The following is a 57,671-nucleotide window of genomic DNA, read 5'->3' on the forward strand; positions in this document are numbered from 1 at the left end:
AACCCCTAATGATGATCACCGCTGCTATGCTGCTCCAAGCTTGCAACGACACCGCCCCAACTACAAAATCAGAGGCAACGATGAATGCACAAAGTAACATTCAATGCAGTGTGAGTAAGGGTTCTGACTCAGGTATGACCTACCCCATTAATTTCACTTTTACCAACGCAGGCCATAATGATGAAAAGTTTCTAATTTGGCATACCCCTTTTGAAGGCTGGTGGAGCCAATTTTTAGAGGTAACACAAAATGGTAAGTCGCTTAATTATCAAGGACCCATGGCGAAACGACTCGCGCCCTCAGCTAATGAATTTATGACCCTAAATGCTGGGCAAAGTAAAAGCGTAGAATTAGATTTAGCACTGGCTTATGAGATAAACACCGCACAGCCCATTACCATCACCTATCACAATCAGCTCAGTCATGCCGATGCATTAAAAGCGTCATGTAGTACGGTATTAGAATAAAACCGATATCAGCACCGTGTCTCGGCTCGTAGGTCGGCTTTTAAGCCGACAACTTAACCCAACAACCAACAACCCCAGCCCCAACGTCAAGGTCTTGAAATTTGGATCACGACTCGACGGTTCTTACCACGACCAATGGCGTTGTCGTTGGTATCAATATGGCGTTTTTCGCCAAAGCCGTCAGTCATAATCTTATTCTCTTCAACCCCTAGGCTCGCCATATATGATTTAATCGCCTCGGCACGTTTCTTTGACAATCTCAGGTTGGTATCACGGCCACCGTAACTATCGCTATAAGCCGAAATATAAATTTGCTCAATTTTCGGGTCATTTTTAAGGTATTCGCCGATCATATCTAAGCGTTTGCGTGACGACTTTGTCAGTTCACTGGAATTTTTTTTGTAATTCATCACCGTAAAAGCGATGTCTTCAAAGCTGTATGGCAACAAGTTATCGCGACACTGTAAGAACGCCCAATATGCCTGTTTAAAGTTCACTGATGACAAAGAAACTGAGATTTTATCTATGTCGTTGTGCCAATCTTTATAATAAAAAGTGGGAAAGTAGCCCTTTTCAAGCTCAGTCAGCAACTGCCACGCGATGTCATTTTCAAGTTCACCGTCAAATTTTTTCAGTAATTTCATTTGACCGATACTTCTTGCCGGTTTGCCGGCTCGCCAAAGCGGTGGGACCGATTCAAGTCCTGCAAAATCGTAACTTTCAGGACGTACCATCATATCTAGGTTAAAGGTTAAGTCTTTATTTTTACTGGCATTACTTGAAAATATAGCTTCACCGTAATACGGGACTTCATGATTAAGCGCACAACTCAAACGATTGTTTTGGTCAACATTCCAATGTGATGAATCAGCTTCGGCAGCGTATTGCCGCATTGCAGCCTCGCTATTAAAGGTAATGGCGCATAACGATATACCAACCCAACCTACTGATTTATATAACTTGATCACCCCACACCTCACAACATCAACCATTAATCTACACTCGTTCAGCACGCCAAAAGCTAGAGCTTATCTCTACCAATTCGCGCTATTTAGAGTTAAGCAATAAATGTACCATACTAAGCGCACTCAAGCTGCTCGCTTCTTGTCGAGGTATCAGTATAATAGGCCGCTAAATTTCACAAACCAAGAAGATTATGTCTGATACCGAGCAAACGCTATTTTCAAAACGCTTTCGCGGCTTCTTTCCTGTAGTTATCGACGTGGAAACCGCTGGCTTTAATAAAGATACTGACGCCCTACTAGAAATTGCCGTCAGTATGTTAAAAATGGACGATGACGGGGTATTAAGCTTAGATCAGACAGTACACTTTCATGTTGCGCCTTTTGAAGGTGCAAATATTGAGCAAGCTGCGATTGACTTTAATGGCATTGATCCATTTTCACCACTCAGAGGCGCAGTTGCAGAAGATGAAGTGCTGAAAGAAATTTGCAAAGCCGTGCGTAAAGCCCAAAAAGCCGCAGGCTGTCAGCGCTCCGTTGTCGTTGCCCATAATGCCGCTTTTGATCACGGCTTTTTAAATGCAGCGATTGAGCGTAACAAGATAAAGCGCACACCTTTTCACCCATTTGTCAGCTTTGATACCACATCACTTGCAGGGCTTGCTCTAGGCCAAACGGTGCTTGCAAAGGCATGTCGTGCAGCAGGTATCGAGTTCGACAATAGTCAAGCGCACAGCGCACTTTACGACACAGAACGCACCGCAGAGCTCTTTTGCTACATAGTCAACAAGTGGCAAGCATTAGGTGGTTGGCCATTACCAGAGCCTGAAGCCGAGTCAGAACCTGAGTCAACAACCGACACCGAATAATAAAAATGCCAGCAAATCCAGCTGGCATTTTTATAAGTGCTCGTTTTTAAGCTATTTCTGCGGTTTTGGCCGTCGTAAACTGTTGCATGATTTTACCTTCATGCAATTTAACGAAATTAGGCGGGTAAATTCGCGAAAACAGTTTAGTGTCTTTCGCTATTTTTACTTCGGTTCCGGGGTGCATTAGCTCATTGACCGTGACTCGACTCAAGCGTGCTAATCGATGTATTTTTTGCTGTATTAAACCGATGTTACGTTGATTACGGCCATAATGTTTATTTATCTGCGCTTCGCTGTGCTGCAACTTGGCAAGATATGCATCTCGTTTTTGCGATTGCGGCGACGCCTGTGCTTTATTCATGGCTTGTTTAATATCGATGACTTTGGACGCCAGCACCTTTTCCAGCTCCACTAATTCGCGGTGCTTATCGTGCAAACTATCCCAGTCTTGGGCTAGTGAAATACGTGTTCTTGTGCCGGATGGTGCCCCAAGTTCACCCGTTTCTATACGCATGGCATCCAATACATTTCCGCCAATCAGTTTGCCTCTAGGGGTTTCACCTTTACCTACTTTGATTAAACGCTTGGAAGCCAAATCACAATGCAAAGCTTGACGTTCAATGAGAATATCTTGTTCGCTTTCAATTCGGCAGTACTGCGCATAGCCTAACGAAATACTGCGCTTTGCTTTAATTGAACATGAAAAAGGTTCACCTTCAGTGCGCTTACGGCCAATTGTGCCAAGCATTATCGTAACAGCGCTACCACTTTCAAGAATAGCCGACTCCACAAAACCAATAACAGTAATATCGCCCGAAGCCTTCACACGCATTCCATCTTTAATATCACCGCTCACAATCACGCTGCCATCAAACTCAACATGCCCTGTCGTCACATCAATGTTTTCATAGCACAGCACATCGTCAACGCGCATACCTCGAGGAATGGCTACTGGCACACCTTTTGAATCGGCAATAAGCAGGTTTTTATCGTTGGGGTCGAGCTTGGTGCCTTCTGACACCTCAAGTGGTGCGTCTTTGCCTGGTTTTGGATCAATCACATCACCAAACACGGTATAACCCGGCTCGCCTTCAGTTGGCGGGACTTTTTTCATTAATGGGCTGCCCGGTTTTACGGTGATGATAGCACCTAAATTGCGCATATCGACCTTACCGCCGCTCGATTCTTGTGGGCTGAGCACTCTGTCCTGCGCTGTCATACACAGGCGCACAAAACGTGCGTCATTGCCATCTTTGGCTCGTTGACCATGCGCAACAATACCATTGTAAGTGTGTCCAGGAGGGAGTTCTAACTGCTGACCGAGAAGATTATCGAGGGCTTTGCCACTGACGCCTTTTTTAATACCCGCTTGTTTTAATGCTTGTTTGGCCTTGTTCATACAAACCAGCTTACCACCACGGGCTGTGGTCACTCTCGCTTCAGCAAGCATGTTGCCTTCTTCAATACGCACCGAAATAGAAGCATCGATAGCGCGAGCCACAATCAGCGAGTCCTGCTCGGGCGCCTCACTTGCGGTAAATAATTGACCTATATTGGCATGAATGATTTCAAAATCCGCATATGGCGACCCCTCTATCATCTCAACTAGCTGAGACGAGCTCGCCGGAAATCCGGATTCCACAGGATGAGAGAGTAAGTAGACATAGCCCTCATCCTCATCAAAACGAAATAATGACATTCATCAACCCTGAAAAGTATGCACGATCTTATTGTTATGTTGTTATTTTTAATGCAGCGAACTCATTTGAGCATAACTTCGCCAAATTGTTAAGCTTAACATCACCTGAACTGCTACAAAATATAAATGAATGTAAATCAACCTGTGCATTAAAAAGACAACTTATTATTTTCTTTAGATTTATCGGCTTTACGGTGCAAAGCTTTAGGTAAATTAAGATATTTCAAGCTTAGTTTCGACAAATTAATAACTAAGTCTCACCAGCGTTTGCGTTTGGCCACAGATAGGGTAATTTCAATCCATGCGAAAAGAAAATGAATTTTTTGGGGACAACCACGACAAAATACATACATCTCTGTTTTACCGACTCTAATAACTACCCACACGTAAACGTTTGCTATCGACAGCTCAAGGGCTAGCCAAAGCTTAATCTCATCACGCACTGTGTAAATCAACTTGATGTGAGTGCAGCGGATTTAGGGTTAACGATCATACAAATCCAAACAATAAACTCAGTTACCTCACCCTATATTTGTCTCTATGTGTATTTATCGGTGAGATATTAAGCAAATACACATCTCCCAGCGTAAATCACATGCTAAGCCATTGTAATGGCATTAATCCTATGTATAATGCGAGACATAGTTAGTTGTTAGATGTATAAACACTAACAGTACTGAATTTATTCAGGGGCTGATTAGGATTCGACGGGATTCAAGAAGCCTAAGGTGCATGTCGAGGTGCGGCTGGCCTCGTAAAAAAGCCGTATTTAAAGTAATCGCAAACGACGATAACTACGCTCTAGCGGCATAATAGCCCGCTAGCACTCCTCCATGATATTCTTGTGGATCTGGTTCTGGAGTGTCACCCTACACAAGATCGCTACGGAAACCCTGGCCGGGGTTGAAGGGCTAAAACTAAGCGGCCTCGCCTTTACTTATCGTGTTCGTCCGAGATTTAAAGGTTAACCAAAAGACGATACTAAACATGTAGGACCGAAGGTCGACGCTTTCCGGACGGGGGTTCAAATCCCCCCAGCTCCACCAATAAATAAGCCTCCGCATTTGCGGGGGCTTTTTTGCAAATAAAATAGCGAATGAATTCCTATAAACAGCGGACACTAACTTTAGCTAAAAACCAATTACGCTACAGAGATATCGGAAGTACTTGCTAAGTTGCTCACTGCTCTTTCTACACACTGAAAATAAAGTGTTATTTTGTTTGAGTTAACCTAGAATGCGAACTGCTCATTTTAGGCTCAAGGATTGCAAATAACGTGGATGAACATCAGGTACTAATTCTTACTTTGTATCAAGGAAGGTGGATTGATAAGACAAAAAATATCAAATCTCTTGAACCTTACCGTGGCGGCTTCAATGTCGAGTTTGAAAATGGGACATATCGGTATGGTCATTCAAAAATAAAAGTGTTCCGCAACCCCGTCGAGGTAGATACCAATGGATGTGAGATTTTCGTTCATAACATGTCTCTGAGTACGGGTACATATGAGGTTTTGAGGTTCTCTGAGCACTTTTGCATATTTGAAAATGGCAAGAAAAAGTTTTACCCGATAGGAGCAGTTTCCTTCGTGAAAAATATTCTTCAGTCGCCCAATGCGTTGGGAATTGTTGATTACTATTCAAAGCTTGCAGAGCTGAAGCAAGAAGAAAAAGAATCTAAACACTTACACTATTACTATTCAAGAAAGCTTCGTTTGATCTCCGATGAATCAATAGCGGCAAGGTTTATAGACAACTCCACACCAGCTACTATAGAGCACAATGAGGCACTGATTTTTCCATTCGGCGTTAATCTCTCTCAACGCACAGCATTAAAGAGAGCTTTAAGCTCACAACTGAGTTTAATCCAGGGACCTCCAGGTACAGGCAAAACGCAGACTATTCTGAACCTGATAGCCAATTTAGTTATGCAAGGTAAGTCTGTAGCAGTCGCAGCAGGAAATAACTCCGCCGTAGCAAATGTTTTCGAGAAGCTAGAAAAGTCAAATCTTGGTTTTTTGGCAGCTACACTTGGGAGCAAGCAAAATGTCACGTCATTCTTTAGTAATCTGCCCAATAGGCCAGATATGTCTGACTGGCAATTATTACCCTCTGAGCAAGCTTCTACAAGACAATCATTAATCAAGCTGGATATGCGAATAACACAGCTTTTAGAGAGCAAAAACCAGCTTGCAAAAGAGAAGTCGTACTTAGATAAGTTGGCATTAGAAAAGCGGTATTTCAATAAGAGTTTTGACACGACGCCTTTCGAGTTAGATAGGCTATCGATATTTCAAAGATGGCAGACTCCTGAAGTACTTAAATTTATGGCAGACTTTGAATACCACTCACAACTAGGATCTCTGACTTGGAAGACCAAACTAAAGTGGCTATTCAAGTATCGAATATACAAGTTTGAGGAGCTCAGTGAGTTTGACCTAAGTGTATTCAGGCGTCTTGTAAGTACCTTTTATCAAACGAAAATTGAAGAGACTGAACAGGTAATAAGGGTATTGCAACAGCAGCTTGATAGCGAGGGATTTGATACGCTGTTAGAAAGGCAAACTGACCTGTCCATGAAGTTATTCAAGTCTTTTGTCGCTGAAAAGTACTCAGATACAGAATTTAAAGAAACCAATGCTAGTAGTTACAATAAACGTGACTACCAAGATTTTGTGACCCAATTCCCTGTTACTTTGAGTACGACTGATTCATTAATGTCAAATAAGCCTGACGCCGTTTTGTTTGACGTCTTGATCGTCGATGAAGCCTCACAAGTGAATTTACTGTCAGGCTTTTTAGCTATGTGCTGTGCTAAGAACATGGTTGTTGTAGGTGATACAAAGCAGCTTCCTCATATCGCAAAAGAAAAGCGACAAGTTGATATTGAGCATTTGCATGGAGAAACATCACCATACAATTACAAACGAAACAGTTTGTTAGCAAGCCTGATTAAATTGTTTCCATTAAGCCCGACAACACTGCTTAAAGAGCACTATCGCTGTCATCCTAGAATTATCGAGTTTTGTAACCAAAAATTTTATAACGGTGAACTCATTGTTATGACTGATGGTATCACTGAACCATTTCAAATCGTCAAAACAGAAAAAGGAAACCATGCTGCACCTGTTTTAAACAGTAAAGGCTTAATAAACCAAAGAGAAATTGACGTTATAGAGCAAGAGGTTTTGCCCGTTGAGCTGGCACATACATCTTCAGAGAATATTGGTGTTATCACCCCCTACCGTCCGCAGGCTAACAAATGCAACGATCATTTTGGGCAAAGAGGTATAGATGCTGACACTGTTCACAAATTTCAAGGCCGTGAGAAAGACACTATCATTTTCAGCACTACCGCCAACAAAATAAATAAGCATATTGATCAACCTGAATTAATCAATGTCACTGTGTCGAGAGCAAAAAACCGACTGACCTTCGTTTCATCGCAGAGCCTTGTTAAAGAGAGTGGCACAAATATTGGTGACTTGATGCGTTACATCGAATATCAATCGGAATCACAAGTTATCTACGAAAGTTCTGTTGTTTCAATATTCGATTGCCTATACCGCGAGTACTCAGAAAAGCTCAACGCATTTATGACCCGTGTAAGGAGAAGCTCGGAGTTTTTATCTCAAGATTTAATGTCAGCATTGATAGACGAGTTACTCAATACGGGTGATTATTCGTGCTTAGCGTATAAAAAAGACTATCCGCTGTCTTTTTTGTTCAGCAAGTTCGAGCACTTTACAAACCGAGAGGCTGAGTTCATCCAGCACCCTTCCAGTCATGTCGACTTTATCGTCTACAACACCATGGACATGCTGCCAGTGTTAGCGATAGAAGTTGATGGATATACCTTTCACGACTTAAATCCGCTCCAGCTTGACAGAGACGCAATTAAAAACAGTATTTTTAACAAGACTCAGCTACCTCTGTTCAGGTTCTCGACCAAAGGCAGTTCAGAAAAAGACAGGCTGAAAGCGTTACTAGCCCCATGGAAAGCTCGAGCTAATTGAAAAGTAATCAGACATGTTAATTTAGCCTTTCATGCTTTGATGGTTGAAACTCATTTTTTTGAGTAATCTTCATAAAATAGCTGAACACCTTTGACTGAAAGTTAAGCTTAGTCGCTTCATGTATAGCTCAAATAGATCGAGTTTTTTACGCTGTCCTATATATCCAAAACATGAACTAAATAAAGCAGTTAACAGCAAAAACACTCTAAACAACTCAGCAGCACCCGCTTTTTCAACGAAATTTTTGCTTAGTGTAAAACAGTTATCAACATCTGGATCAGAGAAATATTCATCAAGCTTTTTTTGAGTACTTTTTCCTTTGTACGACCCTACTATGTCTGAACAGTATGACGTAGAAAACTCCACCTTTTCGTTTTCCAATAACCTTACAATTGGACGTTTATAGTTCTTATACAGCTCTTCAAATACACGCTTTCCCTCAGCGCCACAAATATCCAACTCAATACAGACTGATGCAAAATCGATATTGTTGCGCGTCATGTTGAACCGATCAATGTCACAGTTTAATGATATCGTCCTATCTTCACGTTCTTTGCGTATATACATAGTGCAAAGATTTACGGGCACAGACACTAAACCTTCTTCCTTCGCTGGTGTTCTGCTATATTCAAAACCTACGTCAAACCCTTTAAATATGTCCTTGCCCAACACTGCTTGAGAGACACCTATTAATGGCTCTGCTTCAACAGATAACCAGCTGACTAAATCTCCTACGAGTTCATTGTGTTCCTCTGGCGTTAGGTGTAATTTTAAACTACCAGCTTTCTTGAATACATCCTCTAACAGTGCTTCAAACATAGGTGTCTCCTTTTTTAGTATGTGATGAAGTTAACTTTTAACACTGCTTAACAGGACAATCCTATTTTCGCTTGCCGTTTGTAGCAACACTAAATCACTATTTTTTGCTCCAAAATCGTAACAGCTTACCACTTGAATTTAACCATTTAATTTCATGTAAAGGTAAGGAAAATTACTTCCACGTCCCAATATGATAACAACAGCTGTCACACTAGATTCGAGTATGAATCTGTAATATCTTGGAAAACAAGAATTCATCTAAACTATGCTACGGATAAATCTCAAATTTTATGGCTATTTTCTCAAAAAAGAACGCATCTCTTATTGCTGAAATCCAATCTCTAGCCGCTAATAATAGGTCAAACCTGAGTGACTTATTGCGCAAGTGCTTAATTGTCTCAAAAAAGTTAAAATTAAAAGGCTTCGAAGAGTGGATTTATGGTGAGCTCGAAGGATATCCAGATCCCGCCTCTGTACCTACCTATAGAATGGTTCGATGCACCATGCATTTACACAACCCTGTTAATGGGTTAATTCCGTTATCAATCAAAGACCCAAAGCTCGAAACATACTTTACATCTGTGCCAATTGTACAATCATTGAGTTCACTGGAGTCACTTAGAGATAAGCACGTAGATGGATACCTAACTTTACCATTAAGCGGAAAAGATATAGCGTTAATCAAATCACTAATTAATACACATGGTATGCCGCCAGTCAGGCGCGCAGGGGTTTCAAATGTTGACTCAATCTTAGATGCTGTAAGGAACAACATATTGAAACTAGCACTAGACTTTGAAGAAGCAGGCATAAAAGGAGAGAATATGAGCTTTACCACGGAAGAAAAAAAGCAAGTTACTGAGCTACAAAATGTATCTATCGAAAATTTTCAGGGAATATTAGGGCCTGTAACAAATAGCACAGTCACTCAAAACAACGCTATCGAGATCAAGAAGCAGGATTTTGAGTCTCTGGCGGCATACCTGAAGACAGAGTTAAACGTAGGATACGGCGATATATCCATTCTAAAAACCGCTATTGATGCTGACCAAAATGAACAAAAGGCTGTAAAGGGAGAGTTTGGCCCTAAAGTCAGTGAGTGGATCGGCACAATGGTTACTAAAGCAGCTTCTGGAGCGTGGGGAGTAAGTATCGCCACAGCTGGAGGTTTCCTAGCTAATGCACTTACCAAATTTTACGGATTCTAACGCCTAAAAAACCTAACGTTAGAGAGAAAATTATATTCACCAATAACAGTTTCAGTAAGATGATTAATAGCCTAACTCTCAAGGTGAGAGATAGGCTATTTTATTAGATTTCTGCGATTTCACAAATCTTCATGGTTCATATACCTACTGGTCTTAGGCTCAAATCTACGCTTCTTATGACCAAGTGAAGTGTCCTGCAAAATGTCTTCGATTTTCGCCATTTCATCGAATAATTGGTTCAACTCATTTTCCGTAAGCTCCACCAAATTTTAGCGTTTTAAAACAGCCAGTTAGAGCAACATGCTTTGACTGGCTTTTTTGTTTTCGGGGCAAACATCCACATTTCATCCTAAAAAGTGTCCACATAGTGACCACATTTATATAAAGCCCAAAATCCGCATATGTATTTTAGCTTTTAAGGCTACGGGACTTAGCCAGCCTTAATCTACAATTTATCCAAATAACAATTCATAATATGTCTTTCATGAGCCAATTTAGGCATAAATTCAGCATTGTCACTTCACCGTAATCACTATCAATTCAATGCTATCTGGACTAACATATTGGTTAGATTTAAAGCGTAAGGAATATAGCGTGTCGTTAGCGAATGCTCACACAGTTCGCCAAAGCCGATTTTTGCCACTTGTAGCTGCACTACTTGTGTTGGTTGGCAGTATGCTTTACGGGCTGGTGTTATATGAGCAAGAAAAGGAGCATCATGCTGAAAAGGTAGCGGCGGCACTTGCCTCACGGCTTGACCATGTGACTGAGGGTGTGAACGAGCGCGTTACGCTGTATTGGTACGGTATTTTGGGGCTTCGCACTGCAATTTATGCGAACCAGCAACACAGCTTTGACTATCAAGCGATGCAGCGTTATATCAGGTCGTTTGACTTCCAAGCGGAATATTCTGGGGCTCGTGGCGTAGGGATCATCAAATATGTCCCCGTCGATAACGTAAGTAGCTTTGTGCAACAAGCACAAGCTGAGCGTACTGACAGAACGTTCTCCATAAAAACGCTAAACCCACATAACACCAGCAAATTTGTTATCCAGTATATTGAGCCTGAAGTAAACAATGATAAAGCCGTGGGCTTGGATATAGGCTCCGAAGCTAGTCGCAGAACGGCGGCGATAGAAGCTGCTACTGCCAATGAACCGAGACTTACCGCTCCAATTACCTTAGTGCAAGCCGACAATAAAATTAAATATGGCTTTTTGATACTCGCCCCAATTTATAGCTCTATTGGTATGGCGGAAAATGAAGAAAATCGCTTAGACAACTTAGTTGGTTGGACTTATTCCCCGTTACTTATCGATGAGATCTTATCGACTTTGCTGTCTTTTCGACAAGATGTTTCGATTCAAATTTCCGATGTAACCAATAACGATGAAAACACGCCATTTTATCAGGTGCTAAAAGAAGATGTTAAAGAGTTGGATAACTCAGTGGCTAAACAGGTCAACTTGTTTGGTCGCACTTGGGAAGTAAAAATTTGGCCAACTCCGCAGTTTATCCGTTCACTCAATCTCGTCTCTCCTAATACCATTTTACAGGTCGCGTTGCTGGTCTCTGCGCTATTGGCAATCATCACTTATATTTTGCTTTTAAGTTTTACCCGTCAGCGTCTAGCAGAAAAGGAAAAGCTAGCAGCAGAAGAAGAAAGAGCACAATCCCTTGCTAAACTAAACTCGTCATTAGAACAGGAAGTCAAAGCACGAACTAAAGAAATCGTAAAATACAGCCAACTTCACACCAGTATTGTTGAAGGTTCGGGTTATGCCATTGTTGCCACCGATCCTGACGGTATCATTACCCAGTTTAACCCCGCAGCTGAACGTCTATTAGGGTACAAAAAAGATGAACTCATTGGTAAATCATCCCCTGCCATTTTTCATCTTGAGGAAGAGGTCGTAGCAAGAGCAAAAACGTTAACGGAAGAGCTTGGCAGAGTCATTGAACCTGGATTTGAAGTCTTTGTCGCCAAAGCCAAGCAAGGTGTGGTAGATACTAGCCGATGGACTTACGTCACTAAGCAAAACCAATACGTGCAAATTAAGCTGAACGTAACAACATTGACCGACGAGCGCGGCAATGTTGATGGCTTTTTAGGTATAGCATTAGATCTCACCGAGCAGCTTAAGCACGAACGAGAACTCTCGCACGCCAAAGAAGCAGCTGAGCAAGCAGCTAAGGCAAAAGCCGTCTTTTTGGCGAATATGAGTCATGAAATACGAACCCCCATGAACGGCTTATATGGCACATTACAACTCTTAAAGTCGGAGCCACTCAACAGCACCGCCACTAACTTGCTTGAGAAAGCCACCTACTCAGTTAAGGCGCTTAACACCATCATCAACGATATTTTGGATTTCTCTAAAATTGAAGCCGGTAGAATTGAGCTTGAAGAACGGCCATTTAATATTGAGGTGCTGGTTGAACATCTGCGCTCAGACTTCTTAGTGTTGGCAAAAAACAAGGGATTAAAGCTTAAGATCCACGTTGAACTTGAGCATAAGTTTTGGCTTGGAGACGAGGTCAGAGTCAGGCAAGTGTTGCTTAACCTCTTGTCAAACTCCATTAAGTTTACTGATACGGGCAGCATTATTACCCATATAAAGCCGCTTCAAAATGATTCAGGTATGCTTATTACCGTTGCCGACACTGGCATAGGGATGACAGAAGCCACAATCAACAAACTCTTTTCACGATTTGAGCAGGCAGATAAGTCCACCACCAGAAAATTTGGTGGTACGGGGCTTGGTCTTTCCATTACCCGCTCTTTAATTGACTTGATGGGCGGCACAATTAAAGTAGAAAGTACCATAGGTGAAGGCAGCCTATTTAGCATCGAACTGCCCATGCAAAAATCTGAGGTTACGTCAGAACAACCAAAAGGCGACCAGCTAAAAGCAGCTGACTTGAGCGGCACATCTATATTGCTGGCTGAGGATAACCCAGTAAACCAGCTGGTAGTTCGCTCTATGATCAGTAAAGCCAATGGTGATATTGCGATTGCGAATAATGGTAAAGAGTCTATTGAACAATTCGAGCTAAACAAACCCGACTTAATACTTATGGATATTCAAATGCCTGAGATGGATGGCGTTGAGGCTTGCAAACGTCTTAAGAGCAAGGATCCCAATATCCCAATCATCGCATTAACTGCAAATGCTTTTCCTGAAGACAAAGCCTTGTACGAGCGCGTCGGATTTGATGGCTATGTTGCCAAACCCATAGAGCAGCTTGAGCTTATCAATACCATCGCGACCATACTCGCACATAGCCGTAATATGCAGTAGCTTTTACAGATATGAGAACCCTCTGTGGTTAGCAGTTACAAACTTAATCGTTTAACAAAGCACATGTACCTTTTTTAATTTACTGATAAAATAGTCAACCCCTACTTATCTGCAAGGATCGATCGCCATGAAATACGCTAGATCGTTTTTACTCAGTTTATTCATCGCGTTTTTAGCGTTCGAAGTGTCAGCCAAATGCGATAAAACTTTGCGTGTAGGAATGAACGAAACGCAGTGGCCTCCCTATATTTCTCGCAGCGGAGGCAATGTCTCTGGTATAGAAATTAATGCCCTCCACACCTTATTTAACAACTCTTCTTATTGCTTGGAATATGTTTTTTACCCCACCTCAGCACGAATGCTAACAGAGCTAAAAGCAGGCAAAGTAGACATGCTAATGGCCGCGACCAAAACCGCGACCAGAGCTAAGTTTGCGCACTTCACTACACCTTACCGCCTAGAAGTCATGGCATTATTCCAACATAAAGACAAACCAAAAATTGGCGGTGAAGTCGAGTCGTTGATCCTTGCAGGAAACACATTTGCACTGAATGCTGGCAGCTACTACGGTATGGCCTTTGAACAACTGATCCAAGACTTTTATAACGAGCAGCTGGTACACCTGCCCAATGCCGCTCGTCGCTTTAAAATGTTGAGTAAACAGCGAGTTGACTATGTTGTTGAAGATAAGCTCGCGGGCGAACACTTTATTCAAACCAAAGAGTATACCGATGTTATCTATTCAGGTATCGATGCAAATAAAACACCAGTTAGCTATATGCTGAGCAAAGTCAATTTAACTACTGAAGACCTTGAAAACATCAATCGGCTAATTGAATTGCACCAAAGTGAGCTCAGCAATTTGTTTTCTTTTCATCAAGTTCCCGCTCCCCATTTATAACTAAAGAGGCGACCTCTACATTGTTGCTTATCTTTGTATAATGCTGTTTATCGTAATTGATTTGGAACTATTTGTTACTGCCGACTACAGTTAGTAGATGCGCCAAAATGTGGTTGGGGTTTGCTTGGTTCGGTTTTTACTCTTTGTAACTTGTACATTTTATTTTTGCCAACACGCGTTGGCGAAAGACTTTTCATATTTTGAAAGTAAGCTAGACGAGGCCAGCGACTATTTAACAGTTAACCCTGCACAATCACTGATTATTCTCGACAGTTTAGAGCAACTGCAAGATGTACCTGTGCCGTTATTTATTCAGTGGCATTTGCTGAGCGCTCGTGCCTCTGTACCAACAAATAAAGTAGATAGGCTCTATACCTCAATAAACGCGACCTTTTTGTATCCGGATGACATGTTTTTTAAAGCAAACCTCCCTACCATTTTAAGTGCACTTGGGATTTGGTTACGCAGACAGGAGTATCTTGATGACGCTGATACTAGCCTCAAGTGTGCCTACAAATATGCAGAAAATGACCGCCAACGGCTTACGCTGACTAACAGTATGGCGCTAGTTGCTCGCAACCAAGATGACTATCAAAAAGCGAGAGCATTGTATACCAAAGCACGCAAATTGGCTGAGGAGTTAAAACAAACCCCAGTACTTGCGATGATCGAAAGCAACTTAGGTAGCCTCGCGCTTGATCAAGGCCGAATATTTGAAGCCGAGCAGTATTTTCGTCATGCCCTGCTCGGTTATCAAGCAGTTGATAAACGATCTGGTCAAATCTCAGCGGGTATTAACTTGATGTTTGTCTTTCTTATTCAAAAGCAAATCGTCAACTACGAACGTTTACAAGGGCCCACATCTACCCTAACCACAGCCTTTCCAAACGAATCAAAACAAGCTTGGCTACAATGGCTTGAGGCGCGCTATAAGCAGCTCGAAGGGGACATGCCCAACCAAAACACTAAGCAAGCGTTACAACTGGCATATACCCAGTTAGAAAGCGATAAAGTAAAACTGCTAGTGCATAGATATTTAGCAAAAGAGTTAGGCGTCGAAGTCACTGCCCCCCTCCCCATCACAGCTAAATCTTTTTCCAGTCCTTGGTTTGATAAAGTGAAACAGTGTAGTTGGTAAGCGAACACACTTGTTCCTAAACGCAAAAAAGCCGCTCAATGAGCGGCTTTTTCAAATTGGATTTGCTTATTCAGCAGCCTTAGACACCATAACCATCGCAGGGCGTAATAGACGGCCGTTTAAGGTATAACCTTTCTGCATCACAGCAAGCACTGTATTTGGTGATACATCATTGCTCGGCTGAATTGACATTGCCTGGTGTAACTCTGGGTTAAATGTTTCACCCTGTGGATTTACCGCTTCAACACCGAATTTAGCTAGGGCATCGGCAAATGTCTTGATAGTCATATCAATACCTTCAAGCACAGGCTTTAGCGTTTCGTTTTCTTTGTCAGAAAACTCAATCGCACGCTCTAGGTTATCGATTACAGGTAACAATTCGTTTGAGAACTTTTCTAGCGCAAATTTGTGTGCTTTTTCAACGTCCTGCGCTGCACGGCGACGAACATTTTCAAGCTCAGCGGCGGCGCGAACAACGCTATCTTTTTGTGAGTCGATAGTTTGCTTAGCGGTTTCTAGCTCAGCGTACAGACCAGCGATTTCTTCTTCTGGGCTTAACTCACCCGCATTTTCTGCCTGCTCTTCCTGAGTTTGTTGCTCTGCTTGTGCTTCTACAACTTCTGCTTCCGCTTGTGTTTGTTCAAGCTCTTGCTCTGGGGCTTTTGTCTGCTCAGACATGTGGTGATTCTCCGATTCTTTACAACTGCGGTAATTATGGGGATTGAAATGAGAGTTTCAACCCTTTATTGCGGCAATTTTTTGAATTCTGACAAGATGGCTTCGATCTTTGAATCCGCAGGGCAAATGACGCAAAAGCGACTTTGATATTCTCCTTTGGAGAAATACGGTACACTGAGCACCACTACGCGATGTAAACCGAGCATGCTTAGCTCTTCACCAAGTAACACGGATACACCGTCTTTAAACGCCAAGCGGTCTTCAACTTGGTCTAAAAATCCGACGCCAAGATTAATCTCTCTATCCAACTCTAAGCGGTTATATAAGTAACGCTCGCCGACAACAATCGCATTATCTGAGCCTAATTGCTGACTTAACTGCTTGGTCCACTGGGCCAAAATATGATGACAACTCGGTGGTGCACTGTGCGCCATGGCGCGCATTCGGTGCAACCCTTCAACTAAAGTTTGTTGACTGAATACGGTATTCATCCAAGCCGCAAACTGGTATCGCAACGCGTCGGAGTCATCTACGGGTTTATCAATACAAATATTGTGTGACTGCCCCGCTCTGTCTAACAGCAGAACCAGCCAATTTTTACGATCAAAATCGAGCACTTCCACACGGAACATTTGTTTGCTGCTAACTTGTGGTAATCCCACGCAGCAACAGACCTGAAAGTTTTGGCTCAATAAATGTGCAAAAGAGACTATTGCGGATTGATCAGGTTGCCAATGAACGGCAACATCAGCCAGAGGAAAAAACTCCTGTAGCCAGAATTTTACACCTTGATCGGTGGGCACGCGGCCAGCTGACGTGTGCGGCGAATACAATAAGCCTTGACTTTCAAGTCTTGCCATTGCATTGCGTACGGTTGCAGAACAAATAGCAAGGCCGTCCTGCTTTGCTATTTTGCTGGATGCAACAGGCTGCCCTTCACCATTACAATAATGGCGCATGACCGCACACAGAATTTGTTCATCTCTGGGATTTAGTTTCATAATTATTTTAATATGGGTGTCAATTGCCAGTTTCAAGCGCTACGCTTTTAATATAATCTTGCAACAAAGATACCAAGGACAAATGACTGAATGACGACCACGTTTAACACCATCGGCTTAATTGGCAAACCCAACCACGAAGGCGCGGGGACGACCTTACAACGACTCTACACATTTTTGCAAGCATTAGGATATGAAGTACTCGTAGAAGATCGCGTTGCGGAGCAAATAAAGTCGTTAGACGAAGACGCTGTTGTCGAGTTAGTTGAACTAGGTAAACGTTGCGATCTTGCTATTGTTGTTGGTGGTGACGGTAACATGCTTGGCGCAGCAAGAGTACTGGCTCGTTTTGATGTCGCCGTGATTGGAGTTAACCGCGGTAACTTAGGCTTTTTGACAGATTTGAACCCCGAAGGCTTCGAACCGCAGCTAGAAGCGGTGTTGAGCGGCCAATTTATTGAAGAGTCGAGATTTCTGTTGGAGGTGGCAGTATACCGACATCACCAACTTAAAAGTGCAAATTTAGCAATGAACGAAGCCGTATTACACGCTGATAAAGTTGCGCATATGATTGAATTTGAGGCTTTTATCGATGACGACTTTGTATTTTCTCAGCGCTCAGACGGTTTAATTGTCTCGACGCCAACGGGGTCAACCGCTTACTCGCTTTCGGGTGGTGGGCCTATTTTAACCCCCGAACTCGACGCTATTTCACTGGTGCCTATGTTTCCGCATACTTTATCTAGCAGGCCTCTGGTAGTGGACGCAGAAAAGGAAGTCAAACTCAAGTTAAGTCAAGAAAACACCGATAGCTTACAAGTAAGTTGTGACAGTCATGTTGTACTGGCAGTGCTACCTGGTGACGAAGTTATCATCAAAAAAGCGGAGAAAAGACTAAGATTGATCCATCCCAAATGCTACTCCTACTACAATGTTCTTAGACAGAAATTAAATTGGGGCAGTAGGCTTTACTAAGCACGCAAAGTTACGCAAAATAACCTTGGTTAAATTTTCTAATTTAGGTAAATAACAATAAAATGGCTTACGTTGTATTTTTCACATTGGCGCTGCTTATCACTATACTTTCAGTGTATTTAGTGATTGAAAATAATAGAAGAAAAGCCCGTGAAGCGGAAAAAAAAGCCTTTAACGATCGTTTAAAAGTGATTAGTAGCAACTTTAAGCTTAAAGTTACTGAGTTCGTTGAAGCGAAGATTTTAAGGCCAAAATACGCACCGCAGATCAATGCAATTGTTGGCAACTTTTTTGTTGTTCAAACGCACTCGGAAGAGAACTTGGCGCAACTGGAAAAAGTGTCTGAGTTATTTATCTATTCAGTGACAAACGAGCTCAATAAGTGTCGCTCAAATGGCAATATGGATTTGCTTGCTGAGCAATTACAATATTTTGTTGCTGAATTACCCACGGCGGGCATTGCCTATAATCGTGACTTCTATCGCGAGATGCTTCCAGCTCTCATTGCACGCATTCAAACACCTGATACACCAGCAATACAGCAAGATGAAGATGTGCTGGATTCGCAAGAGCTAGGTGATTCAGAGCCATCCAACCAACAAATGCAAGCAGCCTTAGTAAAAGAGCACGCCATAGGTTAATCTTGCTATTATTTTTAGTAAAATTTTTTGATTTGAGTTGCTAAACAATAAAATACTGTATAAATTAACAGTAATTTTCTGTTAGGGTGTACAGTATGCTTTTAGCTTTAAATGTTCAAAATTTTGCTATTGTTAGTGCGCTAAATATTGACTGGCATTGCGGCATGACCGCAATTACAGGTGAAACTGGCGCGGGTAAGTCTATTGCAATCGATGCGCTTTCTTTATGTCTCGGTGAGCGTGCTGATCCTTCTGCTATTCGTCCAGGTACCGACAAAGCAGATATCTCTGCTCAGTTTGATGTTTCAAATCTTCCTGCTGCCAAACGCTTTCTAACGGAGCATATGTTAGATAACGAAGAGAATGAATGTATTCTTCGTCGTGTTATTAGTAAAAGTGGGCGTAGTAAAAGCTACATCAATGGCTCCCCTGTCACTGCTGGCCAACAAAAGGAGCTTGGGCAACACCTTATTGCTATTCATGGGCAACACGCCCATCAGCTACTGCTAAAACCAGAATATCAACTGCACTTGCTTGATGCTTACGCAAGCCACACGACGTTGCTACAAGCAGTTAAGGGCCAATATAATCACTACCATAAGCTGCAAAAAGAATATGCCGAACTACAAAAGTCACAACAGGCACAAGCCGCAAAAAAACAACTTCTTGAGTACCAAGTAGCGGAGCTTGACGAGTTTGCCCTACAAGAAGGCGAATATGAAGATATTGAGACCGAACATTCGCGCCTAAGCCATAGCCAAACCATTTTAGAACAATGCCACCGTGAGCTCTCTCGCCTTTATGAAAATGATGAGCAGACTGTGTTATCGCAACTACAACAAAGTGCACAAGTGTTCTCTGAACTCACCAGTTTTGACAAAACTCTTGAGAATATTGCGCAAGTGCTTGAAGAAGCTGCAGTACAAGTGGAAGAAGCAAGTAGAGAGATCCGCAGTTATTCCGATTCAGTCGAACAAGATCCAATGAGACTACAAGAGCTAGAAGATAGACTCTCTCAAGCTCTAGATTTAGCTAGAAAGCATCAAGTTCAACCTGAATTGCTATATCAGCACCATCAAGCACTGCAACACGAGCTTGAGTCTATTAGCTCTGATTCTGCACGATTGGATGCACTAGAAGAAGAAATTGCTGAAGCCATCAACGCTTATAACCAAGCTGCACTAGGATTAAGTCAAAGCCGCCAGCAAGCCAGTGCATCTCTTAACGAACGTATTTCGGCAAGTATGAAAGAGCTTGCGATGGGTGATGGTCAATTTGAGATCCAGTTAACGCCTAATCTTGGCGCCAAACCGAGCCCTGTTGGGTATGACCACATTGAATTTTACGTCTCGACTAACCCAGGACAACCTTTACAGCCTATGGGCAAAGTTGCCTCGGGTGGTGAGCTATCTCGGATAAGCTTAGCCATTCAAGTGATTATCGCAACACGTGTTACGACACCCACTTTGATTTTCGATGAGGTTGATGTTGGGATCTCAGGTCCAACGGCTGCAACCGTAGGTAAATTACTACGCCAACTTGGTCAGTCCACGCAAGTTATTTGTGTTACCCACTTGCCGCAAGTGGCATGCAGTGGTCACAACCAGTTCTTTGTCGCAAAACGGGTAGAACATGGCGAAACCTTTACCAAAATGACCCCAATGGCAGAAAGCCAACGCATTGATGAAATAGCAAGGTTAATTGGTGGGGATAAAATAAGTGACACGACAAGAGCCAGTGCAAAGGAGTTATTACAAGTACAAAGTGCGTAAAACATTCAGCACCTATTATCATTCCTGACAGGTTATGTTTGTAGACAACCCATAAACATAGCCTGTTAGCAAATACGAAAGGCAATTTTATGTGATGTAACATGATTAACGGTAAACGTAGTTATGCCACTCTGTATGCAAAAACTCCGCCGTACATCCAGCTAAGGCGTTTTCAAGACTCAATGGTGACTCGCTTTGGGCTATCGCCTCTAAATAACTTTGCCTTTGAGATATTGCGGTTAAAATTGGTTCCATACCAGAAATTGGATTACCATGAGAGAGCAGTAAAGTGAGATCGGCATACTTTTTTAATTTTTCTAGGGAATTAAAATGTGCTCGAGCTCCACTAATATGGACCGCAGGCAGAAGCGCCTCTCCCTCGTTTGATGTCATGATATCATCAGCTACATGAATATATTTATCATTAATGATGGTGTATAAACCACATTCTACATGTCCAGTAATCAACTCAAATTTAAGCTCGAACTCACCGAAATGTAGCACAGAGTTTTCATGCAGCTCATTAAGCCCCTCAAAATAGTGATGCTTCTCTTTAGCAGTATACTTATCTAATGTGTTTTTATAATGATGATTTCCAAACAGTTTTGGTCCTGCAAGCGCTGGCAACCCAGAGATATGATCCGGATGAAAGTGTGAAAATAAAACTTGTATTATGGTGATATCGAGACTGTTTAGATCTTCGCGAACAGCTTGTCCATGCGCTTCAAAGCCAGTGTCAAGCAGCATGGCGGTATTGTTGTGAATAAATGCATAGATATTGTAGCCAACATGATCCCCAGCAAAAGGAGGAAATTGATAGAGATATAAATTCGTCGTTATTTTGGTTTTGTGCATTCTTTATTTTTCATTCCTTTTTATTTTTCTTTTATCGAGCTTAATGCGAACGTCACAAGGACGCCACATTGAAACCCTGAAGCTTTGCCACCAAGCTTTGAGCCAACTTTACCCAAAGCGGTTCCATGAATGCTACATTAAATCAGACCGTTTTACGTTTTATTTTTCAAGGTTGAATTGAATTGCTGCACGGATCAATGTACAAAAATGGGCTTCATTGATGGTGTCCTGCTGTTTTATATCAATCGCCCGTCGAGTGTTACCAGCAAATCCAGTATTGAATAACTGGTGCTCATCTTCAAATTTTGCACCGTATGCAAAGGTAAGTTTGACCTTATCTTTGTATACTTCACCTGTGCAGATCATGCCAGCTTTTGACCAGACGGGCACACCTGTTGGGTTGCTTGGCTTACGCCATTTGATATCTTCCTCTACCTCTTTATCAACACTTAGGATCAGACTTCTTATCTGCTGCAATACCACTGCACGCCAATCGTTTACACTCGCTATCTTTGCAGTGACCGCATCAGCGCCTGAGTTTATTGTTTCATTCATGATCTTTCCTTAATACTATTGATAAATATATGTTGAGTAAAATTAAGTTAGTGGCTAACAAGGGCCTGTTGACCTTTTCTGTTTGATTTTTGTTCTTCTGAGTGCGTTTTGGTCGCGACGCTCAACTTGCCGCCTAGTAATCTAGGTAAAAGTTGAGCAACAATGAACAAAGCACACTCAGGTGAACCCAAAGGGCAGCGCTTGATTAGCATTTCTACTGTGTTATCGCCTGACTCACATAGAACAACTATGCTACGCAGACTCTGCCTTGTATAAACACCAATCAAACTGCTGCAAAAACAAACTTAAAAGATAAACAGTCCCTACGCAAAATTCAAATAAAAAAACCCCAGCTACAACGAATGTAGTTGGGGTTTGTGAACGACAAAAGCGTTAAACTTCTAAATAATCCAAAATGCCTTCAGCAGCGTTGCGGCCTTCAAAAATCGCCGTTACCACTAAATCAGAACCTCGTACCGCGTCGCCACCGGCAAAGATCTTAGGATTACTTGTTTGATGTGTAAATGCGCCTTTTTCTGGTGCAACAATACCGCCCCAGTGATTTATTGCGACATCGTATTGTGCTAACCAATCAAGGTTGTGAGGCTTAAAACCAAATGCCATGATCACCGCGTCGGCTTCTAGTGTATGCTCAGAGCCTTCCACGGTTTCAGCACTACGGCGACCATTTTTGTCGGGTTCACCTAATTGTGTTTTCACCATTTTAACGCCCGTGACTTTGCCAGAGCTGCCAATTTCAATACCAACCGGCTGTAAATTGAATCTAAATTCAACCCCTTCTTCTTTGGCATTTTTAACTTCTCGAACTGAGCCTGGCATGTTTTCTTCATCACGACGATAAGCACAGATCACGGATTGCGCATTTTGTCTGACTGACGTTCTAACACAGTCCATCGCTGTGTCACCACCACCTAGTACCACCACGCGCTTACCAGCCATGTTCACATAGTTATGCTGACTTTCGTCATAGCCCATAACTCGGTTGGTGTTACCAATCAAAAATGGTAGCGCATCATAAACACCATCGGCATCTTCATTTTCAAGATTGCCTTTCATGCTTTGGTACGTCCCCACACCTAAGAATACCGCGTCGTATTGTGACAATAACTCGTCCATTGAAACATCACGACCAACCTCGGTATTGAGTTTAAACTCAACGCCCATTTCGGTGAAAATCTCGCGACGGTTTTCCATTACCGATTTTTCTAATTTGAATGACGGGATCCCAAAGGTCAGCAAACCGCCAATTTCAGGGTTGCGGTCATACACCACTGGGCGCACGCCGTTTCGCACTAGAATATCCGCACAACCAAGTCCCGCCGGGCCCGCACCTATGATTGCGACTTTCTTATCGGTCCAAGTAACGTAAGAAAGATCAGGCTTCCAGCCCTGTGCAAACGCCGTATCGGTAATATATTTTTCAATATTTCCTATGGTCACTGCACCAAACTCTTCGTTCAGCGTACACGACCCCTCACAGAGCCTATCTTGCGGACATACTCGACCACACACTTCAGGCAAACTATTGGTACGGTGAGATAGCTCCGCTGCCTCAATGATTCTGCCGGTACGAATAAGTTTGAGCCATTGCGGAATATAGTTGTGAACTGGACACTTCCATTCACAATACGGGTTACCACAATCTAAACAACGGTCGGACTGTGAATGAACTTGCTGCTCAGAAAATGGCTCATAAATTTCAACAAAAGATTGCTTACGCGTAGAAATAGGCTTTTTGCGCGGATCTACACGTTGTACATCGATAAATTGGTAAACGTTCTCGCTCATTGCTCTCTCCTACTGCGCCTGAATTCTTAGCTCAGCGCTACTACGCGCTCGGTGGCCAAGTAAACTGTTTAAATCGCTCGACTTTGGCTTTACCAATTTAAACATTGGCAAATACAACTCAAAGTTAGCTAAGATCTGCTCAGCTCGAGTTGAGCTCGTTAAATCTAGATGCTCTGCAATCAAACCGCGTAGATGCTCTTGGTGCGATGCCAGCGCTTTGAGGTCTACCAGCTCGACCAACTCAGGGTTGATCCGCTTATCAAAATCACTTTCTTCATCAAGTACATAGGCAAAACCGCCGGTCATGCCTGCGCCAAAGTTAACGCCAACTTGACCAAGCACACACACCACGCCTCCCGTCATGTATTCGCAGCCATTATCACCAAGCCCTTCAACAACCGCTTGTACACCCGAGTTACGCACAGCAAAGCGCTCGCCTGCTCGGCCTGCAGCAAACAATTTGCCGCCGGTCGCGCCATATAAACAGGTGTTACCAATGATAGCCGCCTGATGAGAGGCAAAGCTTGAGCCGACAGGAGGACGTACGACTAGCTTTCCACCAGCCATCCCTTTACCAACGTAATCGTTAGCATCACCGACTAATGTCATTTCAAGGCCACCGGCGTTCCAAACCCCAAACGATTGCCCTGCTGTACCATGTAACTCAAGTGCGATTGGATCCGCTGCCATACCTTGGTTACCATGCTTGCTGGCGATATAACCAGACAACATTGCACCGATAGAGCGATCCGTATTGGATATACGGCTCACCAGCGAGATACCTGTCATTTCGTCGATTGCCGTCTTCGCTTTCGCAAGCAAGCTTTCGTTCAACGCACCACTGTAATGTGACGGATTAGTATGCGTGCAGTACAGCGCTTCATTTGACGGATTGTTCGGCTTCGCTAGAAGCGGACTTAAGTCGAGCTTTTTCTGCTTCGCAGTATTACCTTCAATGGCTTCAAGTAAATCCGTTCTCCCAATCAAATCGGTGAGTTTTGTGACTCCCAAAGCCGCCATCAGTTCACGAGCCTCTTGTGCAATAAACTTAAAGTAGTTCATCGCCATTTCTGGCAATCCGTGATAATGCTTTTGACGCAACGTATCATCTTGCGTAGCAACACCGGTTGCACAGTTATTAAGGTGACAGATCCGCAGGTATTTACAGCCAAGCGCAACCATAGGGCCGGTACCAAAACCAAAGCTCTCAGCACCCAAAATTGCTGCTTTAATAATATCTAATCCGGTCTTTAAGCCGCCATCTGTTTGCAACCTAATGCGGTGGCGTAGACCATTTTCAACCAACGCCTGTTGCGTTTCAGCAAGGCCAAGCTCCCATGGGCTACCTGCATACTTTACCGATGTCAGCGGACTCGCCCCAGTACCACCGTCATAACCGGCAATGGTAATGAGATCGGCATACGCTTTAGCAACACCAGTCGCAATCGTGCCAACACCTGGTTCTGAAACCAGTTTGACCGAGATCATCGCTTCAGGGTTGACCTGTTTGAGGTCAAAAATAAGCTGAGCTAAGTCTTCAATCGAATAAATATCGTGATGCGGCGGCGGCGAAATCAAAGTAACACCAGGAACCGAATAGCGTAGCTTCGCGATATAAGGGGTGACTTTTTCACCCGGCAGCTGACCACCCTCGCCCGGCTTTGCCCCTTGCGCAACTTTGATTTGAATAACGTCAGCTGAACGCAAATAATGTGGTGTCACACCAAATCGGCCAGAAGCAACTTGCTTAATACGCGAATTCTTTTCTGTACCAAAACGTAGCTTATCCTCACCACCCTCACCAGAGTTAGAGCAACCGCCGAGGCGATTCATCGCAATCGCTAACGCCTCATGCGCCTCCGGTGATAAAGCCCCGATACTCATTGCGGCTGAGTCAAAACGTTTGTATAGCTCAGTCGCAGGCTCAACGTCGTTGATATCGATTGCTTGTTGCGCCGTATTAAGCTTAAGCATATCTCGCAAATTCGTAATTGGACGGTTATTTACCAGCTCCGCATATTTAACGTAGTCTTGATAGCTACCCGAACGAACTGCGGTCTGCAAAGTTTGCACGACATCAGGGTTATAGGCATGGTATTCACCACCATGCACATACTTTAATAATCCACCGTGTGATAGTAGTTTACGCTTGCTAAATGCCAATTTATTGAGTTGTTGTTGCTCCAAGGCAAAGTCGTCAAAACACGCACCTTTAATCCGGTTTGCAACGCCTTTGAAGCACAATTCAACCACCTCATCGGATAAACCGACGGCTTCAAACAACATCGAACAACGATAGGAAGCAATGGTGCTGATCCCCATCTTCGACATGATCTTGTATAAACCTTTGTTAATCGCGCCGCGATAAGACAGAGTCACCTCGCGGTAAGACTTTTTAATGATCTTCTTATCACACATTGCCACAAGGGTTTCGTAGGCTAAATAAGGATAAATCGCTGTTGCGCCAAAACCTAACAGAACAGCAAACTGGTGCGGATCTCTCACGCTACCTGTTTCAACCAAAATATTGGTATCGCAGCGCAGGTTGCCATCCACTAGTCGCCTTTGTACTGCCCCCACGGCCATCGCCGCTGGGATAACTTGCTTGCCTGCAGCAATTTCTCGGTCACTGAGCACTAACATCACGCACCCGGAGCCTGCTTTTGCAACAGCCTCATCACAAATACGCTTGATTGCATCTTGCAAAGACTCTTCAATCTCGTAAATCAATGAGATTTTACACGCACAGTAATGGTCATCATCGGCGGTTAATAGCTGCTGCATATCAGAATAAGTCAGTACCGGCGAGGCAAACTGCAACCGTTTAGCATGACCTGTGGTTTCGTTGAAAACGTTTTGCTCGCGACCAATACAAGTCGCCAGTGACATTACATGATTTTCCCGTAACGGATCGATTGGCGGGTTCGTTACCTGAGCAAACTTTTGGCGGAAGTAGTCAAATATTGAGCGGTGTCCTTCAGATAGCACTGCAAATGGTGTATCGTCACCCATTGAACCAGTTGCTTCTTGGCCATTTTCACCCATCACGCGAATAACTTGGTCGAGCTCTTCGTTGGTATAACCAAACTGCTTCTGATAGGTCAACAAGGTTTCATCGTCAAGATCGCGCTTGCCAGCCGCTTTTTCATCTAGTGCTTCAAATGGCGTTAAACGCTTAACGTTTTGCTCAAGCCAAGTTTTGTATGGATGCCTGGATTTCAAATCTTGATCGATTTCATCGGATTGCCAAATCTTGCCATGTAAGGTATCAACCACCAGTAATTCACCGGGACCCACGCGACCTTTTTCGATAACTTCATCTGGCGCGTAATCCCAAATGCCCACTTCTGAGGCAAGCGTAATAAAGCCGTCTTGTGTGATCACATAACGGGCAGGACGAAGACCGTTGCGGTCCAAATTACAGGCAGCAAAGCGCCCATCAGACATCACGATGCCAGCTGGTCCATCCCACGGTTCCATATGCATGGAGTTAAAGTCATAGAATGCGCGTAAGTCTTCATCCATGGCGCGATTTTTCTGCCATGCAGGTGGTACTAACATACGCATAGCGCGGAATAAGTCCATGCCACCAGCTAAAAATAGCTCTAGCATGTTATCTAAACTAGACGAGTCAGAACCCGTTTCATTGACAAACGGAGCCGCATTTTGCAAGTCTGGTAACAACGGTGACGCGAACTTGTAAGCACGTGCCCTCGCCCACTGACGGTTACCTTCAATGGTATTGATCTCACCATTGTGAGCTAAATAGCGGAACGGTTGCGCCAACGGCCATCGAGGCTGTGTATTGGTTGAAAAGCGCTGATGGAATACACAAATCGCACTGGTCATCCGCATATCAGCAAGATCCGTATAAAAATTCGGTAGATCCGCTGGCATCATTAAGCCTTTGTAGATAGTCACTAAACCAGACAAACTACAAATATAAAACTGCTCATCTTGCTCTAAACGCTTTTCAATGCGTCGTCTTGCTATATATAGACGACGCTCTAAATCTTTAGGACGCCACCCTTCAGGCGCACCGACAAAAACCTGTTTAAACTGCGGTAATTGTGCTTTAGCAATAGGACCAAGCATAGATGGATCGGTGGGTACTTCACGCCAACCTATGAGCGTCAGTGTTTCTTTTTCTAATTCTTCACTGATCACTTTCTCAGCCGCAGCTGCAAGCTCATGGTCCTGATTTAAAAATAGCATACCTACCGCATAGTTTTTGCCCACATGCCAATCGTTTTCAGCTGCGACGGCACGGAAAAAACTATCCGGTTTTTGTAATAACAGTCCACAACCATCACCGGTTTTGCCATCTGCAGAAATACCACCTCGGTGCTGCATGCGGTCCAAACCTATGATTGCTGTACGGATCAATTTGTGACTTGGCTGACCGCTTACATGCGCAATCAAGCCAAATCCACAGTTATCTTTTTCTAATTTTGAGTCGTATAACATAGACTCCTCCCCTTGCTACAACGGCCAGCCCATGACGGTACGACGAAATGCTGGCAGATATTCAAAATTAGCCTTGATTGAAAGTAGAGTCAACACAAATATGAATACATATTCATAAACTTGAATATTTCTCATTGGTAAGACAAGTTAGCCAAAATCGCAATAAATTTACCACTTTGAAAATAGTGAATATAAATTTGTAGAATGACACCGGTATCACACCAATAAAAACGTAACGGAACACAACCAAAAGCAAACGTTTACGTAAACGTAAACCAAGATAAAAATGAATAATTATTCACTTTTTGGATTTTGTAGAACTCAATATCGAAGCACGTTCGATTACACTGTTTATATAGGTATGCAAAACAGAGCGCGTTTTTAGCTTGACGCTAACGTCAACTTGAGTTGATAAAAATAAGCGAGTAGCTCTGAGTTAGATAAACGCGAATAGCGTTAATGAAAGTGTAGATATCTTAAATTCAATGAACTTGCTGGTTTTCAACCAAACATCAGACAAAAAGACTTGCTAAGAAAAGTAGGTAGGAAGATATTAGGGCCTGTTGACCTTTCAAGTTTGTTTTTGCAGCAGTTTGATTGGTATTTATACAAGGCAGAGCCTGCGTAGCATAGTTATTCTATGTAAGTTAGGCGATAACACAGTAGAAATGCCAATCAAGCGCTGCCCTTTGGGTTCCCCTGAGTGCGCTTTGTTCATTGTTGCTCAACTTTTGCCTAGATTACTAGGCGACAAGTCGAGCGTCGCGATCAAAACACACTCAGGAGAACAAAAATCAAACAGCAAAGGTCAACAGGCCCTAGAAGATTTTTAGAAAATAAAGCATGGCAGAGTATCGACTCTGCCATAAGCGGTTAGCTTATTCCGCTGCTGCTTCGTCTTTCTTATATTTAGCTGCTGTTTCAGCAATAAGAGGTTGAAGCTCACCCTTTTGGAACATCTCAATGATGATGTCACAACCACCGATTAACTCACCTTCTACCCAAAGCTGAGGGAAAGTTGGCCAGTTCGCATAATGTGGTAGTTCAGCACGAATGTCTGGATTTAATAAAATGTCAACATAAGCAAACTGCTCACCACACGCCATCAAAGCCTGAGATGCCTGCGAAGAGAAACCACAGTTAGGGAGTTTTGGCGACCCTTTCATATATAGGATGATTGGATTTTCTTCGATCTGCTGTTTAATCTTGTCAATAGTTTCCATTAGTTACCTCAAAATGACGTTTCGTCCAATGCTTATCAATATTTAGTTTAGCATCGGCGTTTTAGCTTGCTACTCACTTTAACAACACCTGTTGCATACATAATGCCAAGCTTTAAGCAGCGATAGAATCTTGGGATACATGGCTAAAATAAGCATGACCGCCTGTCATGATGTTCTACACTTTGACTGCTATTCGGCATATGTTCACAAAGAATGTGTATTATAAGTCATTAAGTCACTGGCACGCATTGCTGTTTGCCAAAACTTGAGTAAAATAGTCAGGAATTATAGTATCACTATATAGGCCAATGGTATAGAAAAGTGGGCTGATGTTAGCTACCTTTCGTATGCGTTATTGGCAAATCAACCAAAAAATGGAGATTAATATGGCATTTGAACTACCGTCACTACCTTATGCACTAAATGCTCTTGAGCCGCACGTTTCTCAAGAGACGCTAGAATTCCACCACGGTAAGCACCACAACACATACGTTGTAAAGCTTAACGGTCTTATCGAAGGTACTGACTTTGAAGGTAAATCACTAGAAGAGATCGTATGTAGCTCTGAAGGTGGTGTTTTCAACAATGCTGCTCAAATCTGGAACCACACTTTCTACTGGCACAGCCTTGCGCCAAATGCAGGTGGCGAACCAACAGGTAAAGTTGCTGAACTAATTAATGCAAAATGGGGCTCATTCGCAGCATTCCAAGAAGCTTTCAACGACAAAGCAGTTAACAACTTTGGTTCAAGCTGGACTTGGTTAGTACAACTAGCTGACGGCTCTCTAGATATCGTTAACACTTCAAATGCAGCGACGCCGCTGACTGAAGAAGGTGTTACCCCTATCATCACAGTTGATTTGTGGGAACACGCTTACTACATTGATTACCGTAATGTTCGTCCTGATTACCTTAAAGGTTTCTGGGCACTTGTTAACTGGGATTTCGCTAACAGCAACCTAGCTTAACATCAACTATCAGTATTGATGCAACAATGGGGCGCAAAAGCGCCCTTTTTCATGCCTGTAACTCAACATTAATACATAAAAAATCTAGTTTTTTTTGGGTATTCTTCATATCACGACTAAGCTTTAAGTAACCTTTCCAAATCTGTGATCCGCAAACCACACCAAGTAGCTTATTGGAGGTCGTTATGACAATATTTGAACATTATCAGGCCAGATATGAAGCCGCGCAAGAAGAAGAGTACACCATCGCGGAATTTCTTGAAATTTGTAAAAATGACAAATCAGCCTATGCCAGCGCACCTGAGCGACTTCTGATGGCAATAGGCGAACCAGAAATGATCGATACGTCGAAAGATGCCAGACTTAGTCGGCTGTTTTCGAATAGAGTAATAGCTCGATACCCTGCCTTCAATGAGTTTTACGGTATGGAGGATGCCATTGAACAAATCGTATCGTATCTCAAACATGCCGCACAGGGGCTTGAAGAGTGCAAACAAGTACTCTATTTACTCGGCCCGGTAGGTGGTGGTAAATCCTCTATCGCAGAAAAGCTCAAGTATTTAATGCAAAAGGTGCCGGTTTATTCTTTAAAAGGCTCACCCGTTAATGACCACCCGCTTTGCTTGTTTAGCCCACAAGAAGATGCCGACCTACTTGAGAAAGAGTACGGCATTCCTGGGCGCTATATTAAAACGATAATGTCTCCATGGGCAACCAAACGCTTGCATGAGTACAATGGCGATATTACGCAATTTAAGGTCGTAAAACGCTACCCTTCCATTCTTGATCAAATTGCTATCGCGAAAACAGAGCCTGGGGATGAGAACAACCAAGATATCTCAGCACTGGTGGGTAAAGTTGATATTCGTAAACTTGAGCATTTCGCTCAAAATGACCCTGATGCTTATGCGTATTCTGGCGCGCTATGCCTTGCGAACCAAGGTTTGATGGAGTTTGTCGAGATGTTTAAAGCACCCATTAAGGTGCTACATCCGCTGCTAACTGCAACCCAAGAAGGCAACTACAATGGTACAGAGGGTATTTCCGCCCTACCATTTAGCGGGCTAATACTCGCTCACTCTAACGAATCTGAATGGCAAACCTTTAAGAACAATAAGAACAACGAGGCCTTTTTAGACCGTGTTTACATCGTCAAAGTACCTTATTGTTTACGCGTGTCTGAAGAGGTCAAAATTTACGAGAAACTTATTGAAAATAGTGAGCTCAGGGAAGCCCCCTGTGCGCCTGGCACTTTAGAAACTTTAGCTAAGTTTTCAGCACTGTCTCGGATTAAAGAGCCAGAGAACTCCAGTATCTATTCAAAAATGCGGGTTTACGATGGTGAAAGCTTAAAAGACACAGATCCAAAAGCTAAATCCTATCAAGAATACAGAGACTATGCTGGCGTTGACGAAGGCATGAACGGCCTTTCAACTCGCTTTGCCTTTAAGATCCTCTCTCGCGTGTTTAACTTTGACCATAGTGAAGTCGCAGCAAACCCTGTTCATTTGTTCTATGTACTTGAGCAGCAAATTGAGCGTGAACAATTTAATGCCGAAGTACAAGAGCGCTACCTAAGCCATCTAAAAGGGTATCTAATCCCACAATATGTCGAATTTATCGGTAAAGAACTACAAACAGCTTACCTTGAGTCGTACTCTGAGTACGGCCAAAATATTTTTGACCGCTATGTTACCTATGCAGACTTTTGGATCCAAGATCAGGAATATCGTGACCCAGATACTGGTCAACTGTTTGATAGAGCCGCGCTTAACGGCGAGCTGGAAAAGATTGAAAAGCCAGCCGGTATTTCCAATCCAAAAGATTTCCGTAACGAGATAGTCAACTTTGTTTTAAGAGCAAGAGCCCATCACAATGGTGACAATCCAGTATGGACCAGCTACGAAAAACTAAGAACGGTTATCGAGAAAAAAATGTTCTCTAATACCGAAGACTTACTCCCTGTAATTTCATTTAATGCAAAAACCTCTGCCGAAGATCAGAAGAAGCACGAGGACTTTGTCAATCGTATGGTTGATAAAGGCTATACCCAAAAACAAGTTCGCCTACTTTCAGAGTGGTATTTAAGAGTTAGAAAGTCACAGTAACTTGTTAGTATGAAGAGGGTGTTATATGGCGCATTTTATTGACCGCCGTCTTAACGGCAAAAATAAGAGCACTCTGAACCGCCAACGTTTTATCCGCCGCTACAAAAAGCAGATAAAAAAAGCGGTTTCAGAGGCCATCAACAAACGTAGTGTGACTGATATCTCCAGTGGCGAAAGCATTTCTATCCCACAACGAGATATCAGCGAGCCCACTTTCCATCAGGGAAAAGGGGGTGACAGAGAGCTCATTCACCCAGGTAATGATCAATTTTCAACGGGCGATCGGATCCAGCGCCCTCCTTCAGGGCAAGGTGGTGGGTCAGGTGATGGCGAGGCAAGTAACCAAGGTGAAGGACAAGACGACTTTGTATTCTCTATTTCAAAAGACGAATACTTAGACCTATTGTTTGAAGACTTGGAGTTACCCAACTTACAGCAAAGCCAGTTAGATAAATTAATGCAAATGAAAACGCATCGAGCTGGCTTTTGTAATGATGGTATGCCCAGCAACTTAGATATTGTACGCAGTTTAAAAGGCTCAATGGCACGCCGTATTGCGATGACCTCGAGTAAACGCCGAGAGTTAAGAGAGTTGGAAGAAGAACTTGCAAATATGCTTGCTGAACCGGTTCCTCCTCAACAGAAAATCAATGATATAGAACTGCGGATCCAAGTGCTAAAAGAGCAAATAGCCGCAGTGCCTTTCATCGACAATTACGACTTACGCTTTCGTAATTACGAAAGGCGTCCGCACCCCACAAGCAAAGCAGTTATGTTTTGCTTGATGGATGTGTCTGGTTCAATGGATCAGGCCACCAAAGACATGGCAAAACGTTTTTATATTTTGCTCTATCAGTTCTTAACCCGCACTTATAAAGATATTGAGGTAGTCTATATCCGCCACCATACCCAAGCAAAAGAAGTAGACGAGCAAGAGTTTTTCTACTCGCAAGAGACGGGTGGCACAATTGTCTCAAGTGCGCTGAAATTAATGGATGAAATCATTCAAGAGCGTTATGCCCAAGGCGATTGGAATATTTACGCCGCACAAGCCTCTGACGGTGATAACTGGGCTGATGATTCTCCACAATGCACCCAAATACTCTCTAACAAACTACTTAAAATTGTCCGCTACTATGCGTATATAGAGATAACGACCCGTGCACACCAAAGTCTGTGGCGGGAGTATCAAGGAGTAGCTAACTCATTTGACAACTTTGCTATGCAGCACATTCGAGGTGTAGAAGATATTTATCCTATCTTTAGAGAATTGTTCAAGAAGAACAAAAATAAGCAAAGTGCGGCATAATTTTTGGGAGGTTGCGCGATGACATATCAGCCAATTGACGATGGTCCAGATTGGACCTTTGATTTACTTGATACTTATCATCAGGAAATTGCTCGTGTAGCTGAGCATTACAGACTTGACACTTACCCAAATCAAATTGAGGTGATCACAGCTGAGCAGATGATGGATGCCTACTCAAGTGTGGGCATGCCAATTGGTTATGCACATTGGTCGTACGGTAAAAAATTTATCCAGACTGAGCAAACCTACAAACGAGGTCAAATGGGTCTTGCCTACGAGATTGTGATTAACTCTAATCCTTGTATTGCGTACTTAATGGAAGAAAATACCATGCCTATGCAGGCACTGGTAATGGCGCATGCGTGCTATGGTCATAATTCTTTCTTCAAGGGTAACTATCTATTTAAAACCTGGACAGACGCATCATCCATCATTGATTACTTGGTATTTGCTAAAAATTATGTCGCCAAATGTGAAGAAAAGTACGGTATTGATGAGGTAGAAAACCTGATTGACTCTTGTCATGCGTTAATGAATTACGGGGTTGATCGATATAAAAGGCCGCAACGGATCTCTATGTTTGAAGAGCAAAAACGGCAAAAAGAACGGGAAGATTATTTGCAGTCCCAAGTTAATGAATTATGGCGAACCATTCCTAAAGGTGAAGATGAAGAAACCGACAACCGTGCCCGTTTCCCATCGGAACCCCAGGAAAATATTCTATATTTTATCGAGAAAAATGCCCCATTGTTGGAGTCTTGGCAACGCGAGATTATTCGTATTGTGCGTAAAGTGTCACAGTACTTCTACCCGCAAAGACAAACTCAAGTCATGAATGAAGGCTGGGCTACATTTTGGCATTACACTATTTTGAACCACTTATATGACGAGGGAAAACTAAGTGATTCCTTTATGTTGGAGTTCTTACAAAGCCATACCAATGTTGTGTATCAACCGCCATACAATAGTAAGTTTTATTCGGGGATAAACCCCTATGCGCTCGGCTTTAATATGATGGTCGATATTCGCCGTATATGCGAAAACCCAACGGAAGAAGACAAACAGTGGTTCCCGGAATTTGCGGGGAGCAACTGGCTAGATACACTGCATTTTGCGATGCAAAATTTTAAAGACGAGAGCTTCATCAGCCAATTTTTATCTCCAAAGCTCATGCGCGACTTTAAGCTTTTTACGATTGTCGACAAACAAAAATCTCCGCACTTAGAAGTTGGCCCTATTCACGACGAAATGGGTTATCAACAACTTCGCAGTGCCCTTTCAGCGCAGTACAACCTCAGTAACCATGAGCCTAATATTCAAGTTTATGACGTCGATGTACGGGGAGATCGCTCACTTACGCTAAGGTATGTACCGCAAGGCGGGATCCCACTTGCCGCTTCAAAGCAAGAAGTGATAAAGCACCTCTATCGCTTATGGGGATTTAAAGTGAAACTTGAACAAGTAGATGAAAATGGCAATATCGAGCAAATAGCTCAATGCCCTGAAGAGGAAAGTGAATCGTAGCCCTGTAAGTGTAAATTAGGAGTAGGCAAACAGCTTGGGCTGCTATTGTTTGCCTAGGCTCCTTTCTCATGCTCAGAAGCCTTAAATTAGCTCCTGCCTCTATTTATCATGCTGCTGTGAGGTGTATTGTTAAACTCAATACAGCAAACCAGAACAATACAAACAGCAGATTCTCCGCTATTCAAAGTGCCGGTTACTTAAAAAAATTGAAGCTAAGTGGATAAATCCATACTTCCCCATTATTGGCTTTTATCGCGGCAATGATGGCAAATATAATATTAAGAATAGCTAACACAACAAACCCTAAAATACCAACTGCAACAAAAACTAAAATACCGCAAATTATGGAATAGATGATTAAGCTAATTAACCAGTTAATAGTGGCTTTTCCGTGTTGGTCGATTGTTTCGCTTTTATCCTTATTGGTTGCCCACATAACCACCGGTAATACAAGCCCTAGTCCCGGAGCAACAAAGCTCGCCAGTTGGCTCAAATGTAATAACATACAGTATGTATTTAGCGGCATCCCCCAGTATTCATCATTATCGTTCATTTTTCATTCTCTTTTATTGTTGTAAGTGATTACGCATTTCAAGCAAGTGTTTCATATTGACTGAAGTCTATGGAATTCTTCCTAATGAGTTAAAATCATTTAAGGAACTACTATTCACCTGCCTCATCTTAAAATAAATGGCTAAAGACCTCTAATGAAAACTCAACTCCCCACACCTCCATTAAAGCTAGATAAGCCATGATTTACAAGTCTTTTGATATCAAGATCATGAGCGTAGACATCACAACTCCGGTTAACCGCTATAGTTTAAAGACAAGGGTTATTCAATTTTCACCAAGTAAATAATGTCTATTCAGACTAAGACTTTACCAATTTTGGGTATAGATTTAAGATGAACCATGGGACTCCAATCCAGACGTAAAACCAATGGATCAATACAAAACCAAATTTGTTGTTGTTTATCTGATTGCCGCAATAATTACTGCTGCATGTCTTTTAATGAATGGACCGATGCGTCCAGGCTTGCCTCTTGATAACACGGTAATAATGCGTATGGAGTTTATTGCCAAAAACTTAGTATTGTGGCAGTGGTCTTGGATAGCTTGGATGTTCTCTGCACTAGGTCTTTTAGTATTTAGTGTTATTTTAGCAGATGAGCTCAAGGCCGACTTTAGAAAGCATGTTGGCCTGCTATTAGTCGCATTGGGTGTGGCCCCAGATCTAATTGCTGAAGTGATTTATGCCTTTATTTTACCAAAAGTAGTTCACTTAGCCATGGGCGAATCTGTATTTTTACTGTTTGAGCATATTGCAACCCATCTAACCGGTTACCTAGGTAATGGCCTTTATAATTTAGGAGGGCTTACGTTAACCTATCTAGCCATTAAGCAAGGTATATTTAAAACATGGGTGTCAGTCTTGGGGAGCACCGCTTGGATTTTAGGTTTATTGCTGTCTGTATCTATCGCTGCTGGTCAACTTAAAGCTGCTGAGATATTTACTGCATCAAGCATGACTCTTAGTACATTTTGGATGATTATCTTTGCACATCAAGTTTTGAGGCCTAGATGGAATACACAATCTTAAAATTAGTGCACATAGGCGCCTTGATTTTTTGGCTCGGCCCAGCTCTTGGTGCTTGGCTTGTGTTAAAAGCAATAGAAAATGAAAATATAGGACCGGTGACCGCGAAGGTGGGTCATGTATTCTTTCTCATGGTCACACTGGAACATGTGGCATTTATAGTTCTCTTATTAACAGGCTTTTCTATGGCTTTTTTAGCTGGATGGTTTGCATCTCCATGGCTCCAGCAAAAGCTACTGGTGGTCGGTCTCGTGATTATCCCATTAGAAATTGTCGATATTTTCTTGGGAAACTGGTTAGCAGCAAAGGCATCTAAAAGTGTCCACTTGGGTATTGCAAGCGCTCAGCAACGGCGTTGGTTGGCGCTCTATCACGGCCCTTTTACTAAACTTGCACTCTTAACCATACCGGTTTCAGTCGTTATTGTGATGTATTTAGCGGTAAGTAAGACGCCACTTTTATCACTTTAATTCGCAGAAATAACCGAACAATACGGCTGATTTGTCTAACAGACCGCTGTTCATTCCACACTGATACTAAAAAGTTAGTGGGGTAAAAATTATAAAGTGGCAATATGAATAGAACCGCGCCGCGCTAAAGCCGCTATATAAAGATAAATTTACTCGCTGGCCATGTCTTCAGAGTATACAGTTACCCGATTTCTTCCGCCCTCTTTAGAAACATACAAAGCGCTGTCTGCCGCTTCAATCCATTGCTCATGTTTTTCAAAAGACTCTTCGTACACGGCAACACCAAGACTAACCGTAATCTTGATTTGTTGCTCATCGTAGTAAATCGAAGAATTTTCTATTAATGATCGCAGCCTCTCAGCGAAAGTGATTGCACCTTTTACGTCTGTGTCGAGCAAAGTCACCGCAAACTCTTCACCGCCGTAGCGGCCTGCAGTATCTGTTTCTCGCAGTGTTTTGCGTAGTAAGTCTGAGATATGGCGTATAGCCTCATCTCCACCACTGTGGCCGTATTCATCATTAATTCGCTTAAAGTGGTCAATATCAAACATAAGCAATGCGCTTTGGCCTTGATTACGTTTTAAACGCTTAAACTCCTGCTTTAGACTCTCTTCCCAAAAACCACGATTATGCAACTGGGTTAAACTGTCTGTACGGCTAATTTTCTCTAATTGTTTATTCAGCGACTCAAGTTCTAGTTTATTGATTGCTTCATCAGTCACATCGTAAATGATCACACAGATATGCCCTACATCACCCGTCACCGTGGTCAACGGGATAAAAGTTGCGTTCTGATACATATAATCCGCCTTGCCTGTGATAGGCCGATAATTTTTGAATCGGAAAATATACGGTTGCTGTTCCCAAATAGTAAACGACCGATTTTTTAGCACGAATACCGGTTCAGCTTTTGATCTAAACCATTGCTCATCAATACTTGGAAACAAATCAAAAATGTCTTTATCTTTAACCGCACTCGGTAATAAACCAGAATGATTTTCCATAAAACCATTCCATATACATACCTTGTAGTCGCGATCGAGTACCACCAAGCCAACATCTACGGTGTTAAACATATCCATTAACCAATGGATTTCATTCATATCAAAATCGGCTGCAGGCATAGTTAATCATCCAATAAATAGGCTACTTTGTATTTTAATGTTTTAAGTGAGTCTTCTGTGAATAACAGCATAAGATCACAGTTGATGTTGTGGTGCTCTATGCCATAGCTAATCTCAATGGCGAGCGTTCGTTGCCATCTCGCCTTGTTGGCTCTCACAAGTTCAGCCACATCACAATGTTGACCAAGCACCACTGGATGACCTTGGCTAAACGACATATCGAGTTGCTTAGATAGCCCAGTTAAAATTGCACCAATCAAGATATTGCTAATATCCATTAACAGTTCAAGCTCAACTTTGGTATTAAGATCGCCATGATAATTCATCAATGACGCTATCTCTTTGAAACTGGAATCATTAAGCAGTAGCAGCGCTTCACCGGAAACACCACCACCAATAAAGCCTTGGCAAACGCCCGACGTAGTTGCGCTCGCATCAATGGCTTGCAGTGCCATGTGCAGCTCATTAACTTCGAGTACATTAACGTTTGGAATAGGTAATTCGACGAATACGTTTAGCAATCGCGCCAACAAATCCCCCGCCTGCCCCATAGCAACGTTGGTAAGCTCTTGATAGATATCACGGATCTCAGGGTCTAGCTGCTCACCAAGTTTATGAACCAAGCTTTCTCTGATTGCTTTGTCTTTTATTCCATGATGCTCAATAATTTCAGCAAGTTTAGCAGCGTCACAGGGCTTACGGATAAAATCAATAGCGCCAAGTTCTATCACTCGTTGGTGCGCATTAGGTTGAATGTCGCCGGAAACAACGACAGTAAGCACGGATAAATCTTGCTCGGTAATGGCCTGTAGCACTTCATAGCCATCCATCTGCGGCATATTTAGATCAAGGAATAGAATCTCTGGAGAAAGTGCTTTTATTTGTTTAATACAGTCGAGTCCATTCTCTGCAAATTCTACTTTAATATCCCAGTCGTCTGGCAATGAACGCGCCAGCTGCCGACGGGCAAGTTTTGAATCGTCACAAATTAGGACTAGTGTTGACATACAAGCTCTCTTTCTGTTTCCCATGCGTATCGGCACGATGTCGGGAAGTTTTAGTTATAATTATGAGATTAAAGCTTAAAATTGCGACATATGTTAATAAAATGACGCCATCTTGACAATCTAAATGTCACTTAAGCTTGGTTAGTTACTGTCAGTATAATACACTCAAATCAATTAAGTTAACTTCAAAAGGAATACTTTATGCTGAAAGCGTTAGTTTTAGCGAGTGGTCTGTTTAGTGCGATATCATTGGCTTATGATTTACCTGAAAACTCGGTAGATATGGGCAAGGTAAAAGCGCAAGGTAAAGCGGTGGTATTGCTTGGTAATGGTGTAAAGCAAGGTCAGGCTGCACCGGATTTTAAGGTTGCCGATGCTGACTTCAGCCCTGTTACCCTGAAAGACTTTGAAAGTCGTGCAATTTTAATTAGTGTCGTACCCAGTCTAGATACAGGCACTTGTAGCCTACAAACAAAACATTTTAATGAGAAAGTAGCAAGCCAATTTCCAGATGTTGCCATGTTGACGATTAGTGCGGACTTGCCGTTTGCGCAAAAGCGCTTTTGCAAAGCAGAAAATATCGACAAGGTTAAAACATTATCAGACGCCGTATGGCATTCTTTTGGTGAAAACTATGGTTTGTTGATTAAAGATATGGGCCTGCTCAGTCGTGCGATTTTTGTGCTAGATAAGGAACACAAAATTGTTTACAAGCAGCTGGTAGAAAATTTAGCAAAAGAGCCAAACTACGAAGAAGTCGTTGGCGCACTGAAGAGTCTATAGCCTCACTATATACTCTCATCAATAAACACAAAAAAGCCGGTCACTTAACAATGACCGGCTTTTTCAATTCGTTGTACTAATTTATTACTTAATTAATTTTACTTTTGTAGATCTAGCATTAGCTTGTTAAGACGGCTTACAAAGCCCGCTGGATCTTTCAGGCTACCACGCTCTGCAAGCATTGCTTGGTCTAGTAGTACTTCTGCCCATTGTCCAAACTTGTCTTCGTCTTGTTCGTTATTCAAATGCTTAACCAATTGGTGCTCTGGGTTAAGTTCAAATACCGGCTTAGACTCAGGCACGGCTTGACCCACCTGCTCCATTAGCTTTTGCATTTGCGAGCTCATATCATGATCATCTGCAACCACACACGCTGGAGAATCTGTTAAGCGGTGCGTAAAGCGTACTTCTTTCACTTTATCGCCAAGTGCTGTTTTCACTCGCTCAACTAGGCCTTCAACTTCCTTCTCACTTTCTTCGTGTGCTTTCTTCGTTTCTTCATCATCCATATCACCCAAGTCAAGGTCACCACGCGTGATTGACTGAAGTGGCTTCTCGTTGAATTCAGTGAGGTGGCTCATCATCCACTCATCAACGCGATCTGACAGTAACAGAACTTCAATACCTTTCTTACGGAAGATTTCAAGATGCGGTGAGCTTTTCGCAGCTTCAAAACTATCAGCCACGACATAGTAAATCTTATCTTGGCCTTCTTTCATGCGCTCAATGTACTGCTCAAGCGATACGTTTTGTGTTTTCTCATCAGTATGTGTAGAGCTAAAGCGCAATAGTTTTGCAATAGCATCTTTGTTTGCAAAATCTTCAGCAGGACCTTCTTTGATCACATTACCAAATTCATTCCAGAATGCTTGGTAATCTTCTGGTTTGTTTTTGCCCATGCGCTCAAGCATTTTAAGAACACGAGATGTACAGCCTTTACGAATAGCTTGAGTGATCTTGTTGTCTTGTAGGATCTCACGAGATACGTTAAGCGGTAAATCGTTAGAATCTAGTAAGCCTTTAACAAAGCGCAGGTAGCTTGGCATAAACTGCTCAGCGTCATCCATGATGAACACGCGTTGTACATAAAGCTTAAGGCCAGCTTGACGCTCACGATTGTATAAATCGAAAGGTGCCTTTTTAGGGATATAAAGTAGGCTGGTGTATTCAGTTTTACCTTCTACTTTATTGTGTGCCCAAGTGAGTGGCTCTTCCCAATCATGACCAACATGCTTATAAAACTCTTTATATTCTTCGTCGCTGATCTCAGATTTATCGCGAGTCCAAAGTGCTGTGGCTTTGTTGATCGCTTCCCACTCGCCAGGTTGCGCTTCAATTTTCTCGCCATCTGGACCTTCAGATTCAGGAACTGGGTCTTTATAAAGTTCAACAGGAATTGAGATGTGATCTGAGTATTTAGTCACAATACCGCGAAGGCGATAAGTTTCAAGGAACTCACTTTCTTCTTCACGAAGATGCAGTGTGATCTCTGTACCACGCTCTGCTTTTTCGATTTCAGCAATCGTGAAGTCGCCTTCACCTTGCGATTCCCATTCAACCGCTTCTGACTCACCCGCTTTACGCGTACGAACAGTTACTTTATCAGCAACAATGAATGCAGAATAGAAACCAACACCGAACTGACCAATCAGCTGTGAATCTTTTGCTTGGTCGCCAGTTAGGTTTTTAAAGAAATCAGCTGTACCAGATTTTGCGATGGTACCTAATGAGCTGATCACTTCGTCACGCGTCATACCAATACCATTGTCAGAAATGGTAATGGTTTTTGCATCTTTGTTTACGCTTAAGCGAACACGTAGCTCCGCGTCACCTTCGTAAAGGTCACCATTTTGCAAAGCTAAATAACGTAGTTTGTCAGCCGCGTCTGAAGCGTTAGATACTAATTCGCGTAAAAAGATCTCTTTGTTTGAGTACAAAGAGTGGATCATTAGGTTTAATAATTGTTTGACTTCTGTTTGAAAGCCTAATGTTTCTTTTTGAGCTGCGGACATTGTTCTCTCCAATATAAGCAATTAATGCAGTGTTCTTTATCAATATGCTAGGTATATGGGGGAAGAGAAAAAACTTTCAAGAGACTGAACAAAATTTTTAACAAATCGCCCTATTTTTTAGATTCAATTACTCCAAAAACAGGGCTTTTAGCAAGAAGCGTTAAGATTTGAGCTTCTTACGACCGCTAAACGCATGCATTAATGTCATTCCGTCTACAAGGTCAAGCTCACCACCAACAGGCATGCCGTGAGCAATACGCGACGCTTCAACCTGATATTTATGACATAACTCAGAAATATAGTGTGCCGTTGCCTCGCCTTCCACCGTTGGGTTTGTCGCTAAGATAACTTCATTAATATTGCCAGCACTTAGCTTACGCTCAAGAACATCAAGGCCGATTTCATTAGGGCCAATTCCATCCAGAGGCGATAAATGCCCCATCAGCACAAAATACAGGCCATTAAATTGGCCCGTTTGTTCTATCGCCAATACATCCGTTGGTGATTCAACCACACAAAGCAGCCCTGTGTCTTGGCGCTTGATACTTTGGCAAATATCACACACCTCAACCTCACTAAATGTTCGGCAGCTTGAGCAATGACCAATGGCTTGCATCGCATGCGTCAGGCTTTGTCCCAGCTGGCTGCCCCCCTCTCTGTCTCGCTCTAATAAATGAAAGGCAATACGTTGCGCAGACTTAGGCCCAATGCCAGGTAAACAACGCAGCGCTTCAATAAGCGCCGTTAAACTTGGTGATAATTGCATAAATTCGTTTCTTGTGGCCCATGCAGTGCAAAAACACTGATAACAATGCCGAAATGATAAGGGATATTGTTGTTGATTTAAAGCTTGATCCTATTTCATTCCCTTCCACTCCTTTTACAGTTTAAAAAAACATTCATCGCGAATTTCCCAACAATTCGACTCAAATGCTTGCAGCAAAAGCGTATTCGCTCGACAATGGCTACATTCCCGATAGTAAGTACAATAACACAGCTGTCGGGCCTACTTCTCGAACCAAATAGAGACTACATAATGAATAAAACGATAATAGCGAGTGCGCTTACAGCCATCATGCTGACGGCTTGCTCTGAGCCACAAGTCACAACAAGTGAAGCCCAAAAAACAGAAAACGCAGCTGTAGCAACTGGTAAGGCTGAACTTGGCAGCTTTGGTGTTGACCTTAGTGCACGCGATGAAAGTGTAAAACCAGGTGATGATTTCTTTATGTACGCCAGCGGCACTTGGTACAAAAACTACGAAATGCCAGCAGACAAAACGCGTTTTGGTGCATTCTCAGCACTTGCTGAACGCAGTGAAGAACAAGTAAAAACCATTATCGAAGAAATTGCTAACGGTAAAAACCTTAATGCCGAAGAGCAGCTGATTGCCGATTTTTACAATGCTTATATGGATGTGGAAACCCTAAATAAGCTTGGCATTAAACCTATTCAACCACTACTTGCTGACATTGACGCCATTAGTAACACTGACGGCCTCACCAAAGCATTTGGACAATCTTGGCTAACTGGCGTCAATGCGCCGATAGGCGGTGGTATGTGGTTTAACCGTCTAGACCCAAATAAATATGAGATGTCGATGGGCGCTGGCGGACTTGGACTACCAGACCGCTCTTACTATTTAGAAGAAGCTGAGCGTTTTGTTAAAACTCGCGAAGCATACGTTGCACATATTGCAGATATGCTTAAATTTGCGGGTAAAGACAAGCCAACTGAGCGCGCAGAAGCCATTCTTGCACTTGAAACTAAAATTGCAGAGGGCCACTGGCCACGTGAAAAACGCAGAAACCGCGACCTGACATTAAATCAAGTTAAACGTGACGAGCTAGCAAAACTATACCCAGGCTTTAATTGGGATTTATATTTTGCTGAAACAGGCTACAAAGTGCCTCAGCTAAATATGTCTCAGCCAGAGCCGATCAAAGCAATGATTGCGCTTATCAACTCTGAAGACTTGGCCGTTTGGAAAGACTATCTAACTTATCATGCAATTAGCGGCAATGCGTCGCTGTTGTCTGAAGATATCTTCAATACTAACTTTGAATTTTATGGCAAACATTTAAGTGGTCAACAAGAACCACGTGCTCGTTGGAAACGCGCTATCAGCGAAATGTCTGGCACTACTTCGCTTGGCTTTGCAATTGGTAAAGTTTACGTTGCCCGTTACTTCCCAGAGTCTTCTAAAAAACAAATGTCAGAATTGGTTGAAAACCTACGCACCGCGCTCGGTGAAAGGATTGAAGGCCTAGACTGGATGGGTGAAGAAACAAAAGTAAATGCTCAAGCAAAACTTGCCGCATTTACTCCTAAGATTGGCTACCCTGACAAATGGCAATCATTTGATGGGTTAATCCTAACCCGTGATAACTTAATGACGAATGTGAAAAACCTACGTGAGTTTTTCCGCAATGACAGCATCGCCAAAGAGCTTGAAAAAACAGATCGTAACCGCTGGGGTATGACACCACAACGCGTTAACGCCTACTACAACAGCTCGTTTAATGAAATCGTTTTCCCAGCGGCAATTCTACAACCGCCATTCTTCGACCCAAATGCAGATCCTGCAGTAAACTACGGCGGTATTGGCGCGGTGATAGGGCACGAAATGGGCCACGGCTTTGACGACCAAGGTTCTAAATCAGATGCCAACGGTATTCAACGTAACTGGTGGACCGATTCAGATCGCGCTGCTTTCGAAGAAAAAGCAGACAAGCTCGCGGCACAGTACAACCAATATGAGCCTATTGAGGGTAACTTTGTGAATGGTCGTAACAGCCTTGGCGAAAACATCGGTGACGTGGGCGGCCTTGCGATGGCTTACCATGCTTATAAACTGAGCCTAAACGGCAAAGAAGCACCTGTGATTGATGGCTTGACTGGAGACCAACGTTTCTTCCTTGCTTGGGCACAAGTATGGAAAGAAAAACGAACTGAGCAAAGCATGCTAAACCAGCTACGCGCAGGTACTCATGCACCGGGGCAATTTAGAGCGCTTGCGCCTCGCAACCATGATGCATGGTACAAAGCGTTTGACGTAAAACCGGGTGACAAACTTTACCTAGCACCTGAAGAGCGCGTGCGTATTTGGTAATAACTTAAATCCCAAAGCATGACCTGCCGTCACTGGTAGGTTGTGCTGCTTTAACGCCGAGCAATACGCTTTTGCTTGGTTAAGTATGCCCCGCATAATCCGCTTAAAAAGCCAAAAATATGACTTGAACTACTCGTCTGTGCCGAAAAATCAAATAATGTCGCTAAAAAGCTAATATTAGCATAGTAAGTCAATACCAGCAGAGCTACAAAACTAACAATGCCAAGCACATCGCGATTGAATAGCGCAGCACCCAGCAGTAAGCCAAAGTAACCCATTACAATGCCTGATGCACCAATGTGATTAGCATGTCCAGCAAACAGCCACACCATTAGTCCTGTAGCAACCATAATAAAAAAAGTTGCTCGCTTAAACCTCGGTAATCGGGCTGCCAAATAGCCGCTAATACTTAAGCCGAGCAAATTACTCAGCAAATGTCCCCAGCTACCATGTATAAAAGGCGCGGTTAACACACCACTCAAATGATGTACATTATGCGGTACAATCCCAAAACGATAGACAGGTAAGCCAAAAATACCACCTAACACCTGTACGAGACACATCACCGCCATCGCGTACAAAACTAACTTAAAATTGGGCGGAAAAACCAGTGCACGTTTACTCATCTTACTTCCATATACAGACAAAAATAGCGCCTTATTAAGCGCTATTTCGAATAGATTTGCAAACTCAGCCCACGTGAACTTTACATACTTAACCTGAGGTTTGGATAAGGAATGTTCCAACTCATTGTTGCTAAAGCACAACTTAGTTTTTTCTTTGTCTAGCCAGCAAGATTTAGGGAAAACAAGGCGAATTTACGCACCAATAGCTGGCTATTGGAAGTGAATTCAACGCAGTTAGCGCTAAAACTGGCTGCTAGAAAGGCATTAATTATCCGCAGCTCAGGTTACTTAGTGTTGTAGTTACGATCCGTCAACTTTCATAAGATTAAGACGCGACCTTTGGGAGAAATGAAATATCCACATGGTATTTGCTCGGGTTTCCTTCTTCAATTAACACTGTTATCTCTTCTCGGTCTATGTGATTGGTTGGATCAAACCATATATTATCACTATTAAAAATATGCAATTGCGATGTTGATGGGTTTCTCCATTGTGCACAAATTTGGTAAGGGTTTTTGCCGTTAAACTCTATTCTACGGTTAACTTCAACACTCTGAAACTTAGCCACCACTGGTGTCCCTTTTTCCTTTAGATACTTCACTTTCTTATTTTTTGACGCGCCAAATAAGATAATTGAAAGTCCAATAAGGAAAAATACAGAGCCTATTCCAGCTAGGATCATAACTCCGCCCCAAAGCGAGAAAGTATCGTTAATTTCAGCTTTTTCGATTGAATCTTCTAGATAAACGACGCTTACAACCTCTCCTATTGAATATCTGTTAGGACCGCCCCCAGTAGAGGACACAAACTCCGCTATTTCGCCATTTTTGGTGCGGAATTTAACGAAAGGAGCATAGGTATCCGAGTCTTCAGACTGGGAACGAATAAGGTCTACCACTGTGCCTTCGGTAATGATTGCACGGTCTAGGAAGTCTTGGGTACTGTTGTACATAAAAAGCGATCCGATTAACAGTGCGGACCCAATCAGAGTGAAAATGTATTTAACTATCACGAGCAACTCCTTTTTGCTGGAATGATTTTATAAATTATATATGCGTAGTATGCATAACGCGTTGTTGGATCAGACTAAACTAGTTCGACCTAGAATGTAGACGTTATTTAAGCGGCGAGAGAAAATTAAGGCGAGCGACTTCACTTGCGTTGATTTACAAGCTATATCGTTACAGCTGCGCTCATTCCCTGACCTAACATCGTATCCTTTATGGCCTATTAGACCGTTTTTCATCATCTATTTCAACTTTCTTGATGCTCAGTTCGATCATACTCGTGAACTTCACTTCGATATCTGTAACTGATCCCGCCATGTTATGCAGCTCGCTAGTAAAATTATGCGGTCTCAAGATAACCCAAAACATTTAGGTTAAAGGGAGCCTGCTTAACACCTGTCACATAGTTCAGGGCTTACTTTTGCGGTCTAAATGTAGCTACTCAACATTGCTGTAATAGCGCGTAACTTAGTGTAATTACCACCTTGAAAAATTAACTATAAAATTACATTTAATTTCTGACTGTATGAGAGTGCTAGCCAGAACTTGTAGCTACTTAATAGCGTTATCTAGATAATTTTCAAAGGAAACTTTATGAAAAAGCGTAATATAATCCCATGTTTCGCAGCTGCCTTATTGATTTCGGCGTGCTCGAGTTCAACAAATAACAGCGATGATAAACCAAAAGACGAAGATGTTAGCGCTAAGGTCAGTCTTTTTTTCGGTGGCAATATTATCACTGTTGCTAGCAAAAAACCCTTCTCTTTAGGAGCAGATGAAAATCCCGCGGTGTTGGTCAAAAATGGTGTGATTACATTCGTCGGTTCAGTCGACGACGCAAAGGAGAAGCTAGCAACAATTAGAAACCATGCTCCAAAAACCAAGATATCTTACTTCAATTTAAATGGCAGAACCTTAATGCCAGGATTCATAGAACCTCATGCCCATTTACAATCAACGGCGCAAATGAGTGGAGTAAAAAATTTAATGCCTTGTCTGCCAGACAAATATCAAGAAAAGCTCTCTAAAGATTACGGCTGGATTTACTATCCGAATAAGAAGGCTTCAAGTGCGAAAGATGGACAGGGGCACTGCTTTATATACCTAGATGAAGCAATAGCAAAAGTAACAACAAGTCCTCCATTTGTAATTGACCATGTTAATAAAGTTGGATGGTACATTGGAAATGGGCTTGATCCGTCACGAATGGTCCAAGAAGAGTATGCCAAGAGGCCTTTCGATCAGCGTATAAACGAAAATCGAGAATTTTTTGCATACCCAATGAAAGCTATTGACGAAATTGACAACCAAAAATTAAAAACGGCACAAAGTAACAAAGCTATATTTATGACTGACCAATCAGGGCATTTAGCGTACGCCAATATGTCTGCATTTGAGCAAGTGGGCTTGTGCAATACAGTGGTCAAAAAAGCACAGATAGACATGATTTCTCAAGCAAAAGTCGATGAGTTTGAAAAAGAGAACCCTGACTTTAAACTCCCCGTCGAGGATTACACATTGACTTGTGAAGGTACAGAACAAGACGTAAAAACCAGTCAGTTTATCGTGAAAACCTTATGCTTCAGCGATGGCGACTTAGATATAGTGAATAATGCTAAGTACAAAGAGATTGACTCGAAAAAGTGGCAGTACTCTGGCCTCATCAAAGAACCAAGTGCGTATATGCTGTTTATTAATTCCATTTTAAGAGCAAAAGGCACTAGTAGCAAAGACATTTCAGCACTCGTACACCATGCACCAAATACGCCCCCTGCAACCAGCTGCCCGCTAGATACAGCGCAACCGGAGCTAGCTAAATATGATAAAGATGAAAATGAAGAGGTTTTGATGAAAATGAAGTACTTGCTCAATACTTCATCGCAACAGGGGGTAACCATGTTAGTAGACGGTGGTTCAACAACAGAAATGAAAGACGATTTCATCAATCTAGTTCTCATGGAGCAACTGCAACCGGCCGCAAGAGTTCGCTCTGTGTACGATTGGCGCAACTATCAAGACGAGGCAACAGCCGCTCGCGCTCAATGTGTGTATGATCCTAAAAACCCCAGTGAATGTGATTATATTCCTTTTGAAAGTAAAGCTTTTAACGGTATGTACTCAGCGCAAGGCATTAAGCTACTCTCAGATGGCTCTACCCAAGGCTGTAGCGCAAATTTAAGTACTGATTACTCTGAAGCAGGACTTTGTGACACGTTTGGCAAGGGTCATGTTGATTATACCAAAAACGAAATTGTCCAAAATCTCTCTAGATTTTTACCCACCTGTGACAGCAGCGTACATCAGCCTTGGTACTTTAATCTTCACGCAAATGGTGATCAAGCTATATCAGATTCACTTAATGCGCTAACTCAAATGGCAGGTGATGCAAAACGTCACACCTCAACATGTAAAGAGAAACAGGTCGCTCAGACGTTTACTGATCTAGCTCACACAATTATTCATTCCACAGTGAATGATATAGATGAAAGTACAAAAGAAAATAAAACAATTTATAAATACCTCAAAGCTCGCGAAACGTTTCCGAATTTGACACCCAGTCATTTAATCGCCCATGTGGCCTACTGGGGAGCATCAATGAGAAATGAATTAGGAGATCTACGAGGCAATAGGATCGACCCTATGGAAGAAGAGCTCGCCGCAGGGATCCCCTTCTCGTTACATAGCGATTTGAGTATCAGCCCGTTATTCCCACTATGGTTTATTGAACAAGCCATGACTCGCCACACTTGGGAATATCCATTCTTAGCATCCAGAGGAAAGTATTTAGGTACAAATACAGATGGAAAAAGTAACTTATCAATACAAGACGCCATAAAGGCCGTCACTATTGTTCCTGCAATGCAACATAACCTCTCCCATAAGCTAGGTTCAATTGAAGTTGGCAAAATAGCTGACTTGATAGTTTTAGATAAAAACTTAATGGATTTTCAAACCACGCCTGAGAGCATCCACTCCATCAATGTGGAATGTGCATTTATAAATGGTGACGAGGTGACATGGGTCGATCTCGAAGATTTAGGCAAAGCTAAAAACCTTACAGACTACACGCCTAAAACCTTAGCTTCTAAATGTCGCAATAGCAGCACATTGAATTAAAAAGGGCTTTACGCTGCCATTCAGTAATCAATAGGGTCAGCCTCACTGACCCTATTCAAAGATTGAGATCCGTAAATTTAAACAAAAAAATAGCGCCTTCAGGCGCTATTTTCGTTGGATTCTAAATTAAAACGGCATTTTGAATGCCTAACGACCATAGGCTGCTTATAAGTGCTGATGTGTTATGAAAGCTGCATCCTTTCATTTTTTTAACAACTTTCATAACTGTTTAGTCACGTTATTTCTAATTTTTTGGTATCTAACTTTTCAATATAGTTGCATAGTTAGCAACTAAGATTCATATCTATCTAACCAGAGAGATTTAAATTTAAACTTCAATCCCGTTCCACTTTTCTATCAAAGAAAGTAGCTCCCCCAAAAATGTATTGAGATCTGTTCTATTTTTTAAAAGCATTTCAGAATCAACCTCCTCTTTAGATAAGCTCGCTATCTTTGTTTTACTATATCCAGAGTCCTTTAATAACCGATTGTTCTTCACTTCGAAAAATCGTTCACGAAAGCTATCTGGCAGGTACGACTCAATCGTATATTCGTGAGTTACCCAACAAGCGCTGTTTGGGTGTAAGTTATATTCTTCAAACACTCTCCTCTTATTATCCTGTGTAAAAACTCTCTCAAGATGATCATAATGATTATCGTTATCTATAATAACGGCTGAGTTCTGGTTTATAGAAAGGAAGTCGATCAGCTCTTCATCTTTTCCAAAATGACTTAGTGTTGACCCCCCATAAAATAAAAACTCAAAGTTAAGCAATTCGAAGTTGTAACTCTCGTCTCTGTTAGCTTTTGCATACGCTCTTAGCCACTCTAACAGATATATTTTATCAGAAGGGCCTTCGACCCATACGACTCCATCAGTTTGTAGATAATCACTTAATTTGTAACCAAGGCCGTCCAGAATTGCTTTCGAAGGCTTTACTTCATCTATGCTGTTAATGCGCGCGTGAAAGAGCTTACCGTTTTCATAATCTAAGTTATTTATAATAACTGGCGAGTGAGTGCCGATGAATAGTTGAATATTTTTAGCCTGGGCAATAGCTTTGATTCTTGAGATTAAAAGTCGTTGCAGGTTTGGGTGTAGATGAACTTCTGGTTCATCTATTGTACAAATGGAGTTAGAGGGTAGACATTGTAAAAACGATGTTATTTCACCGTACTGACGCCAACCAGATGGCATATACTTTTCAGCAACTCTATTAAACATAACAGGGTCGGATAGTAATACTTGGCTAAAATACCCATTTTGATCTCTACCAAAACAATTACTGCCATCCTCTTCTCCAAAACTTGTAACACCATGAAAATATTTATAAGCGTTATTCAATTCAAGCAGGAAGTTTTCATCAAATTTAGCTTTATAGTCTTCAATAACACTTTCTAAGCTAACGACTCTGTTATTGAAGCTAAAAACATTTATGTGATTAACTCCATTCTTAAATAAAGAACGATATATTTTTATTAATCTTTTATTTCTAAAGGAGTCATACGAAACATAGCCGTTCTCACTTAAGTAACTTCCATATATATCAAAGTATAATTCGAATTCCTTTTTCTGTAGCCCTTCAAATATTGGAGAGTAACGATAACGTAATTCGTGTTTTCTATCGTCTATCAATACATTAATATTTAGCTTTATTTTCTCTTGATCTTTTAGGTTATCCTTTGGCAATGAAGCAAGTAGACTGGGTTGAGATAATGCGTTGATAGTATCTAGAATCGTTGACTTCCCAGAACCATTCTCTCCAATTACTATGTTGACTTTTTTAAATTCAATATAGTCTCCAATAGAGCGTTCAAAACCAGCTAATATCTTTCCTTGACAGTTGTCCAAGCCCCTAATATTGGTAAAATAGATCGAATCTATAAACACGCGTCGATTTTTATTTGTCACAGCAGTATTAACCTTATCCCTTTAGATATATTTCTTAAGCCGAACTACCCTTTAAACCCATTCAACATATCAAATACTACCCTTGCAAACTGTGCCGTTTTCGATGGGTCTGACAACAACTGCATCATTTGTTCTTGATGGGCTTCACTACTGCCTAAAATGGCGTCATCAATTGCTTGAGGGAAGTCACCGAGCATTGCTTGCTCACGGGTGTTGTTGGCTATTTGCGTCATTACCGCATCGTTTTCTGTCAGCTTGTCACGTACGGTGAATGCATAGTTGACCATGTCTTTATCAGTGAGGTTGTCGGTAATGAACACCTCATTTAGGCGAGCCAATATGTTAGACATAAACTCTTCTTTCTTGTCTTTCGCCTTTGCACTGCCGACATCACTACTAGGCTCAAGCTTGTATTCGGGAGTGCCTTCTTTAAGCTGAATATCTTGCTGGCGAATTTTAGACAAGCGGTAATGGCTCATGACTACGTTATCAAGGTCGATGTCATCTTCTTCAATCACCTTTTCACGCAATAAAGGGCGTAGGTGTCTTGCATAGAGGCTCAGCTTCTCTAGCTCTTTGTCGTCATAGTCCACTATCTGCGACATAAACTCGTAAAATCGAGTAAAGCTACCTAAATCTTTTTTAAAGATTTCAAGACGGTCTTTCTCTTGCTTACACTCTTTAAAGCTATTCTCAGCATTAGCGATTAGCACCGCATCACCTGTTTTTTTTGTGCGTTCGAACATTTCTTTAGCTTGAATGTAGGCTTCTACCGCTAAGCTATAGCGTTTTTGCCAACGGTCTACCGCAGGCTTACAAATATTACTGATAGCAGCGTTAGATTTGTTCTTAGTAAAGAAGGCTTCACAGAACTGTTCAACTTCATTCCATAAGAATATGCCGCTGGTGCGTAGCTTTTCATATAACTCAAACACCACATCAGGATTTGTTACATCAGCGAGTTCTGCTGTTTGATAGTAAGGTTGAAAGGCATCAAGAATATCTTGAGGCTCATTATAAAAATCGAGCACAAATGTACCGCACTCTGCTTTACCTGGATAAGTACGGTTTAAGCGCGATAGTGTTTGAACACACTCAACACCACCAAGTTTCTTATCAACATACATGGCGCATAGTTTTGGTTGGTCAAACCCTGTTTGAAACTTATTCGCCACCAACATAAGTTGATAGCTATCGGTGTCAAACGCCTTACGCATATCTTGCTTAAGATCTGGGTTCATACTTTTTTCAGTGAACTTTTGATCAAGCAAAGCAATTGCATCAGGGTCATTTTGATTAAATTCAACTTCACCTGAAAACGCCACCAATGCTCGAATAGACTGATATCCGTTTTCTGTTACATATTTATCAAAAGCTAATTTATAGCGCACCGCTTCCTTTCGTGAACTAGTCACCACCATTGCCTTGGCTTGGCCGCCCAATAACCCCATCACGTTGGCTTTAAAGTGCTCAACAATCACCTTCACCTTTTGTGAGATGTTGTATTCATGCAAGCGCACCCATTGGTTTAATTTAACTTTGGCTTTTTTACTATCAACCTCTTTATCCGCCGCTTCAATTTTTTGCGCTAATTGATAGGCAACTTGATAATTGGTGTAGTTTTTTAGTACATCTAAAATAAAACCTTCTTCAATCGCTTGTCGCATTGAATATACATGAAACGCTTTTGGTTTATTCTGCTTAGATGCAGGCAACTCAGGGTTTGGTAAACGACCAAACAGCTCTAGCGTTTTAGCCTTTGGTGTTGCCGTAAACGCATAGTAGTTTAAGTTGGGGCTACCACGACGAGCCGCAATCGTTGCATCCAGAATATCTTCAGAGGTTAACTCTGTGTCATCATCTGCTTCATCAGTCATCAACACTTCTTTTAACTGACGCGCCGTAGAACCACTTTGTGATGAGTGTGCTTCATCGGCAATTACCGCATAGTTACGCTCTTTTAAACTGGTACTGTTTTCAATAGCACGTAATACAAACGGGAAGGTTTGAATGGTGACTATGATAATTGGCTGTGAACTTTCTAATGCTGACGCTAGCTTTTCAGATTTAGAGCCATCACCTTCTTTGTTATTAATGCGGCCAACTACGCCATCGGCATGTTCAAATTGGTAAATAGTATCTTGTAGCTGATCATCAAGAACAGTTCTGTCTGTTACTACGATAACAGAATGGAATTGCTTGTTGCCCTTCGCATCATATAAGGTTGAAAGCTGATGTGCTGTCCAAGCAATCGAGTTTGATTTACCCGACCCAGCACTGTGTTGAATAAGGTACTTATTGCCTGTGCCTTCATCGATGGCAGCACCAATGAGCTTAGTCACTACATTCCATTGGTGATAACGCGGGAATATCAGGGTTTCTTTCTTGGTTTTACGCCCTTCCCAGTCTTCTTTGTCTTCAATCTGTAAATGAATATAGCGGCCAATAATATTGAGCAGGTTATCTGGCGTTAACACCTCATTCCACAGGTAATCTGTGGCATAGCGGTTTTCATCTGCTGGAATATCGTTGCCCGCACCGCCTTCGTTAGTACCTTTGTTAAATGGTAAGAAGAAGGTATCGTCACCTGCTAATTTAGTTGCCATGTACACTTCATATTGGCTTACAGCAAAGTGCACTAAGGCACCGCGTTTAAAGGTTAATAGTGGTTCTGGCTTTTTGGTAGTAGGATCTTTTGGTAAGCGCGTACGTTTATATTGCTTAATAGCATTTTCAACGGCCTGCTTAAATTCAGATTTAAGCTCTAAAGTTGATACGGGCAAACCATTCACAAACAACACCAAATCAATACGCCATGCCTTAGCTTTTTTGCCTGTAACCGTTAAATGTTCTTTTGTGGCGTATGGACTATAAGCTAACTCAGGTACAATACGGCAAATATTTTGCTGATAACGGGCAAGCGTCTCAGGGTTTAAATCATGCTCTGGCTTAAACTGACATAATGAAAAACGCGCATTACGAATTTTTAAACCGTGGCGCAATACCCCCAAAGTGCCATAGGTTCGCGATGCTTGGTCGGTAGCGTTAATATCCGCCTTTTTAAGCTTAGCAACCAATGCTTCTATAAAGTGTCGTTCAGAATCAATCGGGTAAACCTTACAGAACTTTTGCCACTCTTTGGGTTGTGTTTCCTTTACAAAAGCTAATACATCTTGTTCATATAAGGCTGATTCACGATTATAGTGCTCAGGTTGGCCTTGCACCCAACCATTTACCACCATTTGGGTGATAATATCGTTTTGAAAAATTCGTTCTTGGGTTGCGTCATTCATAACTGCTTCTTATTATTCCGTTTCTATCGCTTCAACTGCTTGTTCTTTTTTGTGTGTAAGTTGCAAGCGCTCTCTGCCAACTTTATTTGCTAATTTGTCATACGTTTCTTGTAACGATTCAAAGCGCGCCTTTCTGTCATATAATTCCAATACAAACTGGAACATTTGGAATGCGTATAACAAATCTAACTCTTCAACATTTGAACCGTGCGTACCTTCATTACCCACTAACTTTAATGGCTCAAGGTATGCAGCTTCTTCTGGATGCGTTTTAGCAAGATTTTGTACTTTTCGATTAAGGTTACTGCCTTCAACTTGCATATCGTCACAGAACTTTTCAATTGCTCTGCGCAACTTTGAAGCAGATGATGGCGGATCAAAATGAAAGTGTTTAAATGCATCAAACAGCTCTTCACCAATTACTTTTGGTGTATTACTTGATAATGGAAAAATTGGCACTGTTGGTGAGAAGTTATCAACTTTAATGTGTGGTGTTTTTTCAACATCACTAAAGCCTTTTGCGGGCTTTAATAAAAGTCCCGTTGCTGATACGTGCTGCTTACACTCATTACACTTAAAAAAGGCACTGAATAAAAATGGCGTACCATTGATGGCTGCAACACTGTCTTGATAGACACTATAAACCGCTGCTAACAATGGTAACCAAGTTCCATTTGCTTTTCTTATCGTTTCAATGCTTTTTTGGCTACTTTGCTGCTGCTTTTGCTTTTCCCCTCGGTATTTTCTATTGGCGTCAAGTAACACCTTTTCTGGAGCGACACGGGTTTGTACGCTATCTCGGTCTAATATCAGGGAATGCTTGTTGCAGTGAGGGCAAGGTAATGTCGGGTATTTATCAATTGCAATAAAATCAGAAATTCCCTTCCATAAGTTTAAATCCATTAAGCCACTTCCTCTTCATTAACTTCGAGCTTTTTCCAACTACGTACATCAATTTTGCCTGTGACTGCTGCTGAAATTAAAGCTGTGCGACGTTCTTTTAATAATTGGACTTGTTCATCCGCTTTGGTCATTAAGCTTTCAAACTTAATTAATTTGGAGTCAATGTAATCCGCAATTTCTATTTGTTCATTTTCTGGCGGGAAGGGTGTCACCAACTCTCTGATATCTTCCAAACTTAATTGCACTTTTGTCCCGCCATACCCCGAGCTAAGCAGCTGATCTTTCGCTGAATCAGACAACACAAAGTAAGCCAACCATCGTGATGATTTAACCAGTGAGTTGGGTCGGCATAATGAAACATGTTGGCTAACATAACCACCTTCAACACAGCCATTTGCAACACAAACAGAACCAAGGTCGGCAGTAATTGAAATAAGCAAATCATTTAGTTTTATTTTAGAGCGTTGACCTTCAGCACCAATAGGAGGAGAGACATTTTGAATTGAATCCATCTTAGGTTCGATTGTGTCTCTTGTTAAGTTAGCAATTCTAAAAAATAATTGACCTTCATCAGAATAGTGCTCCGCCCACCCGCGAGAGCCGCTCGTTACAAATTCAAATAAATATTTAGCTTTTTTAATATCCCAGTGCTCAGGCACTTCACCTAACCATTCCACACCAGAATCTTTCATCGGTGCATCTGGGTTCAAGCCTTTAGTTACGGCATGGCTGATCACCGCTTGGCGCTTTTCTTTTAACAACTTAATAAGCTGTTGCTGCTTTTCGATTAGGGTATCGATTTTGGTGGTTTCGTAGTCTAAAAAATTAATAATAGTTTGAATGTCTTTTTCTGCTTTAGGTATCGCTACTTTTATGCCACCAACAGTATCAGTATTTAAATTAAGCTGTGTTCCCATCTTACCCAAACCCTTATATGCTTGCTCACCTGCAAATACGTAATACAAGAATTTATTTGGAATTTTTAGGTCTGGAAAATATACAAAACCATCGTGAATACAGGCTTTTATTTTATTAATACATGGTTTGCCCACCGTACCAGCGATACTCAAGAAAAGTTGATTTGGCTCTAGCTTTACGCTCAATGAACTACCAAGTTCAGACATTTTTTGAGTAGTCTGATAAAGATAGGTGTCTGAAGCAGAAACATCCGCAATGCGAACCCATGCATAATCGCCTTCTTCATCAAAATATTTCGGGTCATCAATCGGCCTAGGGGATGCACCTCTCTTTACAGGGCTAAGATACTTTATTTTTTTTATATCCCAGTCTAGAGGTACTTTTCCTAACCACTCTACTTCAGAGTTTTTATATTCCTGATACTCTTTATACCTGCCCATTATGAATGCACCTCTTGTAGAAGCTTCACGATATCTTTACTAACAACATCTAAATCTTCATCAATCTTTTTTAGAGGTCTAGGC

General features: G+C 42.1%; 41 protein-coding genes and 1 other RNA gene (2 of these 42 cut by a window edge). 20 read left to right on the forward strand and 22 right to left on the reverse strand.

The annotated features are described in order from the left end of the window. A protein-coding gene (locus EXT48_RS10520; RefSeq protein ID WP_039492389.1) for a hypothetical protein crosses the window boundary here: on the forward strand, positions 1-467 show its 3' portion. Its footprint begins 7 nt before the window's first position; the window shows 467 of its 474 coding nt (coding positions 8-474); its start codon lies beyond the left edge, outside the window; the stop codon is at positions 465-467. An 86-nt stretch (positions 468-553) separates the two neighbouring features. On the opposite strand, the gene EXT48_RS10525 is transcribed toward EXT48_RS10520, so the two are convergent. Next, the gene (locus tag EXT48_RS10525; protein ID WP_130164433.1) at positions 554-1,459 is read right to left on the reverse strand and encodes an OmpA family protein; all 906 of its coding nucleotides are present in this window, start codon (positions 1,457-1,459) and stop codon (positions 554-556) included. A gap of 164 nt (positions 1,460-1,623) precedes the next feature. Here EXT48_RS10525 and rnt point away from each other — a divergent pair, with 164 nt between their 5' ends. Continuing rightward, on the forward strand, positions 1,624-2,298 hold the full coding sequence (rnt, locus tag EXT48_RS10530; protein ID WP_010375437.1) for a ribonuclease T: 675 nt from the start codon (positions 1,624-1,626) through the stop codon (positions 2,296-2,298). A 46-nt stretch (positions 2,299-2,344) separates the two neighbouring features. Here the strand turns inward: rnt and EXT48_RS10535 are convergent, their stop codons facing one another. Further along, positions 2,345-3,997: a DUF342 domain-containing protein gene (locus tag EXT48_RS10535; protein ID WP_130164434.1), complete on the reverse strand. Its 1,653-nt coding sequence runs from the start codon at positions 3,995-3,997 to the stop codon at positions 2,345-2,347. 689 nt (positions 3,998-4,686) lie between these two features. Between EXT48_RS10535 and ssrA the strand changes: the two genes are divergently transcribed. Both ssrA and EXT48_RS10545 read left to right on the forward strand, forming a co-directional pair. Further along, positions 4,687-5,043: a transfer-messenger RNA gene (gene ssrA, locus EXT48_RS10540) on the forward strand. A 230-nt stretch (positions 5,044-5,273) separates the two neighbouring features. Beyond that, a complete protein-coding gene (locus tag EXT48_RS10545) occupies positions 5,274-8,012 on the forward strand; it encodes an AAA domain-containing protein (protein ID WP_130164435.1) in 2,739 nt (912 codons plus the stop codon). Between the two features lie 69 nt (positions 8,013-8,081). Here EXT48_RS10545 and EXT48_RS10550 read toward each other — a convergent pair whose 3' ends face one another. Then, the gene (locus EXT48_RS10550) at positions 8,082-8,831 is read right to left on the reverse strand and encodes a hypothetical protein (protein WP_130164436.1); all 750 of its coding nucleotides are present in this window, start codon (positions 8,829-8,831) and stop codon (positions 8,082-8,084) included. A gap of 290 nt (positions 8,832-9,121) precedes the next feature. On the opposite strand from EXT48_RS10550, the gene EXT48_RS10555 reads away from it, so the two are divergent. The 4 genes from EXT48_RS10555 (at position 9,122) to EXT48_RS10570 (ending at position 15,381) form a co-directional block, all read left to right on the forward strand. After that, positions 9,122-10,039: a hypothetical protein gene (locus tag EXT48_RS10555; RefSeq protein WP_130164437.1), complete on the forward strand. Its 918-nt coding sequence runs from the start codon at positions 9,122-9,124 to the stop codon at positions 10,037-10,039. Positions 10,040-10,633: 594 nt separating this feature from the next. Further along, a complete protein-coding gene (locus tag EXT48_RS10560; protein ID WP_130164438.1) occupies positions 10,634-13,342 on the forward strand; it encodes a CHASE domain-containing protein in 2,709 nt (902 codons plus the stop codon). Between the two features lie 127 nt (positions 13,343-13,469). Continuing rightward, entirely contained in the window at positions 13,470-14,243 is a 774-nt protein-coding gene (locus tag EXT48_RS10565) for an ABC transporter substrate-binding protein (RefSeq protein ID WP_130164439.1), read from the forward strand. 97 nt (positions 14,244-14,340) lie between these two features. Then, a complete protein-coding gene (locus EXT48_RS10570) occupies positions 14,341-15,381 on the forward strand; it encodes a tetratricopeptide repeat protein (RefSeq protein ID WP_130164440.1) in 1,041 nt (346 codons plus the stop codon). Positions 15,382-15,447: 66 nt separating this feature from the next. On the opposite strand, the gene grpE is transcribed toward EXT48_RS10570, so the two are convergent. After that, complete coding sequence (gene grpE / locus EXT48_RS10575; protein WP_010375425.1) at positions 15,448-16,059, reverse strand: nucleotide exchange factor GrpE; 612 nt, start codon at positions 16,057-16,059, stop codon at positions 15,448-15,450. Between the two features lie 65 nt (positions 16,060-16,124). Then, positions 16,125-17,060 (reverse strand): HrcA family transcriptional regulator, encoded by a 936-nt coding sequence (locus EXT48_RS10580; protein WP_205992066.1) that lies wholly within the window; start codon positions 17,058-17,060, stop codon positions 16,125-16,127. A 90-nt stretch (positions 17,061-17,150) separates the two neighbouring features. On the opposite strand from EXT48_RS10580, the gene nadK reads away from it, so the two are divergent. The 3 genes from nadK (at position 17,151) to recN (ending at position 20,448) form a co-directional block, all read left to right on the forward strand. Then, positions 17,151-18,035 carry an NAD(+) kinase gene (gene nadK / locus EXT48_RS10585; RefSeq protein ID WP_130164442.1) on the forward strand — a complete coding sequence of 295 codons (885 nt, stop codon included), beginning with the start codon at positions 17,151-17,153 and terminating at the stop codon, positions 18,033-18,035. 62 nt (positions 18,036-18,097) lie between these two features. After that, positions 18,098-18,676, forward strand: a complete 579-nt coding sequence (locus EXT48_RS10590; protein ID WP_130164443.1) for a hypothetical protein — start codon at positions 18,098-18,100, stop codon at positions 18,674-18,676. Positions 18,677-18,771: 95 nt separating this feature from the next. Beyond that, complete coding sequence (gene recN / locus EXT48_RS10595; RefSeq protein ID WP_130164444.1) at positions 18,772-20,448, forward strand: DNA repair protein RecN; 1,677 nt, start codon at positions 18,772-18,774, stop codon at positions 20,446-20,448. Between the two features lie 105 nt (positions 20,449-20,553). On the opposite strand, the gene EXT48_RS10600 is transcribed toward recN, so the two are convergent. The 5 genes from EXT48_RS10600 to EXT48_RS10625 form a co-directional block, all read right to left on the reverse strand. Continuing rightward, positions 20,554-21,303 (reverse strand): MBL fold metallo-hydrolase, encoded by a 750-nt coding sequence (locus EXT48_RS10600; RefSeq protein WP_130164445.1) that lies wholly within the window; start codon positions 21,301-21,303, stop codon positions 20,554-20,556. A gap of 159 nt (positions 21,304-21,462) precedes the next feature. After that, the gene (locus EXT48_RS10605) at positions 21,463-21,858 is read right to left on the reverse strand and encodes a DUF1801 domain-containing protein (protein ID WP_130164446.1); all 396 of its coding nucleotides are present in this window, start codon (positions 21,856-21,858) and stop codon (positions 21,463-21,465) included. A gap of 393 nt (positions 21,859-22,251) precedes the next feature. Continuing rightward, entirely contained in the window at positions 22,252-23,667 is a 1,416-nt protein-coding gene (locus EXT48_RS10610) for an FAD-dependent oxidoreductase (RefSeq protein ID WP_130164447.1), read from the reverse strand. Positions 23,668-23,676: 9 nt separating this feature from the next. Continuing rightward, on the reverse strand, positions 23,677-28,134 hold the full coding sequence (gene gltB / locus EXT48_RS10615) for a glutamate synthase large subunit (RefSeq protein WP_130164448.1): 4,458 nt from the start codon (positions 28,132-28,134) through the stop codon (positions 23,677-23,679). An 878-nt stretch (positions 28,135-29,012) separates the two neighbouring features. Then, positions 29,013-29,357: a Grx4 family monothiol glutaredoxin gene (locus tag EXT48_RS10625; protein ID WP_010375406.1), complete on the reverse strand. Its 345-nt coding sequence runs from the start codon at positions 29,355-29,357 to the stop codon at positions 29,013-29,015. Between the two features lie 386 nt (positions 29,358-29,743). Between EXT48_RS10625 and EXT48_RS10630 the strand changes: the two genes are divergently transcribed. The 4 genes from EXT48_RS10630 (at position 29,744) to EXT48_RS10645 (ending at position 35,266) form a co-directional block, all read left to right on the forward strand. Beyond that, on the forward strand, positions 29,744-30,325 hold the full coding sequence (locus EXT48_RS10630; protein ID WP_010375405.1) for a Fe-Mn family superoxide dismutase: 582 nt from the start codon (positions 29,744-29,746) through the stop codon (positions 30,323-30,325). 185 nt (positions 30,326-30,510) lie between these two features. Further along, entirely contained in the window at positions 30,511-32,433 is a 1,923-nt protein-coding gene (locus EXT48_RS10635; protein ID WP_017217990.1) for a PrkA family serine protein kinase, read from the forward strand. Positions 32,434-32,458: 25 nt separating this feature from the next. After that, entirely contained in the window at positions 32,459-33,742 is a 1,284-nt protein-coding gene (locus EXT48_RS10640; RefSeq protein WP_010606430.1) for a YeaH/YhbH family protein, read from the forward strand. Positions 33,743-33,760: 18 nt separating this feature from the next. Then, on the forward strand, positions 33,761-35,266 hold the full coding sequence (locus EXT48_RS10645; RefSeq protein WP_010606429.1) for a SpoVR family protein: 1,506 nt from the start codon (positions 33,761-33,763) through the stop codon (positions 35,264-35,266). A 193-nt stretch (positions 35,267-35,459) separates the two neighbouring features. On the opposite strand, the gene EXT48_RS10650 is transcribed toward EXT48_RS10645, so the two are convergent. Beyond that, positions 35,460-35,819, reverse strand: coding sequence for a DUF4870 domain-containing protein (locus tag EXT48_RS10650; protein ID WP_010606428.1), 360 nt, complete (start codon positions 35,817-35,819; stop codon positions 35,460-35,462). 387 nt (positions 35,820-36,206) lie between these two features. Here EXT48_RS10650 and EXT48_RS10655 point away from each other — a divergent pair, with 387 nt between their 5' ends. Continuing rightward, positions 36,207-36,866: a hypothetical protein gene (locus tag EXT48_RS10655; RefSeq protein ID WP_130164449.1), complete on the forward strand. Its 660-nt coding sequence runs from the start codon at positions 36,207-36,209 to the stop codon at positions 36,864-36,866. After that, positions 36,848-37,333, forward strand: coding sequence for a DUF2269 domain-containing protein (locus EXT48_RS10660; protein WP_130164450.1), 486 nt, complete (start codon positions 36,848-36,850; stop codon positions 37,331-37,333). Before EXT48_RS10655 ends, EXT48_RS10660 begins: the two co-directional genes overlap by 19 nt. Positions 37,334-37,482: 149 nt before the next feature. On the opposite strand, the gene EXT48_RS10665 is transcribed toward EXT48_RS10660, so the two are convergent. Continuing rightward, the gene (locus tag EXT48_RS10665; protein WP_010375394.1) at positions 37,483-38,457 is read right to left on the reverse strand and encodes a diguanylate cyclase; all 975 of its coding nucleotides are present in this window, start codon (positions 38,455-38,457) and stop codon (positions 37,483-37,485) included. A gap of 2 nt (positions 38,458-38,459) precedes the next feature. Further along, positions 38,460-39,464: a response regulator gene (locus EXT48_RS10670; RefSeq protein ID WP_130164451.1), complete on the reverse strand. Its 1,005-nt coding sequence runs from the start codon at positions 39,462-39,464 to the stop codon at positions 38,460-38,462. 201 nt (positions 39,465-39,665) lie between these two features. On the opposite strand from EXT48_RS10670, the gene tpx reads away from it, so the two are divergent. Beyond that, on the forward strand, positions 39,666-40,247 hold the full coding sequence (tpx, locus tag EXT48_RS10675; RefSeq protein WP_017217995.1) for a thiol peroxidase: 582 nt from the start codon (positions 39,666-39,668) through the stop codon (positions 40,245-40,247). A gap of 98 nt (positions 40,248-40,345) precedes the next feature. On the opposite strand, the gene htpG is transcribed toward tpx, so the two are convergent. Together htpG and recR are read right to left on the reverse strand one after the other, a co-directional pair. After that, positions 40,346-42,259: a molecular chaperone HtpG gene (htpG, locus tag EXT48_RS10680; RefSeq protein ID WP_017217996.1), complete on the reverse strand. Its 1,914-nt coding sequence runs from the start codon at positions 42,257-42,259 to the stop codon at positions 40,346-40,348. Between the two features lie 160 nt (positions 42,260-42,419). Next, the gene (recR, locus tag EXT48_RS10685) at positions 42,420-43,025 is read right to left on the reverse strand and encodes a recombination mediator RecR (protein WP_130164452.1); all 606 of its coding nucleotides are present in this window, start codon (positions 43,023-43,025) and stop codon (positions 42,420-42,422) included. A 270-nt stretch (positions 43,026-43,295) separates the two neighbouring features. On the opposite strand from recR, the gene EXT48_RS10690 reads away from it, so the two are divergent. Then, positions 43,296-45,371 (forward strand): M13 family metallopeptidase, encoded by a 2,076-nt coding sequence (locus EXT48_RS10690; RefSeq protein ID WP_130164453.1) that lies wholly within the window; start codon positions 43,296-43,298, stop codon positions 45,369-45,371. Positions 45,372-45,421: 50 nt separating this feature from the next. Here the strand turns inward: EXT48_RS10690 and EXT48_RS10695 are convergent, their stop codons facing one another. Together EXT48_RS10695 and EXT48_RS10700 are read right to left on the reverse strand one after the other, a co-directional pair. Then, positions 45,422-45,997, reverse strand: coding sequence for a rhomboid family intramembrane serine protease (locus tag EXT48_RS10695; RefSeq protein WP_017217999.1), 576 nt, complete (start codon positions 45,995-45,997; stop codon positions 45,422-45,424). A gap of 325 nt (positions 45,998-46,322) precedes the next feature. Beyond that, positions 46,323-47,009: a DUF3592 domain-containing protein gene (locus tag EXT48_RS10700; protein WP_099031366.1), complete on the reverse strand. Its 687-nt coding sequence runs from the start codon at positions 47,007-47,009 to the stop codon at positions 46,323-46,325. Between the two features lie 589 nt (positions 47,010-47,598). Between EXT48_RS10700 and EXT48_RS10705 the strand changes: the two genes are divergently transcribed. Further along, on the forward strand, positions 47,599-50,121 hold the full coding sequence (locus EXT48_RS10705) for an amidohydrolase family protein (protein ID WP_130164454.1): 2,523 nt from the start codon (positions 47,599-47,601) through the stop codon (positions 50,119-50,121). Positions 50,122-50,449: 328 nt separating this feature from the next. Here the strand turns inward: EXT48_RS10705 and EXT48_RS10710 are convergent, their stop codons facing one another. The 5 genes in view from EXT48_RS10710 to EXT48_RS10730 are tightly spaced (at most 44 nt apart) and all read right to left on the reverse strand, a layout consistent with a single transcriptional unit that may run on beyond the window. After that, positions 50,450-52,033: an ATP-dependent endonuclease gene (locus EXT48_RS10710; RefSeq protein WP_130164455.1), complete on the reverse strand. Its 1,584-nt coding sequence runs from the start codon at positions 52,031-52,033 to the stop codon at positions 50,450-50,452. A gap of 44 nt (positions 52,034-52,077) precedes the next feature. Continuing rightward, positions 52,078-55,326, reverse strand: a complete 3,249-nt coding sequence (locus EXT48_RS10715) for a type I restriction endonuclease subunit R (protein ID WP_130164456.1) — start codon at positions 55,324-55,326, stop codon at positions 52,078-52,080. A gap of 12 nt (positions 55,327-55,338) precedes the next feature. Then, positions 55,339-56,229 carry a DUF4145 domain-containing protein gene (locus EXT48_RS10720; RefSeq protein WP_130164457.1) on the reverse strand — a complete coding sequence of 297 codons (891 nt, stop codon included), beginning with the start codon at positions 56,227-56,229 and terminating at the stop codon, positions 55,339-55,341. After that, the gene (locus EXT48_RS10725) at positions 56,229-57,587 is read right to left on the reverse strand and encodes a restriction endonuclease subunit S (RefSeq protein ID WP_130164458.1); all 1,359 of its coding nucleotides are present in this window, start codon (positions 57,585-57,587) and stop codon (positions 56,229-56,231) included. Before EXT48_RS10725 ends, EXT48_RS10720 begins: the two co-directional genes overlap by 1 nt. After that, positions 57,587-57,671, reverse strand: the 3' portion of a protein-coding gene (locus EXT48_RS10730) for a class I SAM-dependent DNA methyltransferase (protein ID WP_130164459.1). 2,285 nt of this gene lie beyond the right edge of the window; 85 of the gene's 2,370 nt are visible here — the last part of the coding sequence; the start codon falls outside the window, past its right edge — the gene reads right to left on this strand; the stop codon is at positions 57,587-57,589. Before EXT48_RS10730 ends, EXT48_RS10725 begins: the two co-directional genes overlap by 1 nt.

Origin of the sequence: Pseudoalteromonas sp. CO348, assembly GCF_004208845.1 — a bacterium.
GTDB classification, from domain to species: Bacteria; Pseudomonadota; Gammaproteobacteria; order Enterobacterales; family Alteromonadaceae; genus Pseudoalteromonas; species Pseudoalteromonas maricaloris.

Bases quoted from the DNA above. Each gene is read 5' to 3' on its own strand.
- EXT48_RS10550 (WP_130164436.1), bottom strand. From the start codon at position 8,831: ATGTTTGAAGCACTGTTAGAGGATGTATTCAAGAAAGCTGGTAGTTTA.
- EXT48_RS10625 (WP_010375406.1), bottom strand. From the start codon at position 29,357: ATGGAAACTATTGACAAGATTAAACAGCAGATCGAAGAAAATCCAATC.
- EXT48_RS10610 (WP_130164447.1), bottom strand. From the start codon at position 23,667: ATGAGCGAGAACGTTTACCAATTTATCGATGTACAACGTGTAGATCCG.
- tpx (WP_017217995.1), top strand. From the start codon at position 39,666: ATGCTGAAAGCGTTAGTTTTAGCGAGTGGTCTGTTTAGTGCGATATCA.
- rnt (WP_010375437.1), top strand. From the start codon at position 1,624: ATGTCTGATACCGAGCAAACGCTATTTTCAAAACGCTTTCGCGGCTTC.
- EXT48_RS10645 (WP_010606429.1), top strand. From the start codon at position 33,761: ATGACATATCAGCCAATTGACGATGGTCCAGATTGGACCTTTGATTTA.
- EXT48_RS10640 (WP_010606430.1), top strand. From the start codon at position 32,459: ATGGCGCATTTTATTGACCGCCGTCTTAACGGCAAAAATAAGAGCACT.
- EXT48_RS10635 (WP_017217990.1), top strand. From the start codon at position 30,511: ATGACAATATTTGAACATTATCAGGCCAGATATGAAGCCGCGCAAGAA.
- EXT48_RS10660 (WP_130164450.1), top strand. From the start codon at position 36,848: ATGGAATACACAATCTTAAAATTAGTGCACATAGGCGCCTTGATTTTT.
- EXT48_RS10580 (WP_205992066.1), bottom strand. From the start codon at position 17,060: ATGAAACTAAATCCCAGAGATGAACAAATTCTGTGTGCGGTCATGCGC.
- EXT48_RS10570 (WP_130164440.1), top strand. From the start codon at position 14,341: ATGCGCCAAAATGTGGTTGGGGTTTGCTTGGTTCGGTTTTTACTCTTT.
- EXT48_RS10725 (WP_130164458.1), bottom strand. From the start codon at position 57,587: ATGGGCAGGTATAAAGAGTATCAGGAATATAAAAACTCTGAAGTAGAG.
- EXT48_RS10600 (WP_130164445.1), bottom strand. From the start codon at position 21,303: ATGCACAAAACCAAAATAACGACGAATTTATATCTCTATCAATTTCCT.
- EXT48_RS10665 (WP_010375394.1), bottom strand. From the start codon at position 38,457: ATGCCTGCAGCCGATTTTGATATGAATGAAATCCATTGGTTAATGGAT.
- EXT48_RS10565 (WP_130164439.1), top strand. From the start codon at position 13,470: ATGAAATACGCTAGATCGTTTTTACTCAGTTTATTCATCGCGTTTTTA.
- EXT48_RS10705 (WP_130164454.1), top strand. From the start codon at position 47,599: ATGAAAAAGCGTAATATAATCCCATGTTTCGCAGCTGCCTTATTGATT.
- EXT48_RS10715 (WP_130164456.1), bottom strand. From the start codon at position 55,326: ATGAATGACGCAACCCAAGAACGAATTTTTCAAAACGATATTATCACC.
- gltB (WP_130164448.1), bottom strand. From the start codon at position 28,134: ATGTTATACGACTCAAAATTAGAAAAAGATAACTGTGGATTTGGCTTG.
- EXT48_RS10695 (WP_017217999.1), bottom strand. From the start codon at position 45,997: ATGAGTAAACGTGCACTGGTTTTTCCGCCCAATTTTAAGTTAGTTTTG.
- EXT48_RS10720 (WP_130164457.1), bottom strand. From the start codon at position 56,229: ATGGATTTAAACTTATGGAAGGGAATTTCTGATTTTATTGCAATTGAT.
- recR (WP_130164452.1), bottom strand. From the start codon at position 43,025: ATGCAATTATCACCAAGTTTAACGGCGCTTATTGAAGCGCTGCGTTGT.
- EXT48_RS10630 (WP_010375405.1), top strand. From the start codon at position 29,744: ATGGCATTTGAACTACCGTCACTACCTTATGCACTAAATGCTCTTGAG.
- EXT48_RS10655 (WP_130164449.1), top strand. From the start codon at position 36,207: ATGGATCAATACAAAACCAAATTTGTTGTTGTTTATCTGATTGCCGCA.
- EXT48_RS10555 (WP_130164437.1), top strand. From the start codon at position 9,122: ATGGCTATTTTCTCAAAAAAGAACGCATCTCTTATTGCTGAAATCCAA.
- recN (WP_130164444.1), top strand. From the start codon at position 18,772: ATGCTTTTAGCTTTAAATGTTCAAAATTTTGCTATTGTTAGTGCGCTA.
- EXT48_RS10590 (WP_130164443.1), top strand. From the start codon at position 18,098: ATGGCTTACGTTGTATTTTTCACATTGGCGCTGCTTATCACTATACTT.
- EXT48_RS10690 (WP_130164453.1), top strand. From the start codon at position 43,296: ATGAATAAAACGATAATAGCGAGTGCGCTTACAGCCATCATGCTGACG.
- htpG (WP_017217996.1), bottom strand. From the start codon at position 42,259: ATGTCCGCAGCTCAAAAAGAAACATTAGGCTTTCAAACAGAAGTCAAA.
- EXT48_RS10525 (WP_130164433.1), bottom strand. From the start codon at position 1,459: ATGGTTGATGTTGTGAGGTGTGGGGTGATCAAGTTATATAAATCAGTA.
- EXT48_RS10670 (WP_130164451.1), bottom strand. From the start codon at position 39,464: ATGTCAACACTAGTCCTAATTTGTGACGATTCAAAACTTGCCCGTCGG.
- nadK (WP_130164442.1), top strand. From the start codon at position 17,151: ATGACGACCACGTTTAACACCATCGGCTTAATTGGCAAACCCAACCAC.
- EXT48_RS10605 (WP_130164446.1), bottom strand. From the start codon at position 21,858: ATGAATGAAACAATAAACTCAGGCGCTGATGCGGTCACTGCAAAGATA.
- EXT48_RS10650 (WP_010606428.1), bottom strand. From the start codon at position 35,819: ATGAACGATAATGATGAATACTGGGGGATGCCGCTAAATACATACTGT.
- EXT48_RS10535 (WP_130164434.1), bottom strand. From the start codon at position 3,997: ATGTCATTATTTCGTTTTGATGAGGATGAGGGCTATGTCTACTTACTC.
- grpE (WP_010375425.1), bottom strand. From the start codon at position 16,059: ATGTCTGAGCAGACAAAAGCCCCAGAGCAAGAGCTTGAACAAACACAA.